The organism is Moorena sp. SIO3I6 (genome assembly GCF_010672095.1).
In genome coordinates this window covers 1-57,671 of record NZ_JAAHHU010000030.1, presented here as the reverse complement: position 1 = coordinate 57,671, position 57,671 = coordinate 1, and the positions used below count along the sequence as shown (strand labels likewise).

General features: G+C 42.0%; 50 protein-coding genes and 2 pseudogenes. 31 read left to right on the top strand and 21 right to left on the bottom strand.

The genetic code is table 11. From position 1 onward, the window contains the following. Positions 1–254: 254 nt before the first annotated feature. Both F6K49_RS11430 and F6K49_RS11425 read right to left on the bottom strand, forming a co-directional pair. A complete protein-coding gene (locus F6K49_RS11430; RefSeq protein WP_293067283.1) occupies positions 255–1,913 on the bottom strand; it encodes an AMP-binding protein in 1,659 nt (552 codons plus the stop codon). A 516-nt stretch (positions 1,914–2,429) separates the two neighbouring features. Continuing rightward, positions 2,430–3,323, bottom strand: coding sequence for an FkbM family methyltransferase (locus F6K49_RS11425; RefSeq protein WP_293030265.1), 894 nt, complete (start codon positions 3,321–3,323; stop codon positions 2,430–2,432). Positions 3,324–3,866: 543 nt separating this feature from the next. Between F6K49_RS11425 and F6K49_RS11420 the strand changes: the two genes are divergently transcribed. Then, the gene (locus F6K49_RS11420) at positions 3,867–4,073 is read left to right on the top strand and encodes a hypothetical protein (protein WP_293030268.1); all 207 of its coding nucleotides are present in this window, start codon (positions 3,867–3,869) and stop codon (positions 4,071–4,073) included. A 59-nt stretch (positions 4,074–4,132) separates the two neighbouring features. Here the strand turns inward: F6K49_RS11420 and F6K49_RS11415 are convergent. The 7 genes and pseudogenes from F6K49_RS11415 to F6K49_RS11385 all read right to left on the bottom strand — a co-directional run bounded on the left by F6K49_RS11415 (position 4,133) and on the right by F6K49_RS11385 (position 11,355). Further along, positions 4,133–5,660: pseudogene (locus F6K49_RS11415) on the bottom strand (IS66 family transposase). A 113-nt stretch (positions 5,661–5,773) separates the two neighbouring features. Beyond that, positions 5,774–7,033, bottom strand: coding sequence for a Gfo/Idh/MocA family oxidoreductase (locus F6K49_RS11410; RefSeq protein WP_293067277.1), 1,260 nt, complete (start codon positions 7,031–7,033; stop codon positions 5,774–5,776). A gap of 10 nt (positions 7,034–7,043) precedes the next feature. Then, complete coding sequence (locus F6K49_RS11405) at positions 7,044–8,402, bottom strand: D-arabinono-1,4-lactone oxidase (RefSeq protein WP_293067274.1); 1,359 nt, start codon at positions 8,400–8,402, stop codon at positions 7,044–7,046. Between the two features lie 46 nt (positions 8,403–8,448). After that, entirely contained in the window at positions 8,449–9,183 is a 735-nt protein-coding gene (locus F6K49_RS11400; protein WP_293096699.1) for a hypothetical protein, read from the bottom strand. Between the two features lie 681 nt (positions 9,184–9,864). Beyond that, a complete protein-coding gene (locus tag F6K49_RS11395) occupies positions 9,865–9,996 on the bottom strand; it encodes a hypothetical protein (RefSeq protein WP_293025999.1) in 132 nt (43 codons plus the stop codon). A 452-nt stretch (positions 9,997–10,448) separates the two neighbouring features. Further along, complete coding sequence (locus tag F6K49_RS11390; RefSeq protein ID WP_293025997.1) at positions 10,449–10,760, bottom strand: transposase; 312 nt, start codon at positions 10,758–10,760, stop codon at positions 10,449–10,451. A gap of 67 nt (positions 10,761–10,827) precedes the next feature. Then, on the bottom strand, positions 10,828–11,355 hold the full coding sequence (locus F6K49_RS11385; RefSeq protein WP_293025995.1) for a hypothetical protein: 528 nt from the start codon (positions 11,353–11,355) through the stop codon (positions 10,828–10,830). Positions 11,356–11,667: 312 nt separating this feature from the next. Between F6K49_RS11385 and F6K49_RS11380 the strand changes: the two genes are divergently transcribed. After that, positions 11,668–12,282, top strand: coding sequence for an IS630 family transposase (locus F6K49_RS11380; protein WP_293096712.1), 615 nt, complete (start codon positions 11,668–11,670; stop codon positions 12,280–12,282). A gap of 253 nt (positions 12,283–12,535) precedes the next feature. Here the strand turns inward: F6K49_RS11380 and F6K49_RS11375 are convergent, their stop codons facing one another. Together F6K49_RS11375 and F6K49_RS11370 are read right to left on the bottom strand one after the other, a co-directional pair. Continuing rightward, positions 12,536–12,679, bottom strand: coding sequence for a hypothetical protein (locus tag F6K49_RS11375; RefSeq protein WP_293067269.1), 144 nt, complete (start codon positions 12,677–12,679; stop codon positions 12,536–12,538). Between the two features lie 331 nt (positions 12,680–13,010). Continuing rightward, positions 13,011–13,961, bottom strand: a complete 951-nt coding sequence (locus F6K49_RS11370; RefSeq protein WP_293096695.1) for a glycosyltransferase family 2 protein — start codon at positions 13,959–13,961, stop codon at positions 13,011–13,013. Positions 13,962–14,108: 147 nt separating this feature from the next. Between F6K49_RS11370 and F6K49_RS11365 the strand changes: the two genes are divergently transcribed. Continuing rightward, the gene (locus F6K49_RS11365; protein WP_293096692.1) at positions 14,109–14,234 is read left to right on the top strand and encodes a hypothetical protein; all 126 of its coding nucleotides are present in this window, start codon (positions 14,109–14,111) and stop codon (positions 14,232–14,234) included. Positions 14,235–14,400: 166 nt separating this feature from the next. On the opposite strand, the gene F6K49_RS11360 is transcribed toward F6K49_RS11365, so the two are convergent. Then, on the bottom strand, positions 14,401–15,684 hold the full coding sequence (locus F6K49_RS11360) for a pentapeptide repeat-containing protein (protein WP_293096689.1): 1,284 nt from the start codon (positions 15,682–15,684) through the stop codon (positions 14,401–14,403). Between the two features lie 285 nt (positions 15,685–15,969). Here F6K49_RS11360 and F6K49_RS11355 point away from each other — a divergent pair. The 6 genes and pseudogenes from F6K49_RS11355 (at position 15,970) to F6K49_RS11330 (ending at position 24,042) form a co-directional block, all read left to right on the top strand. After that, positions 15,970–17,420: pseudogene (locus F6K49_RS11355) on the top strand (IS66 family transposase). Positions 17,421–17,435: 15 nt separating this feature from the next. Continuing rightward, entirely contained in the window at positions 17,436–17,729 is a 294-nt protein-coding gene (locus F6K49_RS11350; RefSeq protein WP_293067262.1) for a hypothetical protein, read from the top strand. Positions 17,730–18,842: 1,113 nt separating this feature from the next. After that, positions 18,843–20,030 carry a glycosyltransferase gene (locus tag F6K49_RS11345; RefSeq protein ID WP_293096685.1) on the top strand — a complete coding sequence of 396 codons (1,188 nt, stop codon included), beginning with the start codon at positions 18,843–18,845 and terminating at the stop codon, positions 20,028–20,030. A gap of 146 nt (positions 20,031–20,176) precedes the next feature. Then, positions 20,177–21,307 (top strand): dTDP-4-amino-4,6-dideoxygalactose transaminase, encoded by a 1,131-nt coding sequence (gene rffA / locus F6K49_RS11340; RefSeq protein WP_293096683.1) that lies wholly within the window; start codon positions 20,177–20,179, stop codon positions 21,305–21,307. A 378-nt stretch (positions 21,308–21,685) separates the two neighbouring features. Beyond that, positions 21,686–22,717: a GNAT family N-acetyltransferase gene (locus F6K49_RS11335; protein ID WP_293025981.1), complete on the top strand. Its 1,032-nt coding sequence runs from the start codon at positions 21,686–21,688 to the stop codon at positions 22,715–22,717. Positions 22,718–22,887: 170 nt separating this feature from the next. Continuing rightward, a complete protein-coding gene (locus F6K49_RS11330; protein ID WP_293067252.1) occupies positions 22,888–24,042 on the top strand; it encodes a glycosyltransferase family 4 protein in 1,155 nt (384 codons plus the stop codon). Positions 24,043–24,197: 155 nt separating this feature from the next. Here the strand turns inward: F6K49_RS11330 and F6K49_RS11325 are convergent, their stop codons facing one another. Beyond that, on the bottom strand, positions 24,198–25,865 hold the full coding sequence (locus F6K49_RS11325) for an alkaline phosphatase family protein (protein WP_293025977.1): 1,668 nt from the start codon (positions 25,863–25,865) through the stop codon (positions 24,198–24,200). 442 nt (positions 25,866–26,307) lie between these two features. Here F6K49_RS11325 and F6K49_RS11320 point away from each other — a divergent pair, with 442 nt between their 5' ends. The 15 genes from F6K49_RS11320 (at position 26,308) to F6K49_RS11250 (ending at position 43,972) form a co-directional block, all read left to right on the top strand. Next, positions 26,308–28,035: a cellulose-binding protein gene (locus tag F6K49_RS11320; RefSeq protein WP_293025975.1), complete on the top strand. Its 1,728-nt coding sequence runs from the start codon at positions 26,308–26,310 to the stop codon at positions 28,033–28,035. A 173-nt stretch (positions 28,036–28,208) separates the two neighbouring features. Beyond that, complete coding sequence (locus F6K49_RS11315; RefSeq protein WP_293025974.1) at positions 28,209–29,252, top strand: glycosyltransferase; 1,044 nt, start codon at positions 28,209–28,211, stop codon at positions 29,250–29,252. A 473-nt stretch (positions 29,253–29,725) separates the two neighbouring features. Next, positions 29,726–30,949: a glycosyltransferase family 2 protein gene (locus F6K49_RS11310; protein ID WP_293096679.1), complete on the top strand. Its 1,224-nt coding sequence runs from the start codon at positions 29,726–29,728 to the stop codon at positions 30,947–30,949. A gap of 730 nt (positions 30,950–31,679) precedes the next feature. Beyond that, complete coding sequence (locus tag F6K49_RS11305; protein WP_293096675.1) at positions 31,680–33,872, top strand: tyrosine-protein kinase domain-containing protein; 2,193 nt, start codon at positions 31,680–31,682, stop codon at positions 33,870–33,872. A 137-nt stretch (positions 33,873–34,009) separates the two neighbouring features. Next, positions 34,010–34,288, top strand: coding sequence for a hypothetical protein (locus tag F6K49_RS11300; protein WP_293029371.1), 279 nt, complete (start codon positions 34,010–34,012; stop codon positions 34,286–34,288). Between the two features lie 53 nt (positions 34,289–34,341). Further along, positions 34,342–35,607 carry a glycosyltransferase family 4 protein gene (locus tag F6K49_RS11295; RefSeq protein WP_293029368.1) on the top strand — a complete coding sequence of 422 codons (1,266 nt, stop codon included), beginning with the start codon at positions 34,342–34,344 and terminating at the stop codon, positions 35,605–35,607. 63 nt (positions 35,608–35,670) lie between these two features. Continuing rightward, the gene (locus F6K49_RS11290; protein ID WP_293029365.1) at positions 35,671–36,687 is read left to right on the top strand and encodes a glycosyltransferase; all 1,017 of its coding nucleotides are present in this window, start codon (positions 35,671–35,673) and stop codon (positions 36,685–36,687) included. Between the two features lie 132 nt (positions 36,688–36,819). Beyond that, positions 36,820–38,178: an oligosaccharide flippase family protein gene (locus tag F6K49_RS11285; RefSeq protein WP_293029362.1), complete on the top strand. Its 1,359-nt coding sequence runs from the start codon at positions 36,820–36,822 to the stop codon at positions 38,176–38,178. A 115-nt stretch (positions 38,179–38,293) separates the two neighbouring features. Next, on the top strand, positions 38,294–39,091 hold the full coding sequence (locus F6K49_RS11280; protein ID WP_293096672.1) for a 2OG-Fe(II) oxygenase: 798 nt from the start codon (positions 38,294–38,296) through the stop codon (positions 39,089–39,091). Next, positions 39,084–39,245, top strand: coding sequence for a hypothetical protein (locus tag F6K49_RS11275; protein ID WP_293096670.1), 162 nt, complete (start codon positions 39,084–39,086; stop codon positions 39,243–39,245). The genes F6K49_RS11280 and F6K49_RS11275 overlap by 8 nt, the downstream gene beginning before the upstream one ends. 275 nt (positions 39,246–39,520) lie before the next feature. After that, positions 39,521–40,936, top strand: a complete 1,416-nt coding sequence (locus tag F6K49_RS11270; protein ID WP_293096668.1) for an O-antigen ligase domain-containing protein — start codon at positions 39,521–39,523, stop codon at positions 40,934–40,936. Between the two features lie 203 nt (positions 40,937–41,139). Beyond that, the gene (locus F6K49_RS11265; RefSeq protein WP_293096666.1) at positions 41,140–42,150 is read left to right on the top strand and encodes a glycosyltransferase family 2 protein; all 1,011 of its coding nucleotides are present in this window, start codon (positions 41,140–41,142) and stop codon (positions 42,148–42,150) included. A gap of 260 nt (positions 42,151–42,410) precedes the next feature. After that, complete coding sequence (locus tag F6K49_RS11260) at positions 42,411–42,998, top strand: serine O-acetyltransferase (RefSeq protein WP_293096664.1); 588 nt, start codon at positions 42,411–42,413, stop codon at positions 42,996–42,998. A 28-nt stretch (positions 42,999–43,026) separates the two neighbouring features. After that, positions 43,027–43,632: a hypothetical protein gene (locus F6K49_RS11255; protein ID WP_293096661.1), complete on the top strand. Its 606-nt coding sequence runs from the start codon at positions 43,027–43,029 to the stop codon at positions 43,630–43,632. A gap of 124 nt (positions 43,633–43,756) precedes the next feature. Continuing rightward, positions 43,757–43,972, top strand: a complete 216-nt coding sequence (locus F6K49_RS11250) for a type II toxin-antitoxin system HicB family antitoxin (protein WP_293017232.1) — start codon at positions 43,757–43,759, stop codon at positions 43,970–43,972. 187 nt (positions 43,973–44,159) lie between these two features. On the opposite strand, the gene F6K49_RS11245 is transcribed toward F6K49_RS11250, so the two are convergent. Next, on the bottom strand, positions 44,160–44,294 hold the full coding sequence (locus F6K49_RS11245) for a hypothetical protein (protein WP_293096658.1): 135 nt from the start codon (positions 44,292–44,294) through the stop codon (positions 44,160–44,162). Between the two features lie 313 nt (positions 44,295–44,607). On the opposite strand from F6K49_RS11245, the gene F6K49_RS11240 reads away from it, so the two are divergent. Genes F6K49_RS11240 through F6K49_RS11225 form a run of 4 tightly spaced genes read left to right on the top strand, consistent with a single transcriptional unit; the run spans position 44,608 to position 45,681 of the window. Next, entirely contained in the window at positions 44,608–44,748 is a 141-nt protein-coding gene (locus F6K49_RS11240) for a hypothetical protein (RefSeq protein ID WP_293096655.1), read from the top strand. Between the two features lie 2 nt (positions 44,749–44,750). Beyond that, the gene (locus F6K49_RS11235) at positions 44,751–45,065 is read left to right on the top strand and encodes a hypothetical protein (RefSeq protein WP_293096652.1); all 315 of its coding nucleotides are present in this window, start codon (positions 44,751–44,753) and stop codon (positions 45,063–45,065) included. Between the two features lie 5 nt (positions 45,066–45,070). Further along, positions 45,071–45,520, top strand: coding sequence for a hypothetical protein (locus F6K49_RS11230; protein ID WP_293096648.1), 450 nt, complete (start codon positions 45,071–45,073; stop codon positions 45,518–45,520). A gap of 17 nt (positions 45,521–45,537) precedes the next feature. Next, entirely contained in the window at positions 45,538–45,681 is a 144-nt protein-coding gene (locus F6K49_RS11225; protein WP_293096645.1) for a hypothetical protein, read from the top strand. On the opposite strand, the gene F6K49_RS11220 is transcribed toward F6K49_RS11225, so the two are convergent. From F6K49_RS11220 to F6K49_RS11210, 3 genes are read right to left on the bottom strand one after another with little or no spacing between them, the layout of a single operon-like run. Then, positions 45,662–48,562 carry an NB-ARC domain-containing protein gene (locus tag F6K49_RS11220; protein ID WP_293096708.1) on the bottom strand — a complete coding sequence of 967 codons (2,901 nt, stop codon included), beginning with the start codon at positions 48,560–48,562 and terminating at the stop codon, positions 45,662–45,664. The genes F6K49_RS11225 and F6K49_RS11220 overlap by 20 nt on opposite strands. After that, positions 48,563–49,051, bottom strand: a complete 489-nt coding sequence (locus F6K49_RS11215) for a hypothetical protein (RefSeq protein WP_293096642.1) — start codon at positions 49,049–49,051, stop codon at positions 48,563–48,565. Next, the gene (locus F6K49_RS11210; RefSeq protein ID WP_293096639.1) at positions 49,039–49,182 is read right to left on the bottom strand and encodes a hypothetical protein; all 144 of its coding nucleotides are present in this window, start codon (positions 49,180–49,182) and stop codon (positions 49,039–49,041) included. Before F6K49_RS11210 ends, F6K49_RS11215 begins: the two co-directional genes overlap by 13 nt. Before the next feature lie 945 nt (positions 49,183–50,127). Between F6K49_RS11210 and F6K49_RS11205 the strand changes: the two genes are divergently transcribed. Both F6K49_RS11205 and F6K49_RS11200 read left to right on the top strand, forming a co-directional pair. Continuing rightward, positions 50,128–51,675, top strand: a complete 1,548-nt coding sequence (locus tag F6K49_RS11205; protein WP_293067201.1) for an ammonium transporter — start codon at positions 50,128–50,130, stop codon at positions 51,673–51,675. Between the two features lie 139 nt (positions 51,676–51,814). Continuing rightward, entirely contained in the window at positions 51,815–52,291 is a 477-nt protein-coding gene (locus F6K49_RS11200; RefSeq protein WP_293096636.1) for a hypothetical protein, read from the top strand. 14 nt (positions 52,292–52,305) lie between these two features. Here F6K49_RS11200 and ppk2 read toward each other — a convergent pair whose 3' ends face one another. The 4 genes from ppk2 to F6K49_RS11180 all read right to left on the bottom strand — a co-directional run bounded on the left by ppk2 (position 52,306) and on the right by F6K49_RS11180 (position 57,153). Continuing rightward, positions 52,306–53,289, bottom strand: a complete 984-nt coding sequence (ppk2, locus tag F6K49_RS11195) for a polyphosphate kinase 2 (protein WP_293096633.1) — start codon at positions 53,287–53,289, stop codon at positions 52,306–52,308. A gap of 152 nt (positions 53,290–53,441) precedes the next feature. Next, positions 53,442–53,825: a hypothetical protein gene (locus tag F6K49_RS11190; protein WP_293067192.1), complete on the bottom strand. Its 384-nt coding sequence runs from the start codon at positions 53,823–53,825 to the stop codon at positions 53,442–53,444. A 231-nt stretch (positions 53,826–54,056) separates the two neighbouring features. Then, a complete protein-coding gene (locus F6K49_RS11185) occupies positions 54,057–55,265 on the bottom strand; it encodes a glutathione S-transferase family protein (protein WP_293096630.1) in 1,209 nt (402 codons plus the stop codon). Positions 55,266–55,350: 85 nt separating this feature from the next. Continuing rightward, positions 55,351–57,153 (bottom strand): phospholipid carrier-dependent glycosyltransferase, encoded by a 1,803-nt coding sequence (locus F6K49_RS11180; RefSeq protein ID WP_293096627.1) that lies wholly within the window; start codon positions 57,151–57,153, stop codon positions 55,351–55,353. Between the two features lie 38 nt (positions 57,154–57,191). Between F6K49_RS11180 and F6K49_RS11175 the strand changes: the two genes are divergently transcribed. Beyond that, positions 57,192–57,476, top strand: coding sequence for a hypothetical protein (locus tag F6K49_RS11175; protein WP_293017245.1), 285 nt, complete (start codon positions 57,192–57,194; stop codon positions 57,474–57,476). Positions 57,477–57,671 lie beyond the last annotated feature (195 nt).

Genomic DNA, 57,671 nt, shown 5'->3' with positions numbered 1-57,671 from the left:
AGGTAAGCATTTGCTAAATCTCAGTTCCCTGGCCTTTCGGCCAGGAATTCATAGTCTTTAGCCACGCTACGCGAATGGCCAACGGTTGATAGCTGAATGCTTACTCTTTTTCGAGCTGATGAGGCTTTCAATACGTGGAAGTAGCTACCATAGTTGAAACCCTTGACAAACCTTAACATACCTTGGTTAATTCACTACATATTTACCACTACCATTGATATTATTTACCTAAAACCTAGAGTTAATTTTCCTGACTATAGTACCGAAATGCAATCCCTTTTCAGGCGAACATACCGACCCTGACGTAACGCAAAATGTGGATATTTTTCAATTTGCTTAAACCCCTCAGTCTGTAGATGAGCTTTGATAATCTTCATAGTGGAAGTTGTTTCGTGATGCCGATCAACTAATCGAATAATGTGTGGGATAGCATAGGGAGATAAAAGTTCTTGCAAGTGAGTCAAGAAATCATCAAGAGTTTCACCTTCATCCAAAGACTCAATAGGTAAAATAGATGCCATCCCTACTTTACCCGATGCACCAGGAATTGGAACTCCATAAACAACCGCTTCTCGGACTTTACCCGTCGATAAAATTGCTTCCTCTACTTCCACACAAGAAACATTTTCTCCTTTCCAACGAAAGCTGTCACCCATACGGTCAACAAACATAAAAAAGCCGTCAGCATCTCGACATAGTAAATCTCCAGAACGCCACCACAAGTCACCTGGTTCAAATAAATTTCTCCAGAGTTTATCCTCATCTAGTTTTGGGTCAAGATAACCTCGATAGAAATTACCCGGAACCCGCAACACAGCCTCTCCAACTTCTCCCGGTGCAACAACTTTTCCTTGCTCGTTAACTAACGCTACATTGTTGGCATCAGGATGGTCTGGGGGAATAAAACCACAATAACCCGGTCTTCCCGTCCAATTTGTCAGTGCTGATGCTGGCATTTCTGTCGCACCGTAATGTTCTACTACTTTTTCAATCCCAAATCTTTCGATCACCTGCTCCCAGAGGGGAGATGTTAAACCATTACCAAAAATAACGCCCAGGGGATTTTTGGCATCCTCGGGTTGTTGGGGACTGTTGCTCAGATAACGCCACAGTTCGCCAATATAAACAACTGAATCACAATTGTAGGTACGCACATCCGTCAGAAATGCTCCCACAGAAAATTTATCGCGGACTACAGCACAAGCTCCCGCTTCTAAACAACTAGAAAAAGCCACAGCTAGCCCATTTCCATGATAGAGAGGCAAAGTGATGTAACACTTACTGTCATAAGACATCCCTGTTCGCAACGACCAAGCAATTCCCGCACCAATCATCCGGCGATGACTAAAGAGTGCGGGTTTACTGCGACCGCTAGTTCCGCTAGTAAAGATAATCACAACTGGGTCATCAAGCGTAACTTGACGACGGTGTTTTGCTGAAGTGCGACCCGACCAGGAACGTTCAAGAATCCAGTTTGGGTCATAGGTTTCTACTGATGGGATGGGCTGACCTATGGTAATCTTGACTCCTGAATTATGGGCTAAAGTTGATAATTTTTTATCTGATTCTCTGGCATTAAATAAAACTGCGACAATTCCTGCTTTAGCTAATCCCAAGACAGTAGCTAGGAAAACAGCACTGTTGTTTTGGTGAACCCCGATGTATTTTTGATTTGAGGAAATCGCCCATTCTGCTATTTTATCGGCTGCGCGATCAAGTTCTTGATAGCTCCAAGGGGATATAAAACCTACCTCATGAACTATTGGGCGGTGAGACAAATGAGCTACTGATTGTTCCCAGACATCCGCCCAACTATTGACGTTTTGTGCTGCTAAATCTTGCCATCTTTTGCTTTCATAACTTGCATATTTGTTGTATTGCTCAACAAGAGTATGTTCAGATATTTTTATCATCACCGATAATTCCCCTAATACCAACTGTGACAAAAGTTATATATAGCGCTTTTTATCCTAATGAAACACACAATATTTTTTCGATCTTACATGTTCCCTGTTCCCTGCTCTGAAGGCCCTGTTCCCTAACACAAAAAAATGTGTACCCCAGCTAATTTAAAACTCCTATATTTTTAATTAAAATTACTGATTACTTAACTTTTGTAGGTTTATTTATATTTTTTAAATCAATTTGTGGGCGTTAGTAAAATTCAATAGTCAGGGTTAATACTATCATAAAACTTATTTTGTTTGAATTTTATATAAAAAAATTACCATTAATTAACGCCATTTTTAATGGTTTTTTGTTGGGTATAACGAAGTTATACCCAACCTCCGATTATTCGTAATAGCCACCGTATGGGGTTATACAGTGAATTAAAAAACATATTTTTATCAAGTATTTTAAATTCATGTTTTTCATAAAATTATACAATTTATTTTCAAAAATATGTTTAGCACCATCATTTACAATCGTTATTTTATTCTTTTTGCATAGATAGTATAAAGTAATTCTTGTGAATAATGATTGGTGAAAACTGGATTAGTGACTCCTAAAATTGAGTAAGCTAAAAATTTTGGTGGTGAACCTGCTTCTACATAGCATTCAAAGCCTTCTTTTTCTAACATATTTTTGATGATATTTAAGCGGTCTTGGATGTCATGAACTTCTATAACCAACTGCTGGATTTTTTGCCAGTCTGCGGAATTGATTCCCTCAAGAATTTTAAGTTCAGCTTTTTCAGTATCTAATTTAACTAAATCTATCTGACATAACTCATGTTTTTTGATTATTTCAGATATACTCGTTAAAGTTACACTAGCTTGTTTGGTTTTCAAGAAAAACTTTTCTAAAATAAATTCCACTAATCTTGCTTTCCATGGAAACGGACATATTTTAATGATTTGTGTTATGATATTATTAGTTTTTTTTGCATTTTTATTATTTAAGTTGTTAATAATTAAGTTGGTAAAGTTGTTTTTCTCTGCCGGGCTAAACTTGGCATCTGCTCCTGATAATAATGAGTAATGAGGGAAGTAATCAAACGTTGCTTTACTATCTTCGTTCCACAATCCACAATTATAGCTAATAACATTAGTTAACTGCATATTTTTTTGCATAATTTTATAAATTTGTTTAATTGGTTCAAAACAAAATAGATTGATATTGCCTTGACAATATTGATGAGCAAAAAGTGCAAACAAACCTATGTTGGCACCAATGTCAAATACTGTATAACCTGGTTTTAAAGTTATCCCATGCTGCAAATAACTTTGTCTGACAAAAATATCATCATAAAGAAAAAGTGCTTCCTCCTCGTTGAGGAAATAAATTTTTTGTTGGTTTGGCAATTCTAGTGACTTTTTCATTGTTGTTGAATCTGGTGAATTGACATCCTCCTGACGCTGCTCTTAAAAGACAGCGCACCGATTCCTATCCATCAATCAAACAACTGTGCGTTGAACGAATGACTCAAGGCGGGCTTCACTTGCAGTGCAAGTACGTTTTAGGGGTAGATTTACGCTTCCTCCACGTCCATTTAGAGTCTCATTATGCCTCTCAGCGACTGTAAATAGTAAGAGTTGAATTGATTTTTTTCAACTTTTAAAGCTTGGTTTATCGGCTGTATTAATATGATACCATACTTTGCCACTTGTCATTCCCAGACGACGCCAAACTATCGTTATGGGTAACTGCTCACCGCAATAAAGATGCTCTATTGACAACGGAGAAGCCAAATTGAACACTTGGGTGTATATAGCAATCCTAAATAGGATGTAATAAGTGATCGGCTAAAACCCAGGTAGAGCAAGGATCGAATTTCAGAAATTACCACGACCTATTAAGGAATTGCTATATTGGCTCTTATGACTCACCGTTCGCTCACCCTTGGTGAGCCATTCGGAATCACAATGTCAAAAAGCTACGACATAAGGGTTGAAGGAGATATTGGGGTTTCCCAAGACTGGGATCGCGAATCTCAAAATGCGATCGCGAATCTCAAAGTGCGATCACGAATCTCAAAGTGCGATCGCAAATCTGAAAGTGGGTTGGCAAATGAACAAACAGTGAGATATGAGTCATTGTTAGCGGACAATATCCGCTTTCGAAGAACCTGAGGACTGGAATAGCTTTACCATTCGACCCATGAAAATAAAACTATGGTTTACTCTAATTGTCAGGAAAACTCCAAGCCTGGGGGACTTCGACCAGCCAAAGACAATAATTCACATAAAGCAGCGATGTTCCAAAAGAACCGCTTCGCGAACGCATTATTTCCTTGCAACCGCATCGAAACCAAAAAACTAAACATTTGGGCGACTAACTGTGCCCCCCAATCGCTTCAAGCCCCACCACTGACTTTGCGATGTATCACAATTGGGCCATTGCTCGCTCAGCATCATTGTTATCAGGTTTGACCTCTGGATGAGACAAAAAAGTGAACCACTCATTCCAATGACGCTGTAGTCGTTGAATCAATCTCAAAGTATCTGAGGGAGGGTATCCAAGAGTGTCTCTTCTAAGACTTTTTTAAGAGAAGCTTCTACACTTTCTCGTTGGTCATTGAGAGTTTGGCAACTAAGTTTTCCTTCTTGATAATCCTGATAGCAACTGCGAGCTTGCCACAACACTAATTGCACTTTGCTCGCAAACTGTCGATTGCCTTCAAAGCGACTGGTTAAGAGGGCTTTTAAGTCTCTCTCGAGATGGGCTAAACACTTCTGCTTGGCCTGAGCTCCTTGTGGAGAGTAGGCACTAAAACAATCAAAGCGTGAGTATTCCCTCAAACTCAGCTCCCAGTAATTTCTCTAGTTCAGCACTACTGCGTGTGGGTGCTAACATCTTAGCACATACCTGGTCACTGGTAGCTACCCACAACCAATACTTAATGCCATCTATACAGTAGGTCGTTTCATCCACACACCTGACCCCTGGCTGTCTGACGTAGGGAACGCCATTGTTGGTAAGAAGGCTCCAAACTCTCTTGGAACCAGCGTTGCATTTTTGCCAGACTTCCCTGAGAAATAGGAACCCCCAAGACATATAAAGGCAAAATATTCCTGTTTACGCCACGTCAAGTTGCCCCCATACCCTAACCAGCCCACAATGCTACAGAGTCGTCCCCCATAGCTGAATCCTTCTTTGACTCCCCAAGGCATAGAGCTATAACCAGACCATCCACAATTGGGACAATTGTATAGAGGGCGGCGATATTCTCTGATTTCTATTGGTTGCTCGACTACTTCAGCTACTTGCTGGACTTTTTGTGGAGCTTCTTCTACTACCTCTAAGGAAGTAGCGCACATGGGACAGCTTTAATGCTCGATAGTCACTATTTCGTGACTGAGTGCCAAATCCGTTACGGGTAATTCCAAAGATGATTATACTTGGGACCGCGCTTTTTCCCCTTTTTGCGCTTACTTTTGTTGCTGGGCTTTTGGAGTTGGTCAGAGGAAGGAGGGACTGAACTATTTTTCGAGGAGCGGTTTTTGAGCTTCAATACGCTCCTCCAAAAATTGTTCTATCTCTTGCTGCTGCCCAAAGATTTGTCTTTGCTGCTGTTCAATCACTCGTTGTTGAAGGGATAGTTGTTGTTGCAGCTTCACGAGCCACTCAACCAGCAGTACATTGGTCACCAACTGTTCGGAGGCGACGCTCATGACGGACTGGGAATTCTCGGTGGCGGTTGGAGTCATAAGAACCAATATACATCCAAGTGTTCAATTTGGCTTCTCCGTTGTCAATAGAGCATCTTTATTGCGGTGAGCAGTTACCGTTATGGCTCGGGTTTTCTGCCGACATTATGATAAAATTGTATTTAGGTGCGGTTGAGGTTGAGGTTGAGAGTTTCTGGTGTTAATAGCTCTTGGGAACTATATTTAATTTCAACGGGTAAACCACCACTATCTAAACTGAGACGACCAGCTTCAAGAATAGCTGTTGTCTGTAAAGTTCGAGCAGCAGTCGCTAGGATATTGTCAAAATCTTTGGGTTCCGCTTTTCCCTCATTAATACTGCCTACTGCATCCACAAATCTTTCAAGACTTTGATAACCGTAGGCTCCCTGTCCAGCAAATTTGCCATCAGAGGGTTCGTACTTCATAAATAGGGGGTTAATACTAGCATATCCCCCAGATACTGTTGCAGTTGTATAACCTCGATGAGCTTGATCGACTTGTAACTCTCCTTGATGACCCATGTAGAAAAACCGTTGTTGGGAATGAACGTCAGATTTAGGGGCAATCCATGATGCCGTATGAATGGAGATTCCTAAATTCCTACTCTCGATGTTTTCCCACTGAACCGTTAGGGTAATGGTATCTTCGGTATCAATGCCTAACTCTGTCTTGGCGACTCCAGTAGCAGCTAAAGCATTTACTTGGATGGGTCTGGCCCGATCCCCTATCATCCAGTCTAATAAATCTATGTGATGAGAGTTCAAATAGTAGCTAATGTCAGAAGAGCGCCCTGCCCATTGACCAAAAGTGTTAAGTTGACTTCTCGGCTGACTCATATAGCTACTCATATAACTAAAATCTCCATAGCTGCGAGCGCGATCGCGTGCATCAGAGTACATGGGGTCAAACCTCTTGTGCATCTCTATTCCCACCAGTACATTATGTTGCTTTCCAGCCTCGATTAATTTCTGATGTTCTGCTAGAGTTTTCACCAATGGTTTAGCAACTAAAACGTGCATTCCCTGACGAATAGCAGTCATGGCGATCTCAAAGTGGGTATCATCAGGTGTCACTACAATTACCCCACTTCCTGGCTTCATCTTCTCGATAGCAGTTTGATAGGCTTGGGGATTATAGTCATTGTCATCAGGAAAAGTATGGACGGAAGCATCTATTCCCTGATACCGAGAACTAATTTGTTCGGCAAAATGATGGCGAATCCCTGGAAAACGTTTTCCATCTCGTCCACAGAGGGAAATTTGCTCTACTTTTCCACGACTTCGGAGGTCGAAAAGCACCAAGGCTACAACACCAGCACTTTTGTCAGAATTAGCTGCTGCTCCGTGAACAAAACCTGTGACATATTCACCTGTTCCGATGACTAAAATATCTGTTCCCATGTTCGGATTTTTATGAGTAATACAAAGGCGTTTTTTTAGGTTTTACGAGTACGCGATCGCTATAGGAGTTACCAAATATATTATCTGGTTCAAGTTGAGAACGTACTTTATGAAAGTCGTTCCAGTGGGGATACATTTTTTCTAATTTATCAGCATCAGGCCCGAACCTTTTTGCCCAATGGGGACGACCATCTAATTTAGCCATAATTTTTTCATAGTCATCAAAATAGGATTGACAATCAACATATTTACCGTAGGGCATATAAGTAATAACCCCGATATAGCAGCTATCTCTACCCTGACAAGGACTTAACCAAATATCATCTCCTTTGACAAAGCGCACTTCAATGGGCAAATGAACTTGATAGTCTTTTTCTTTAATCATCTGGCGAATTTGCAAGATGGCTTCAGCCGTATGTTCTATAGGAATCGCCCACTCATTAACCTGCTGTTTAAATAGACAATCAAAATTGAATTGACTGACACTGTTCCCTCGTGACTGTTTTGACTTGCTGAACATTTGTTGAACGTACCAGCGATTAACCAGGGGAATCAGACGTTGATTATAAGTAGCTAAATATAAGAGCAGTTCAAATGTATAGTAACCAATAAGTTTTTCTCTATACCAACTCTGGAAGCGTTGGAAAAAATTTTGTTTGGGAGCAGTTTTTCCAGGTGGTTTGCGAGTTGCACTCCACTCCCACACCCTATCTGCATGGGGTAAATACCAAAAACGATAGTGGTCAGCTTGCAGGCGTTCTGGTAGTTTATCCAATACAGTTTCTAGAGTTTCTGGTTGTTCTCGTACTTCTAAGTCAAATTCTTTTGTTACTTGTAATTTAAGTTCTGTGACTAATCCCAAACTTCCTAGATGGCATTTGGCTGCATTAAATAGTTGATAATTTTCATCTTTGGAGATTTTGATAACTTCTCCTAAACCTGTTACCAGTGTAATTTCCTGAATAATTGTTGACAGTACCCCATAATTTAATCCTGTGCCATGAGTTGCAGTTGCCATTGCACCTCCTACAGTTTGAGCATAAATAGAACCTAGATTGGGCAAGGCTAGTCTATGTTTTGCTAGGCTTTGATTCAAATCTTTGAGGGTAACTCCTGCTTGAGTAACAACAGTTTGACTATCATAGTTGATATTTAGGATCTGATTTAAGCGATCGCTACAAACCAAATCCTGATTACTCATAGCAATATCGCTTGGGGAATGTCCTGAACCAAATACTCGGATTTTTGTTCCCTGTTGCATTACTTGGCAAACAATGTCTCTAGCTTCTTCAGTTGAAGCAGGGTAATGTACAGAAGTAGGTATGCACTGATACTGCTCAGACCAATTGATAAATTTATTTTGATTCATATTTCCTTGTTTACGGGCAAAAAATGATTGTGAGCCGATAAATTTATTATTCCAATATTGTGACAACTCCACGCTTAATTCTGGAGTGTTTTAGTTGTTTTTCTGCTCGCAACAATTTTGTCAACATTTTTTTTTTATGGTACTTTTGGCGTTCTTGACTATTCCAGGTAGTAATCCACTTAAGGTCTGATAGTTTAACCAATTTTGCCTGAGCTTGATTTTGATAAAGTTGTTGCAGTAAGGAAATAGTGGTTACTTCTTCCATGCCACCAGGTACATCCTTTATAAGTCCACTAGAAATTCCTAAAAACCCTGTTATGTTTAACTTTGATAAGTTCCACAAAGCTAAAGTATTCCAAGGAGAGGTCATACCATCTATAAATTTTACTCCAGCATCTCCTCCATGGGTTGAAATCATCTTTGCCCCCACTACCAGAGTGTCAGAGGTAAGGTGAGAATTCAAGGTTTCCACATCTGTTGATGATATATAGACTTCTAGACTTTGAAGCAAAAGTTTATCACCACCCAAATAAGTTGCTTCACATACAATCGCATTTAGGGGATGAGCTAGTCCTTTCCAGGGATTTATTAGCAGGGAAAGTACCTGTTCTGCAAACACCGAAACAATTTTGCTAATTTTGTCAAATAGTTGATTATCTGTAGCTCTTACTATATAATCAGCGTATTCTAGTACCTGATCACACCAATTTTCCACTTTACCTAATTCAGGGATATAACCATCAACACCACTATGGATTCTGGTTCCAACAATCAGAGACATTGCTATACTCAACACTAAAATTGGCACTAGTATAGTATATTGATAGGATAATGTTTATATTTCCACAATATATAAAATAACATGAAGGTACTGAGTTAATTTTATGGGGGGGTAACATGCAAGCTAAAATCATTACTCGGTAATACGTTCAACCGATCAGGACTCGTGTAAAAATAACCTGAACAGTTTTTTTTCTGGAAGCTATATCTCACAATTTATTTCCGATAAAATTTGTACAACTTATTTTAACATGGCTCCTCAGTTACTTAAAGTGCGCTTGACCCATTAAGAATTAAATTCGCCGTTCGCGTTTGGCCGTAGGCCAAAAGCGTCGCCTACGGCGAACGGAAAGCGCACCTGAGCATTCGTGGCTTCCCTTAAGGGGATTGTGCGAAAAAATAGTGGACGAAATGCATGCAAATTAACCGTCGTTGCCTCAACTATTACAAGAAGGGTGAGCGGGCTATAGAGTCAGAATTGTCTACGTTATAAGCTTTATGTCCCAGGGTAAGCGCAAGAAAAAATTGCCCATAATGTGCATTGGCTGGATCTCGGTTGCTCGTGGCTCGAAACCCCTATAATCTCGTCGAACTGTACTCGCAATAGAGTTAATTTGTTGAGAATGACGTGGTTTTTTTCGAGGGTAAGCTACGGCTTATTGATTCTTGCGCTTACCCTGCTTTATGTCCCCCTGTCAGGGAACATGGCCAAAGTAAATAGCGGTAGGCACAGTGACAGAGTGTGGCGCTGTCCGGCACGACGACGAGGAGCTTCTAGTCCAGCTTTCGCTTCTATAATTGCGATTTGAGACACGGGAGTAGATGCATTAAATGGAATTTGCTCTGAATCGTACCATATTCCGATTAGATTATAGCGGTTTGCGCTTAAATAGAGTATAATATAATAGATATTATAAAAATTCAATTATGAAAGCATATTCTGTTGACATAAAAACGAAAATTATCACAGCTTATCTAGACTGTGTTCGCGTAGCGTGGCCTTTGGCCAAGGCTCAATGACCCGGTTAGATAAAAGGTTTAAAGTGAGTCGCAATTTTGTATTTAAAATTATTAAAAAATTCAAATAAACTGGAAATATATCACCGGGCAAACAAGGGAATAACCGAGCATCTAAATTAGAACCATTCACGGAATTTATCAAATCTATGTTGTCAGAGCATCCATCATTAACTCTCTCGGAAATGGTGGAAATACTTGAAAAAGATAAACAAATTACTGTACACCTAACTAAGTAGGTGGGCTTAATTAAACGTTAAAAACTTGATCATTTTTACTATCTATATTTTCAGATATTGTCCACTGTTGAAGCTGATAACCTACTTCGCAACTTCGTTTGTTTATACCTTCTTTAACTGCTAAAGCTAGATCGTATTCATCCTCAAACATTCTACCAGAGATTTGATGAGTTTTAAGTTGATGCCACTCCCCCTCTATTAGATTAAGTTCTGGACTATAAGTTGGCAGAAAGAATAAATACAATCCCATTTCTAACCATTCTTTTTCTTTAGATCTTACCTGATGACTTTTATGACTTGAGGAATTATCCAAGACAATCACTGTATCTATTCCTGTTTTTAGTCGAGCTGTTTTTGCTTCTTAAGCTTCTTTGTCTTGATGCAGTCGCTCATGGGGGAAACCCCCAAGACCGCGCTGCATCGCTATCCAAAACTTTGATCAAATTATCTTTTTTTAGACTACCAAGCTTTAAAGTATAGTTAAAGCTTTTTTGGGGCTCATATATTCCTAATATATTTAGACGTTTTCCTCGTTTTTTACTTTGGGGAATTTGTTTCTGTTTTCCTACCTTTATATAACTATAACTTACAGGACTCCAAAGACTGAAACCTGCTTCATCTAAGTATTTTAGTCTGACATCACCACAAGAGGCTTGCAGACGTAACATATCTAAATCTGCTTTTTTATATTCTTTTTCTCTGGGGTTAGGATGTCGTCTTGGACTTGTTTTTGTTCGCTTCCATAAATATCCTTTTTTTTTAAGTATCTTACGGATTCTTTCGGGACTTAATTCCACTTGACGCTCTTTTTTTAAAAGAACAGATAGCTGCTTACTATTGTAAGTTCTTTCTTCATCATTACAAAGCTCTTCTAGATAGTCTATATCCGATTTTTTCCAGGTTTTTTTTTCTACCACTTCTTGGCTTATCCCAGAGTCCTTCTTTGCCTTGTATTATCCACCTATGAATAGTTTTTTTCACTGTATTCGGTGACCAATCTATCCAGTCAGATATTTGATTGACTGTCCATACTTTAGGATTTCAACAGATAAATTATACTCTTTTTATAGTTCTTTTTGGACAATTATTATCAGATTTTAATTCTAACAACTCTTGAAGTTATAACTCACTTAGACGAATTTTTAATCGAGCTGGCATTACGATTTTGGGATTTTTAAACTACTTTTCTATTTTACACTTAATTACGCCCACCTACTTACCTTGAGTAGATTCCTGAAAAAACTCAACATAACACGAAAAAAAAAAGTTTATATGCCAGTCAAGCTAAAACGGAAAGAGTAGCTAATTTAAGACTTTTATATTGGCAAACAGTTACTAGTTTTTTAGTCGAAAACCTAGTTTTTTTGGATAAAACGGGGTTTAATTTAGGGAAAAAGCGCATTTATGGTCGTTCTCAAAGAGGAACCAGAGTTGTCGATTATAGCCCTTATTATAGAGGAGAACATATCACAATCTTTAGTGCTATTTCCTCCCAAGTAATATTAGGAAATATGACCTTAAATGGCTCGATTAATACTCAAAGTTTTATTACTTATATAAAATATGTTTTAGCCCCATCCTTATGGCCTGGTGCCGTGGTAATTATGGATAATTTATCTAGTCATAAAAATCAAAAAGTTATAGAAATATTATCAGAAGTTGGAGCTAAAGTTTTATTTTTACCTCCCTATTCTCCTGATTTTAATCCCATTGAAAAATTCTGGTTTATTTTGAAAGAACATTTACGTTCATTAGTAACTATGACGAGAGATGAGTTAGAAAAGCGATGCAGCGCGGTCTTGGGGGTTCCCCCCATGACCGCGCTGCATCAAGACAAGGTCTAGTTGATTGTTGTGATTCTTTGACTAAAAAACAAATAACAAAATTGTTTTCTTATTGTTGCTATTGTAACTAATCTAAGCGCAAACCGCTATAGACCTATTGCAAAAGTAGTTTTCTGATAGTGTTCTTGATGCAGTCGCTCATGGTTTGAAGTTACCGTAAGACAGTTGAGCCTTAATCAATGGAGGCGCGCTTTCCTATGGCGAATTAAATTACGGGGTCGCGCCTCAAGTTTTACCCATGCATCTGCATAGCCTACCAACCATAAAGGCTCAACGTAATCAGGTTTCGTCTCCGGGGGGAACCACGGCAGTTGCTCATGGGGGGAACCCCCAAGACCGCACTGCCTCCCCAAGACCGTAATGGTGCGTTTTCCGCATTAAGAATTAAATTCGCCACGGGTCGCACCTCTGCATCGCTGTAAGCCCCGTGGGAACCCCCTTTGGCGGCGCTGCCCCCCCAAGACCGTAATGGTGCGCTTGACCCGTAATTAAATTCGCCACGGGTCGGACCTCTACATCGCTTTGCGTCAATTCTTCTCCACTTTTCCAGTGATATGCTGTTCCGGTGATCCGCTTTTCCCTAGTTCTGCAAGAAGTCTATTTAGAATAAAATAGCCCTGGGTAAGCATTAGTTTAATCTGAGTTATTTCACAGCGTCGAAGCCTGTGCCACAAAGCTCGTTTATTTGAAACATGATAGCTGTCAGCTGATAACTGATAACTTATCCCTTACTTTGATAGTCCTTCCGACCCAAACCCCCTCACTTCTGATAAAACATACAATGGTCTTCCTTTAACTTCTTCATAAATCCGTCCTACATATTCCCCCAAAATACCAATAGATACTAACTGTACTGCTCCCAAAAAGAAAATTGCAATCATAATGGTGGCAAACCCAGTCACAGGAGAATTCGGTTCAAAAATCCGCCAGTAAAGCACTAACCCTGCCATCAATAGCGCGATCGCTGTTGCTAATAATCCCAGATAAGTAGCGATTCGCAATGGCACTTTAGAAAAAGAAACCAGTGCATCTACTGCTAGGGCTAGGGATTTACGAATGGTGTACTTGATCTCACCAGCAAAGCGGGGGTCACGTACATAGGAAACAGAGGTTTGCCGCAACCCTACCCAAGAACGCAATCCCCGCACGTAACGGTTGCGTTCTGGCATGGCATTGAGTACATCAACCACCCGTCGATCCATTAAACAAAAGTCCCCCGTATCTAAGGGAATCTCGACATTGGCTAGACGGCGCAGTAAACGATAAAATAGGTAAGCCGGAAAGCGCTTTAACCAACTTTCACGACGTCTCTGAGTGCGCTGAGCATAAACAATTTGATAACCCTGCTGCCATTTTTCCACTAGCACTGGGATGATCTCTGGTGGGTCTTGTAAATCAGCATCTAGGACAATAATCCCTTGACCCCGCACAAAATTTAGACCGGCAGTGACAGCAATTTGATGACCAAAGTTACGGGAAAGACTTAGGTAACATACCCTTGGGTCTTTTTGATGAAGGTCTCGCATCAGCTCTAGAGAGCGATCGCAACTGCCATCATTGACTAGAATTAACTCCACCTCCCCTAACTGATCCATTACTGTACAGATGCGTCGGTACAGTTCTAAAATACTGTTTTCCTCGTTATATACAGGAATAACCAGGGAATAGGTTGGGTTCATCGTTTGTTGAAGGTTGCAGGTTTAAAGTTAGAGGTTACAGGTTGCAGGTTGAAAGTTGAAGGTTGAAGGTTGAAGGTTGAAGGTTACAGGTGGTAAGTTACAGGTGGTAAGTTACAGGTTGCCGGTTCGTTGGTTTAAGGTGGCAAGTTGCAGATTTTCTATAAAACCTTAAACCTTAAACCTTCACAACCTTCAACCTTCACAACCTTCAACCTTAAACCTTCACAACCTTCACAACCTTCAACCTTCAACCTTAAACCTTCACAACCTTAAACCTTAAACCTTCAACCTTAAACCTTCACAACCTTCAACCTTAACAACCTTCAACCTTCAACCTTAACAACCTTCAACCTTAAACCTTCACAACCTTAAACCTTAAACCTTCAACCTTAACAACCTTCAACCTTAACAACCTTCAACCTTCAACCTTAATGACCTTCTAACGCCCTAATTTATTAGGAATTCCCTGACAACCACCCGGGATTGTTTTTCTTGACTTTTCACCGGACCAAGCACAGCAATAGTAGTGCTGCTTTTCATCCATCCGCTGGACACCGGTGAAGTTAACATTTTCGACTACTGCACCGGTGTAAGCTCCAGTGGGATAGTCAGGGGGATGGGTACGACTGCGGGGACTGGCAGTTTCTACTGAACCATAAAATAGGCGGACTCCCTTGAGGTCAGCACCAGTGAGGTTGGCTTCATATAAAACAGTGCGGGATAGATTCGCTTGCACTAAGTCACAGAAGCTGAGATTAGCTCTGACCATATTAGCTTCGCCGAGTTCTGTCCAACGCAAATCTGTACCACTCAGGTCTGAACCAGCTAACATTACATTCAGGTCAATAACCCTGATACCATAAATTCGGTCTTCTTGGTATCCTCCATACCCATCCAACATGGGGCGTCCTAAATGATTATCCCGTCTGAGGGGAGTCAGTAAACGGGCTTGGGACAAAAATCTGAGCACTTTGGCTTTCCCATGGGCATCCACACTACTGAGAATTGCAGCGGTTCTTCCTTCGCAAAATGCCCTCTCCTGGGGCCAATCTTCTAGCAATCCCTGATCATCTAAGGCTAAATCTGAAACTCCCTGAAAGTAAGCATCAATGGTTTGCTGCTGAGTAATCATATTTTGCTGGATAGTCAGATCTTTGGAAATGACATATTGTCGCCAAGCAATGAATACTGCTAGGACGGCAATCAAAATCTGTCCCAAAGCACCCACCCAATCAGCCCATGACCCAAATTCATCCCATTTAATCTGAACTAACCAATTGCTGATGTTTTGGTAAACACCAAGAAAGTTCAGTAAGCCACTTATTGCTGCTACCACTCCGATCGAGGCAATAACTTTGATTCTTTGTTGGGGTGGCAACAAATCAGTAAGCCATTGTTTGACAACCGGTAAAATTACTGGCAATGAAACCAGCAGCGCCACAGTAGCTCCGGATATCCCAATCCAGAGGTTATCAATCACTACCCCAAAAATCATGATAGCGATCGCACTGAGAATAATTACGCTTAGGGAGCGATTAGCAGGACTAACTGATCCAATAGTTGGTTTATTGGGCAGGTTTGACAACGGCAGGGTAGATAAATGTTGCTCCTCTTGAGTTTGGGGAGGAGATGGTGGTGAATTACCATTGGCTGAGTTCTTGGCGGTACCGTTGTTACTATGTTCAGGCTGATTGGGTGGCACAGGCTCAGGCAAGTTAGTCATGGCATTCCCAGGAAAATGAGCTCAAGGTAAAGCAACATTACAAAATAATACAGCTCTTGGACACTCTGATCGTTTTTTAGCATATTTGCACCTCAACAGATTAGCAAATTTTCAAGTGAAATCCGGTAGACTTGAATTGTGTTTTTTTGTAAGGATTCAGGTCACAGGGATTGCTACAATGCCAAAGAAGGGAGCTTCTTGAAAGTCTGCGGGATTGACTTTGAAGCAAACTAGGGTAAAGTAAACACATGAGTCACTCACCTCTCCCGCTAACTCGAGAAAGCCGTGCGCCAGTTGTCAAAAGCGGAACTGGTAAAGATGCTATTGACTCAACAGAAAGTGATTGAGGAACTACAGCTCGAAATTGAAAAATTAAAGCTTAGTCGGGACCCACGATAGTAAGACTTCCTCGAAACCCCCATCAACTGATCTACTGAAAAAATCCGAAAAAGCCCTAGAAAAGGAGGATTGTCCCACCACTGAGGCCAAAAAGAGAAAACCCGGAGGACAACCAGGTCATCGGGGAAAAACTCGTTTTGGGTTTTCCAGAATAGACCGAACCGAAATCTTGCAACCGTCTGTGTGTAGTCAGTGTGGTCAAAGAGAATTTTTAGATCAACCTATATTGGTAGACACTCAACAAGTAGCCCAACTGGTGAACAAACCAATCGAGGTAGTTGAGTACCATCGTTACCATTGTCAATGTAGCGGCTGTGGTGCGGTGACATCAGCCTCTTGGTCTGTTGAGATGATACCCGGACAAGATTTGGGGGTCAAGGTACAAGCTTTTCTGGGATGGTTAGGGAATTATGGACATCTCCCTTATAAAAAACAACAAGAGATGTTATGGGAACTGGGCAAGATTGAGATCGGTAATGGGACTTTAGTGAACACCAATCAACGGGTTGAACTGGCGATTAAACCTCATGTTGAGCAATTGTCAGAATGGGTAAAAACAGAACAACCATCTATTCATGTAGATGAAACTCCTTGGCCTGTAAAGGGAATTAAGGAATGGCTCTGGGTCTTTAGCAATCGAGATTTTTGTCTATTTCGGGCCGCTGACACCAGGGGACGTGCCGAACTGGAATCTCAGTTGGGCAGTAAATACAGGGGTGTTCTTAGTAGTGATGACTTGAATGTGTATAATGGCTATCCAGTCAGCGCTCAACAGAAATGCGCACGCCCATCTACGTCGTCATTTTCTGAGGTTAATCAAACAGCCTGGACTACACAACCGAGCGATGGTCGAAGCACTCGTGAGTCTGATTGATGAAGCTTTTCGCCATTATCGCCTCTGGCCAGAAAATGGCGATGAGACAGAGTACCAACATCTGCGTTAGGGGATTCAAAACTCAGGTACAGTTGACTCATTAAACCTGGTGGTCGGTGGCAGGAGCCGAAGCAGGTAAGTTACTGCGCTCCCTCAAACAGAAGGCTTCCCAATGGTGGTATTTTTTAGACCATCCCCAAGTTCCACCAGATAATAATCTCGCCGAGAGGTCAAAACGTTTGGCAGTCACCAAGCGTAAGGGAACGTGGTGGCTCTCGTTCTCTCTAAGGTTTCGAGCAGACCGCTAATTTACTACACGACCAGTCCAAACTTGCCGTTTTCAAAAACGGTCGGTGATGGATTTTTTGACCTTTGGTCACGCTACGCGAACGAGCAAGCTCTTATGGCTCAATCGGGTCATTTAACCCAACCTCCTTCCCTCATCCCTTCTCTCCACACCTGAATCCTTACGTTTTTTTTGGTTTTATACGTTATATCAATCCAAGCGGGAGCGACAATAACCCGTAACGTTATACCAATTTTTCAAAGTATAGACTTCTTTCAGAAGTCGGGAACAGGGAACTTCGGATCAGGGAACAGTGGACAAGAATTGACGCAAACAGTACTCCCGACTCCCGACTCCCGACTCCCGACTCCCGACTCCCGACTCCCGACTCCCTGGCCTTTGGGCCACGCTACGCGAACAAACCCAGAACTTTGTACCTCACCCGATGGAGAAGGGGTGCATCTCATATTTGTAAAAAAGATGTGAAGTGTGGGAAGTGTGGGGCGGGGGCGCGGGGCGGGGGCGCGGGAAGTGTGGGAAGTGTGGGGCGGGGGCGCGGGAATTTTTGCCTAATTGCAAAACTGAGATGCACCCCTTCCTTGGAGAGGTAGCTTAACCCTAGGTGGTCAGACTCAGCCAGTCAGTGGAGTGATCTTGGCGCGTCAGCTGGGTAAAAATGTGGTAGTGATGCTCATTTGCGCCAGAGAATCAGCTGAGGGAGACGTTAAAGATGCGATTGCACTTTTGGACATTACTCTCAAACCTCTTTAAAGTCAATGGCATGCTCCTTACGCTTTAGGGGAGCTGGTAATTGTCCATCGTCAAAGGTGCATTATTTTTTCTCCACCAAAGCTGCCTTTACTTACCAAATATAGGCAGTTTTATGTGCTCCTGACTTCTAGTCACATCGGATTAGTTATATCCTTGGAGGGTGGTTATTACTTGAGTATTTAGTAGTTAGTAAAAAAAAATAAACTAACCACAAATCAATAACCACCCTTAACAAAATTTTATGTATAGACCAGGGCACTCAGTTTTACTTTATTTATTTTTCAAAATAGGAACAATAATCCGGATTTATTTGATTGAGCTTGTATTGATAATTAAGCTTTCACGCATGTAAATTATGAATCGGGGCTGATTGGGAGATTGAAAGATGGATTGAATGCTTTTGCACAACTAGATCGATCTTAAAATTTATAGCAACGCAAGTATAGTTTAAGACATAGTATTTTAGCTTAAAGGGAGCAGGGAGCATAAATATGTCTTAAGCTTTACTTCGACTGCTATAAATGCCTATTAGCTTAAACCTGATGCTCTATAGCTTTTTTTTATATAATTTTTTATTTAATTAAATGGATATTAAAATTTAGTATTAACTATTTTTTTTGAAAACTTTAAGTATTTAGATAATCAATAAATGGTGGAGTATGCTAAGAAAAAAACAGCCAAAATGTATATTAAAAATTAATATACACAATTGATAAAATAAATTGTATATATTAATTGTATGGCTTTTATGATTTTTTAAAAAAATAAGCTTTATTTTGTAAAAAAAAAATTATAAAACAAATCCTTGAAAATAACGTAATTAATTTCATGCGTTTATTGATTATTCAGTATGCTGGAGATTACCGTGAAGCCTTTGAACGCTTAGCTAACGGTGGACCTGAGACATACTATGCTCAGAAATATTCTGTAGATGCGGTAGCTGAAATTGGCAAACAAATTGGGGAAGTTGCAACTCTCTGTTGTATGACCGAAAAACCATACAATGAGCTACTGGAAAAAGGAGTTCGTGCCATTGGTGCAGGGTTTGATGGAAAGATTAACGTTAAAAAATTAATCCAATTGGTTGAAGATTACCATCCAACTCATTTAGTTGTTCGCACACCCATTCGGGAAGTTTTTCGTTGGGCAATTCACAATAATGTTTCAACCCTAGCCCTATTTGCTGAATCTATTCCAACCAGAAAGGTGCGTAACAAGTTTCGTAATTATTTACTAAGCCAATTATTAAATAATGATCAAATCCAATGGATTGGTAGTTATGGGATTGATTCCTCCCGAGTACTCCAGGACATAGGAGTCCAATCTGACAAGATAATTCCTTGGAGCTTTATTGTTACTGAAACCCCAGAATCCTTGTCACCAAAAACTCTACCAGCACAGGCCAAGTCTTGGCAACTATTTTACATTGGGTCAATGATTGAAGCTAAAGGGGTTGGGGATATATTAGAATCTATCGCTAAATTAAAAGCTAATAAATTTCCAATAAAATTGAAGATAGCTGGTAACGATAAAACCGGTTTCTTTGTCAATAAAGCTAAGCAGCTACAAATCGAAGACTGTGTAGAGTTTCTCGGGATAGTACCAAATAAAACCGTAGTTCCTCTGATGAGAGAATCTGATCTGGTATTAGTTCCTAGTCGCCACGAATTTCCAGAGGGTTTCCCACTAGCAATTACTCATGCCCTTTGTGCTCGAACTCCAATCATTGCTTCAGATCACCCAATGTTTATCAATAAACTAAAAGATGGCATCAGTGCGAAAATTTTCGAAGCTGGCAACTCTGTTGCTTTAGCAGAATCTATTCAAAAGCTGCTTTCCGATTCAGATCTTTACCATAATCTGTCGATAGCCTCTTACGAAACCTGGAAGAGTTTGCAGCTTCCAGTAAAATTTGCTGACCTAATTCAGCGATGGCTACATGACTCACCAGAAAATGAACAGTGGTTAATTCAGCATCGGTTAAGTTCAGGGCGCTACAACTCAACATCTCCCTAATAATAATTTCATAATTATTAGGATTACTAGCAAAAATAAGCCATATCAATAATTTCTAATCTATAGGATTTCAGGTGCATCGTAAAAATTGATCGCATTAATACCAAGTAGAAACTAATAATTACTAACTAAAAATGGAAATTACTTTGTCAAAAATACCTTTTAATCGCCCTGTTACTGTTGGAACAGAATTTGAGTATATCCAACAGACCATCAAGAACATGGATCTTTCCGGTGATGGTGCTATTACCAAAAAATGTCATGCTCTACTCGAACAAATATTGTCAGTTCCCAAGGTTCTGCTAACCACTTCCTGCACTCATGCTCTGGAAATGGCGGCACTACTATTAAACATCCAACCAGGGGATGAAGTAATTGTTCCCTCCTTCACCTTTGTCTCTACCATTAATGCCTTTGTCTTACGAGGTGCTCAACCTGTCTTTATTGACATCCGCCCGGATACCCTCAATTTAAACGAAGAGAAATTAGAATCACTGATTACCCCCCGCACCAAAGCTATTGTTCCCGTACATTACGCCGGTGTCGGGTGCGAGATGGATGCTATTTTGGAGATTGCTGGACGTTACGGTATACCAGTTGTTGAGGACAATGCTCATGGGCTATTTGCTAAGTACAAAGGCAAGTATCTAGGTACATTTGGTTGTTTAGCTACTCAGAGTTTTCACGAGACTAAGAACTTTACTTGTGGAGAAGGTGGCGCACTGCTGATTAACGACCCGGAGTTTATCGAACGTGCTGAGATTATCCGCGAGAAAGGAACTAATCGCACTCGCTTCTATCGCGGTCAAATTGATAAGTACACCTGGGTAGACATTGGTTCAAGTTATCTCCCCTCAGGCATACTCGCAGCTTTCTTGTATGCTCAGCTAGAAAGTCGCCAACAGATTCAGAGCAAGCGACAGCAACTTTGGGATTACTACTACGAAAATCTCAAGGATTGGGCACCAGAGTACGGTATTCGCTTACCAAGCGTGCCAGAGTACTGTGACCAGGCATACCATATGTTCTACATACTCTTACCGTCCCTAGAGAAGCGCCAAGCCATGATTGCTCATTTGAAAGCTCAAGGCATCTATAGCGTTTTTCACTATCTGCCATTGCACTTGTCTGATATGGGACGAGAGTTTGGGGGCAAAGAAGGAGACTGCTTGGTGACTGAGGATGTAAGCGATCGCTTACTTCGTCTGCCCTTTTACAACGATATGACTGAGGCTGACCAAGCAAGGGTTGTCGCATCAATCAAGAAATTTTTCTGAACTCTAGCAGAACTCTAAGACATACAGGACTGAGGTAAAACTGGGTAACAAACACTATAAATAGTAGGGTGAGACCCTACAAGTAGAGTTACTGCGTAAGTCCTGAAATAAATAGATAGGCGAAAATCAGCGCAGCTATCTAAATCGATAAATCCAATACTCAAGCGTTCGCGTAGCGTGACCTTTCGGGCAAAGCCCGACGCTGCGCGAACGGTCAATCGCATTTTTATCTTTGTTGATGTTTCCAGGTAAGCGATTGACCGTAGGTCACGCTACGCGAACGCTTACTTTGTCTTACCTTTGGTCAAGATTAATCAAGGAATTCACTAGGGCATTTCTAATACTTATGGTCACAAAAATTAATTATAGGAGTAGTGAATGAGCCTATCAATTACCAAAACCTATCTCGCTAATGCTGAAGAATGGGATAAAATTTGGCAAGAATGCAATTATTCAACTTATTTTCATTCAAGAGAATGGGCCGAAATCTGGAATACCTATACTCAAGGAGAATTTCGCCCAAACCCTCAAATGATCGTAGTCTCAGATCAAAAAAGAGCTTTAATCCCCCTTTCTTATAAACTTGGAAATCCGAAATTTATCAAGAAATACTCATCCTCACCAGACGGAACCTTTGGAGGATGGATTTCCGCAGACGAACTTACCATTGACCATGCCATTTTACTAGTTAAATTTCTCGATAAAAATTTTTGGGGTAAATTAAGTTGGCGAGTAAATCCTTACAATGAACTAGCTAGTAAAGCTGTAGCCCTAAGTTGTGTCAGTGAACAAGAGGAGGATACCACTCACGCCATTAACTTAGACGTGGGTTTTGAAACAATTTCCAAAACTTGGAAAAAGGGCGGTAGTTCTATGGCTCGAAAAGTCCGAAAAGCTATCAAGGAAGGAGTTTCAGTAACTACAGCATCTACCCTAGATCAATGGTGGGAATATTATCAAGTTTATCAAGATTCATTACGACGATGGGGAGATAATAGTCTTGGTAGCTATAGTTGGGAACTTTTTAAAACAATTTTTCAACTTAAGTCACCTAACGTTAAGCTTTGGCTAGCCCACTATCAAGACGAAATTATCAGCGGAGCACTATGCTTCTACGCCAAGAAACATGTGGTGTATTGGCATGGCTCATCTTTAGAAAAATACTTGAATCTAAGACCAGTTAACTTAGTTATGTATGAAATTGTCAAAGATTCTTGTGAACAAGGATATTCTTGGTTTGATTTTAATCCTAGTGGTGGATTGCCAGGAGTTATAGCATTTAAGAAAAGTTTTGGAGCAGAGCCTCTTGACTGTTATATGATATATGTTGATCATAAGTTGAGGCGTATGGTGAAACCCCTAAAACCTTTAAAGAAAATATTAATGCCGTATTACCCTAGAGCTAACTAAGCAAAATTGCTTAGTTAGTTTTAAATACCTAAAAATGATTACATTAAAAAGTAAACTACTGGGGAGCAATAAATTATCAAGCAATTTAATAATACGGCTGGTTTGACATCAAATACTTTACTAATAGGGAGCTATAATTGAAGCGGTACATTTGATAGCAAGATTCAACCTTGGTAAAACCGATGATGCAGCCCTTGAGAGTTGGTTTTTTATCTTCTCAGAATTATTTAGATAAAAATACTTTTTCTGGCACCCTTTATTATATGCATAGGTCTCTGGCATCAAGAGACCTTCAGTTGATTAATCTCGGCAATCCCAGAAAAGTATCCTATTGGCATAAGCTAGTCAAGCCTATCCAATTAATTGATTCATTTTTAGGTTTCAAGTCTTCTGATCAAAATGAACAGCTTAATCGATTCATAATTAACGTTCAAAGACAGTTAAATGAAACCCCATGTGATTTACTTTTTTGCCCTGTTGCATCAGCAGAAGTAAGTTTAATTGACACTAGTATTCCTATTATTTTTTTATCCGATGCTACTCCGAAGCTAATCAACAATGACTACTATAAAATTTACCGAAACCTAGAAGAATTTGAACTAGGAGAAAAACATGAATTTTCTGTATTATCAAAATCTCATAAACTAGTTTATTCTTCAGAATGGGCTGCCAAATCTGCCATTAGCGACTATCAGGCAGATCCAGAGAAAGTTGAAGTAATTCCCTTTGGAGCAAATTTAGATGATATCCCGTCAGTAGATCAACTATTTTCCAAGTGTAATGCTTCCCGTTGCCGTTTATTGTTTATTGGTAAAGATTGGCAGAGAAAAGGTGGAAATATTGCCTTTGAAACTCTGATGTCTCTGCTGAACATGGGAATTGACGCTGAGCTAGTTATGCTTGGTTGTGTGCCACCGGATGACATTAAGCATGAGCGGCTAAAGGTCATTCCTTTTTTGAATAAAAATAATCCTAAGCAACGAGAGGAACTTAATCAATTATTTCTGCAATCCCATTTTTTGATGTTTCCCACTCGTGCTGATTGTTCACCAATTGTGATTTGTGAGGCTAATGCATTTGGTCTCCCTGTAATCACAACTGATGTCGGAGGAATCCCGACAATTATTAAAGATGGCAAAAATGGTTATATGTTACCGTTATCTGCCTCAAGTGATCAGTATGCTAGTGTGATAGCAAATAACTTTGGTGATCGGGCAGTCTATGAACAATTAGTCAAGTCTTCTAGAGAGGAATACGATCAGTCTCTCAATTGGGATACATGGGCAGAACGTATACATCGTGTGATGATAAGCATGTTCAATTGATTCCTGTCGGATTTGTGAGATTTGGAATAAAATGAAGAGGGGAAAGAGGAGTAAAAATCTCCTCATCCCCTCTTTACCTTATCCCTCATTTCTAATTTACAAAGACTTAACTATGAGGGCAATGTTTCTGACCACACTCTAAGGCAGTAGGCATATTAACCGTTGACAAGCTCTTTTGCTAGCAATGGTAGTGGCTTACCTTCAAAGTATTCAGGAATTGGTGCACCCATCAATTCCAAAATTGTGGGGGGAAGATCAAGAGCATGACCGCCTCCGAAATCAACACCGGACGCAATATCTGGACCTGCGGCGATGATAAATCCCTCAGGGCGATGGCTGCCAGAACGATAATGGGGTACAGGACCAATACGTCCAACATCAGGACTTTCCACCACATCTGTGGCATACTCATCTTGCCAGACAAGTACCAAGTCGGCATCAGACAGCTTACAATTTCGCTCAGTGGGCGACTTCCGTGTCCTGATGATATCCTTGACCATCGGTACACCTTTTCGGGCATCTTTAAGAGCGTAAAGCTTTTGGATCAGTTCATCACAGAAGGCATCATACTCCGATTCCGGTACCAATCCTTGGGGTTCTCGTCCCTGAAGATTGATGCGGATATATCCTTCTGAAAAGCTTGGTAGGGCAAACGCTTTCATCTTGTGCCAGACCGGTGCATACCAAGCGGCTGGTTGGAAAGGTACTACATCGGTTTGCTTAGCTAGCCTGAATGGCGAGATTAGATCGGGTTCTTGAGAAGAATCTAACCATGGCTCGATTAGTTTGAAAAGCTTGGTGGGCATTTCTCGTCTCAAAAACCTTTTAATGGCATTAGGATCATACTTGGTACCCCACAGATGTCGCTCCCAATAGTTCCATTTCATTTTGGTAATTATCGGTTCAGGGGGTGTTCCCAACTCAGTACCATTAGCCAGGCCAAATTTGCCAGGGAAACTCAGGCGATATAGAAACTCAGGCAGGAAGGTCGTGCTGGGGGTATCCATGGTGTTAGGACCCATGCCATGAGCGGAGAAAATGACGACATGAGCATCCTTTGGTGCTTTGGCTAAAATCTTGCCGATTGCCCGATCAATGGCTTGAAAGCCTTCGAGCATTGGATCACCTGAAACACGGGAACTAAAATGCTCATACAGAGGATGCTCCGGTTGACTCAACTGCCAGAAATTGTGACCCAGTGCATGGGCTTCGCCAAACACTGTTAAAAACAAGTCCCAAGAACCTCGTTGCAAGAGATCTTGACAAATAGTAGCGCGACGGGAGATCCCTGTCTCAAGAACTTTCCGAAGTCGAAGTGTTCCTTTTAAATCAAGACACACTGCATAGTCTTTATGGAGTCCTGGATGTTCTCCATGTTTGTCAACCAGTTCTTGAAACAGTGAAGTCGGTAAAGACCCACTAGCTACTTGAGGAGAATGGGCTCCCCAAGCTAAAACCTGCGGACCATTTACCTTCTCAGAAAGCCGAGTTTGAGGCATGTCAAAAACTGCCACTCGATAATCTTCACCCAGGGCATAAAATGGAGGATACTCACTATAGTCATAGGCGGCCTTGGTGTAGCACTCATAGCTACCTTCTCGAAATCCCAAGGGAGACCAGTACCCAGTTGTGTGAGGCGAGCAGCCAGTCAAAAATGTTGTCCAAGGGGTTTCTGCACTAAACGCTTCAAAGTTTTTTAGGCGTCCATAGGTTCCCTGGTCGCGCAGACGACGCATAGTCTGGAGATGTCCCTGAGACATCCATTTCTCAAGGACAGAGGGCTCAGCTGCATCTAGTCCAATGGCAATAACGGGCTTGTTCATTTCTCTGAAAGTAAATGTTAATACTGGAGATGCAACCTGCAACTTAACCAGGGGCATTCGTGAATCTTGGCAAGTCTTAGAGTGACATTAAACTCGATTTGGTCTATGTTATACAACAGCTAAGTTTACCGTTATACCCCTGCTTTGATCTTTACCTATGGATTTCTAAAAATCCTTCTCGTTATTATAACTTTATAACAAGATTAACTTAAATTCATATATAGCGTAAGCTTTTGATAAAAATCTCTAGACCAAAAATCCGGATAGCTGTTTTTTATTAAGTATATATTAGTGGTGATAATTACCAGCCATGTAAGCAGTCAGCTAATGCGCGTGCGTCACAGGCTATAAGCCTGTGCCACGAACGCTACTTGAGTGAAGTCAGCTTACCAATAACTTCCAATTATCAAGTCAGTTTTGCTAGCCCTGATAGTTAAAATTAGTGTACAGTATAGTTTTCAAAAAAAACCAAATAATTACATTATTTATTTTTAGTTTTTGTCTAACTTTATTCATTGCGCTTAATCCAACACATCCTGAACACTTTTATCAAAAAATTAATATTTTTTTCAGTAACTCAACGGTTCAAAACTCTCTGGATAAAACTAGTAACTTAGGAACTAACCTGAATGGAATTGCTGATTGGTCAACTGAACTTCCTTTCTTAGATGCCTTCAAATCGTCGAGACCATGGATTACTCAATGTGTCTCTGGAGAAACAGGCTGTAGTGGTTCGTGGGATACTGAGGAATACGATAAACTGGATTTAGACGAACAGGGCTGGGTTAAGTCTTTACCTGCTCCAGAAGCTCCTCCTGAATATACTCGTGTGGCTACACTACTTTTTACAGGGATGAAAAATTATCCAGCTGGAAAGTATGTGGTTTTATACGATGGAGAAGGCACTATAGAATATAAGTTTGATGCCACCAAAGATGAGGTAGCGTCAAGGCCAGGAAGAGATGTAATTAATGTCACTCCATCCGGGGCTAGTATCTATTTAATAATTACCGCTACGGATCCTAATAACACGGGTAATTATATTCGCAACATTCGTGTTGTTCAAGCTAAGGATGAAGATACTTACGAGTCTGAACTTTTTAATCCGGAATTCATCAATAAAATTAAAAAATTTAAAGCCATCCGTTTTATGGACTGGATGGAAACCAATCATTCTAAGCAAAGGGAATGGGCAAATAGACCAAAAGTAGATGATGCCTCCTACGCTTACGGTAAAGGTGTACCTGTAGAAATCATGGTTAAACTAGCCAATCGAATTGGTGCTGATCCATGGTTTAATATGCCCCATCAAGCTACAGATGACTATATCACTAATTTTGCCCAAATAGTTAAAGATACCTTAGATCCAAATCTAAGGGTTTATGTGGAACTGTCTAATGAAGTGTGGAATTGGCAATTCCAACAAGCTAACTATGCCTTAGCTCAAGGTCAAGCTAGGTGGGGCAAGGATAAAGGAGATGCATACATGCAATGGTATGGAATGCGTACTGCTCAAATGTCTGATATTTGGAAAAATGTATTTGGTAGTGACAGCAATCAAGTTGTGTCTGTTATGGCTACCCATACCGTATGGCTTGGTTTGGAAAATGCTGCTTTGGATTGTCCTCTGTGGGTAGCAGAGGGTAATGCCCCTTGTTATCAACATAGTATTGATGCTTTTGCGATCGCAGGATATTTTAATGGCAGCTTAAACGCCGAAGAAAATGAAAGCACCATCGAGTCTTGGTTGAATGAACCCGATGGCGGAGTGTCAAAAGCGTTTAAGCAGATCAAATCCGGGGGTTTACTTCCCACAGAAGAAGACTATGAGAGTTTAAGTGATATTGATCAAATTTTTAACTATCATCAAAAAGTAGCAGCTAAAAGAAAACTACAGTTAGTGGCTTACGAAGGTGGTCAACATCTTGTCAAGTCCGATAATCAAAAACTAACTGAGTTTTTCATTGAGCTTAATAGACATCCAAAAATGTACAAAATTTATACAGAACTCCTGAATGAATGGAAGAATCAGAACGGTGGCTTATTTATGCACTTTTCTGATATCGGTAAGCCCAGTAAATGGGGGAGCTGGGGTGCTTTAGAACATGTATACCAAAAGAGTTCACCCAAGTATGATGCCCTGATAGACTTTATCGATCAAAATTCCTGATCCTGTAAACTTCCCTAGAAAGCTGTACAAGGGTGAATCTGCTACAGTTTAATCTGGCTAAAATCTTTCACCCACAACGAGAGCGTTAGGGAAACAGCGTTTCAGTGCTACCTCTACGTTTCAATTCTTTGCCTCGTCCAAGAAAAGAGCTAAATTCTCAAAGCAGTTAAACGATGAACACTCTCTCAGCTGTAGAATACAAACCCCAAGGTGTGAAGCAAATTGGATTAGTTGTGATTGGACGCAATGAAGGTGAACGCCTACGTCAGTGTCTACTGTCTGTAATTAAGAACGCCGCTCGTGTGGTTTATGTCGATTCTGGCTCCACAGATAACAGTGTGGAAATCGCTCATTCTTTGGGGGTAGAAGTAATTGGACTCGACCTATCTAAACCGTTTACTGCAGCTCGTGCTAGGAATGCGGGATATATCTATCTTAAACATTTAGAGCCAAATCTTAAGTTTGTCCAATTCGTGGATGGGGATTGTGAGGTAGTAGCGGGATGGCTCGACTATGCTCAAGGGGAACTGGAAGCCAACCCTAATGTCGCTGTAGTCTGTGGTCGCCGACGAGAGCGCTTCCCTGAAAAATCTATATATAACCGATTGTGCGACATGGAGTGGGATACACCAGTAGGTGAAGCTTCCGCTTGTGGTGGTGATGCAATGATGCGCACAGAAGCTTTTGAACAAGTCGGAGGGTTTAATCCGACCCTAATTGCTGGTGAAGAACCGGAACTGTGCTTGCGGCTGCGCCAGAGGGGTTGGAAGATTTTTCGCCTAGATGCTGAAATGACTTGGCATGATGCCCAAATGACACGTTTTAGTCAGTGCTGGAAACGGTTCTTAAGAGCAGGTCATGCTTACGCTGAGGGAGCCTGGTTACACGGTCACACTCCAGAACGCCATTGGGTGAAAGAAAGCCGGAGCATTTGGTTCTGGGGGTTACTCTTACCCCTGTTAGTATTTGCGATCGCATGGCTCACCCATGGCTTGAGCTTATTGCTGTTGCTGGGTTATCCTCTGATGACTTACCGGATCTATCGTCATAAGTCCCAGACAGGTTTTAGCTCAACAGATGCTTTACTTTATAGTCTCTCTTGCATGATCGGCAAGTTTCCTCAGGTCCAGGGTCAGATTCAATTTCACCTAAATCGATTGCTAGGACAGCGTAGTAACTTGGTTGAGTACAAAACTGTACTTAATAGTAACAGTTAGATATAGCAATTATCATAGCTATGAGGTAGACAATTTCTGGATTTTAGGGAACAGGGAACAGGGAACAGGGAAGAGAGAATAGGTAATAGGTAATAGGGAATAGGTAATAGGTAATAGGTGATAGGTGATAGGTGATAGGTGATAGGTGATAGGTGATAGGTACAATATAACATTATGAAATAGATTTAATTAGGTTTTTATTATACTTTAAATAAAAGTATATAACTTACTTATCGTTAGTTTATAGCTGGTTATATTTTAATAATTAGCGATTATTTATTGGATTTAATATATAGTCTATTATTCCTATTAATGATGATGGTAACAAAAGGTTTGTTTTTGTTAAATTAACCCTCTTATCTGTTCCCTGTTCCCTGTTCCCTGTTCCCTATTCCCTATTCCCTGTTCCCTGTTCCCTGTTCCCTGTTCCCTAAAAAAAAATAACTTATTTTAAGCTTTAAGGATGTTGAATTGTGTTAGCTAATCAGCCATTAATCTCATTTATTGATATTCCATTTTTGGTAATAGCATTTGCCCTTATCGTTCCAATTACAGTTCTTTTTATTGAATGTAGTGCAGCAATTTTGCCTAATGCCTCTGAGCCATGGTCGGATGCTAGGAAACCCCGACCAACGGTGGCTGTTTTAGTTCCAGCTCACAATGAAGCCTCTGATATCAGTGCCACCCTGGAAACATTACTACCTCAGCTTACAGAGCAAGACCGACTAATAGTCATTGCTGATAATTGCACTGATGACACCGCAGCAGTGGCTCGGAAATCTGGTGCTACCGTAATTGAACGACAGGATCATGAGCGCAGAGGTAAGGGATATGCCTTAGACTTCGGTATGAGCTTTATCGAGCCTAATCCACCGGATGTGGTGGTGGTGGTTGATGCCGACTGTATCGTTGCTGAAGGAACAATTTCACGGATTTCCCGCCTTGCGTACGCTAGACAACGACCGGTTCAGTCAACTTACTTAATGACACAACCAGACAAACCGGTAGTAAAGGATTTGATCTCTACCCTGGCGGTTAAATTCAAAAATACAGTCCGTCCGAGTGGGTTACATCGACTGGGCTTGCCTTGTTTGTTAACAGGTTCAGGAATGGCTTTCCCCTGGTCAGTGATTCGCAAAATCTCTTTGGCTGGCAGTAAAACAGTTGATGATATGCAGTTGGCTTTGGATTTAGCGATCATCGGACATTCCCCAATATATTGCCAACAAGCAGGAGTGACAGGTCGTCTGATGAAAGACGCTTCAGCAAAGAGTCAAAGGTCACGCTGGGAGCATGGTCATATCGAGACTTTGCTAAACCAAGTTCCTAAGTTGCTCAAAGAGTCTATTCGTCAAAGACGTTTCGATCTATTAGCGTACGCATTAGACTTATGTGTGCCACCATTGTCCCTATTGGTTCTAATTTGGGTGGCTGCTACAGGGGGAGCTTTACTGGGGGTAGCCTTGGGAGCATCATGGATAAGTACTATTGTCTTACTAATAGAAGGGGTGCTGCTGTTAATTGCGATTGTTGAAGGTTGGGCTAAATTTTGCCGAGCAGACTTTCCGATCCTGATGCTCTTAGCTGTTCCAATTTACATTCTGTGGAAAATTCCCCTCTATCTGGCTTTTCTGGTGGAACCTCAGACCAAGTGGATTCGCACAGAACGGGATGCAGTCGATACCCCATCATCCTAATCAACTTATTCTACTAGGGGAGATCATTCTCTGGTCTCTTCTTTAGCCTAGGTATAGGATTCTTAAGTAATTGTTTAAGAATCCTGGTTAATTAAATTTTTAATACCATAATTTAGCCCAAGTAATTATCCTTGGGCTTCCCTATTTTGGATATAATTATTTGAGAGTTATACCACAAAATATAGCAGAAGTCAGAAGTCATAATTCAGAAGTCATAAGTCAAACTATTGCGCTTACTTAGGTTTGAGACTTTTGTCATGTCCTAACTGCCCTGGCGACTGCTATAACTCAAAAAAATTAGCATCCTAAGTGTATATTAAAAGATAATTTAAGCGGGGAATAATCCCAAGGATTAAAAGTAATAATCAAGAGCCATATCAGGATATATTAAGATTAAAATTATCTGTAAAATTACTTCAAATAATTGGTATAAATTATTTTAATATTTATTAATCTAAAGATATTTTTAAATGACCAAAGTCTTTTGAAAAAAAAAAAAAGACTATAAATAACCGAAATAAAAGGAGTTGAGAGCACTCCGGAATATTGATAAATTTTGCTTCTACATCGATCAACTATAGCATCGATGTGAACAGGGTTATAAACCTGGACAATCCGGATTATTGCCCTGAGAGTTGGTAATTATTAGTGTCTCCCTGCAAAAATTAGCATCCTCTTGGATATACAACAGGGGGCTGAAACCTTATCAACTAGTAAAAGGGGCAGACAATTGCAACAACTAACATTAAACGAGCAAGATGAGTTAAATACTCCTCAAAAAGGATTAAATCTCGGTCCGCTTTTGAGGATTGCCCGACGCCAAGCCATGGTGGTTGCAGGGATTGCAGGTTTAGTGACTGTTGCTGCTACCTTTTTGAGTAGCAAATCTCCCTCTACATATTCAGGTAATTTTCAGCTGTTAGTGGAACCAGTCACATCTGCTGCAGCAATATCCACTGAACCAATGACACTTACTCGGGGTCAGGGAAGAATACCTGGTGAGAGAAATTTTGAACTGGACTATGCAACTCAAATTAAAATCCTAACCAGTCCTGAAATCTTATCTAAAATCGTCAATAAAATTAAATTCCAGTATCCAGAGTTTAACCTTGGACTACTTCAGTATTCTTTAACAGTTGAACGTCTCGAAGAAGAAAGTCAAGGTGAAAATACTAAAATCCTATCAGTTAGTTATAGTGGGACAGATCCCAAACTAGTAGAGTTGGTCTTAGAAACAACAGCTGAAGAATATGAAAAGTATAGTTTAGAAGACCGCACAACCCGCATTGGTCAAGGGGTTAAGTTTATTAATGATCAACTTCCTGAATTACAGAATCGAGTTAAGAGTATCCAAGGAAAGTTGCAAACTTTGCAACAGCAGTATCAGCTAATTGAACCTCAATTTGATGGGGGACAATTGTCAGATAAAGTTCGTCAAATTAGCGACCAAAAAAGAGATACAACCAGGCAGCTACAAGAGCTAATCAACTTAAAAAACAGCTTACAAAGACAATTAAAGCTATCGCCAACGGAAGCTTTAGCTTCTTCTGCCTTGAGTGAAGATCCTAACTATCAGAAGTTACTGGCGGATCTTAAAGAAATAGAAAGTCAAATTGCCATAGAATCCGCCCGCTTTCAGCTAGAGAGCCCTAATATTCAAACCTTACTAGAGCAACGGCAAAACCTAGAAAACCTTCTCAATCGGGAAGTACAACGGATTCTGGGTCAGAACTTAGGAGGTCAACCGATTAACCCCCGAGTGCGAACCCTTCAAAATCCAATTCGTTTACAACTGATTCAACAATTGGTTGATACCACCAACCAAATTGAGGTACTACAGGTTCGTAATCAGGCTCTGATACAAACCAAAAACACTGTTGATCGCGAAGTCCAAGAATTCCCGATTTTTGTCCGTAAGTATAATGATCTACAGCGGCAGTTACAAATTGCTACTCAAACTCTCAACCAACTGGAAACTCAGAAAGAGACATTGCAGGTGGAGAAAGCTCAACGGGAAGTACCTTGGGAGATAGTTTCTCAACCTCAGCTTTTGCGCGATCCGACCGGTCAACCGATCGCAGAATCTAGTCAGAATAAGTTGATACTTCTAGGAGTTATGGGTGGTTTAAGCTTAGGGATGGGTACAGTTCTCCTTTATGATAAGTATCGGAATATCTTCTATGAAATCAAGGATATTGAAGAAGGCCATAATTTACCTGTTTTAGGAGAAATACCATTTAGTAAAAATCCTGAACTATTCAATAATTTGAGTGTAGATTATGACAACGATGAGGACAGAAGTTCTGAGGATAGTCGATTTCAAAAAGCATTCGACTCTCTCTACACTAACATGCATTTCCGCTTCTGTAATCCACCCCTTCGCTCCATCGCCATTTGCTCGGCTATGGCTGGGGATGGTAAGTCTAGTGTCGCCTTAAACCTAGCGCACATCGCAGCCTCCAGAGGTCAGCGAGTTCTATTAGTAGATGCTAATTTCCATTCACCTCAACTTCACACCAATTTGAATTTACAGAACTTGCAAGGACTGAGGGACTTGCTATCAAACGACCTAGAGGTTGTGATGGAGCGATCGCCTTTCTCAGATAATCTTTTTGTGTTGACTTCTGGGCAATCCTTAGTAGAATCTGCTCCAGAGCTGGGGTCTACTCGCATGGAAAAGATTATGGGGCATTTTCAGGAAAAATTTGACTTGGTTATCTATGACACTCCTAATCTACTGAACTATACAGACGCCAATTTCCTGGCTGCCAATACAGATGGAATCTTGATGGTGGTCGGATTAAGAGGAACTAAGAAATCTCGATTCAAGCAAGTTCTCGATCAAATAGACAGGTTTGGCTTAACCTGTCTGGGCGTAGTAGTTAATCGTGTTCAACCATCTTCCCTGACTGTCTCACCCTAGAACATCGGTTGCTGAAGGTTAATCGGTTGTTCACCATTTTTGAATGAAGAATGAAGAATGAAGAATGAAGAATGAAGAATGAAGAATTCCAAATGCGCGCATTCTAAATTCTACATTCTTCATTCTGACAGACAACCTTGGCCAAAAGGCCACGCTACGCGAACAACCTGCCACCAAAACTAATTCTGCCGCACAAGATATTACCTATCCCCGATGCGATCGCAATCCGGATTCTGAGTTCACACTTAGTAAGAACAATTAGGAACATACTGCCACCAAAGTTGCTTTCGCCTGAGGAGGCGGCAAAATTGGTACGGACAATGGAGCCTAATCAGGTGATGTTAATGAAGGCGTTACATCCCTTGAAACATTTGAGGATTTTTCTCGATCTATTCCATCTCTTAGATAAGGTGTAAATCTACGAACTACGAATTCATAGAAACAGACATACCGTTGCCCCGAGTTCACGATGACAATTGCCTATCTAGTTAATCAGTATCCTAAGGTAAGTCACAGCTTCATCCGGCGAGAGATTGCAGGCCTTGAGGCTTGCGGTATTCAAGTCAAACGTTTTTCTATCCGTTCCTGCGCCTCTGAACTAGTTGATCAAGCCGATCAACTAGAGCTACAGAAGACTCGATTTGTCTTAGGAGTTGGCATCGTGGGCTTGTGTTTTAGCCTATTACGCACTGCCTTAACCAGACCGATACGTCTTTTGAAGACCTTAGGGCTGACCCTCAAAATCGGCTGGGGTTCAGACCGAGGAGTTTTGAATCATCTAGCCTACTTAGCTGAGGCTTGCCTTGTGCTGGGTTGGTTTTCCGAGTCAGATATTGAGAAGGTTCACGCCCACTTCGGAACAAACTCAACTACAGTAGCGATGTTATGTCATGCTCTCGGTGGACCATCTTACAGCTTCACAGTTCATGGTCCAGAAGAGTTTGATAAATCCCAACTTCTCGCCTTAAGAGAAAAAATCAACCGAGCTGCTTTTGTGGTCGCTGTTAGCTCCTTTGGCAAAAGCCAGCTTTATCGATGGTGCAGCCACAATCAGTGGTCAAAAATCCATGTGATCCACTGTGGTGTGGATGAGATGTTTTTGAGTAAACCCCATACCCCCATACCAGAGGTGCCACGCTTAGTTTGCGTTGGTCGCCTCAGTGAACAAAAAGGACATCTACTCTTGATTGAAGCGGCGCATCAGTTAGCGGCTGAGGGCTTGCAGTTCAAGTTGGTACTAGTGGGTGATGGACCGTTGCGATCGCAAATTGAAGCAACTATTGCCCAGTTGGGTTTGCAAGACCACATTCAGATTACTGGCTGGGCTAGTAATACTGAGGTTCAGCAACAAATTTTAGCAGCACGAGCCCTGGTACTGCCCAGCTTTGCGGAAGGATTACCAGTCGTGCTCATGGAAGCTTTAGCCCTGGGTCGTCCAGTGATTACTACTTATGTTGCCGGAATACCTGAGTTGGTGAGTGATGGTAACTGTGGTTGGCTGGTGCCACCAGGCTCTGTTGAAGCCTTAACCGCAGCAATGGCTGAAGCCTTAAACTCCCCGGTGGAAACCCTGGAGGAAATGGGTAAAGCTGGGGCGGAGCGGATTGCTAGGCGGCATGATGTCGCAACAGAAGCCAAGAAATTGTCAGCCCTATTTCTATCTAATCCTGAACTACCTCCAAAGCAAGCTCCGATTGAGGCACCACCAAGGAGTGCTAAGCTCTCACGCCTTTAAATTGTAAATCGGGGCAACAGATAACCATTTTCAATAATTTCCCTTATTTTTAAAAGTTAGCTGATGCGTTTTGTATTTTTGCTTTCAGACTTTTCAACAAGCACCACTTGGCAGCTAATATACCGTGTCCTTCGCCGTCCTAAGCTAAAGCCAATTCAGAGTTGGGTCAGGCGTAGGTGGCTTTATAAATCCGAAGTAAACGGCGGAGACCTGAATATCATGCGTCACTGCTTGGCAGCTCGGGAATCTGGGGCTGATGCAGTAATTGCCACCATGACTGGTCGTAACACCTTTGGGAATACTTGGGGGATTCACGATTTACCCTTTATCCGTTGGGCAGATCGTCGTCCGGATGATGTATGCATTATTCCTGATTGGCTGACACTATTGATTAATGATGTCAAAGGACCAGCGATCGCTTATCTCCAGGTTCCAATTTTGGTTAAAGCTGATTTTGACTATCGAGATAGCCGTGTGGCTCTTTGGACAGACTCTCCCTTCATGAAGGAAATATGCGAAGCCACTTATCCTGGCAAGGAAATTGAGATTGTTCCCAATGTAGTTGACAACCAGGCATTTCCATTTATTCCTCAAGCAGAAAGAGAAGCAGGTTTGGTCTTCGCCTTTCCCAGAAAAGGTCCTGAGTTCATCACCGAGACTGAGGAATGGTATCAAAAGCTAGGTGGTACCTACTGGAGATTTGAGCGTGTGGATGGACTTCCCTTTCACGAACTAGCAAAGCAGTTTAGACGACCACAAGTCTTCCTGGCATCTGCAGAGGTTGAGGGTTGTGCCCTTCCTCCCCAAGAATCCATGGCAGCAGGAATTGTGGTAGTCGGTAAGACTGCCCGTGGGGCAAATTTCTGCATGGAACACCGTAAGACTGCTATGGCTGCCGAGACTCCTGAGGCTGCAGCACGATGTCTTTTGGAACTAGAGAATGCAGAACTTCGTGACAATATTTCACGCAATGCTCACGACTATATCAGTCGTTATTTCTCATCTCAAGAGCCAGCCCGTTTCTGGCAAAATACGGTTCGGGAGTATTCATCTGGTGCTCAACAACTATTATCTACCTAGCTGTAACGTACCTACATTACACAACATGCTCAGATATCAGCTGTAGAGCCAATCTTTAAAACTAATCAAATTATCTGATGCCTTTAAGTCTGCAACCCCACCCATCCCGTCTACCTACTCGGAAATCTAACCATGTCCTCATCACTTAAAAAACAACTCCTCCGTGGGGCTATTTGGACAGTAGCTGGTTATGGAACAAGTCAGTTTCTGAGACTGGCAAGTAATCTTGTTCTGACCCGCCTGCTTGCACCAGAGTTTTTCGGCTTAATGGCTCTAGCCAACGTTTTCATCATTGGCTTACGGTTATTCTCCGATGTCGGGATTGGTGCAAGCATCATCCAGAATAAACGTGGGGATGACCCAGTTTTTCTGAATACTATCTGGACTATTCAGGTTTTGCGGGGCCTTTTGCTGTGGGTGGCTTGTCTTATAATTACTTGGCCGATTGCCCATTTCTATAATAACCCGCAGCTGTTAGGGCTGATGCCAGTCATTGGTGTGATCCCACTGATTGAGGGATTCAACTCCACTGCTGTGTGGAGCCTCAACCGCCACATGGCATTTGGCAAGATCATGATGTTTGAGCTGGTGGGGCAAGTGTCCGGCCTGATCTTGATGGTCGCTTGGGCTTTTGTCAATCGGACAATCTGGGCTCTTGCTATTGGAAATGTGCTGACGGCATTGGTCAAAATGGTAATGAGTCATTGGTTAATTCCTGGAATATCAAACCGCTTTACCTGGGAGAAAGAGGCAGCCAACAGCATCTTTTCCTTCGGGAAATGGATATTTATTTCAACGGCGCTTACCTTTCTCGCGACCCAAGCCGACCGACTAATTCTAGGCAAATTGTTTTCATTTGAGTTATTGGGAATTTATGGTGTTGCCTTTAATTTAGCGTACCTACCTTCTCAGGTAATCTCGGCAATTAGTTCCAAGGTGCTTTTGCCAACGTTTTCTCAGCTGGCTGATTTGCCTCGGGAAACCTTTCGGATCAAAATTTGGTACAATCGCCAACTTATCCTAGTGGTTGCAGCATTGATGTTGACAGTCAGTACTGCTTTTGGAGATTTTGCGATTTTTATCTTATACGATGAGAGGTTTTATGAGGCGGCTTGGATGTTGCCAATCCTGACCCTAGGCATCTGGCCTGCATTATTGATTGATACGGTTCAGCAAGCTCTGATGGCTCTTGGGAAGCCAAACTATAACGCTTACAGTCAACTTGTCAAGAGTCTTAATGTTTGTATTGGCATACCCCTAGGATTTTATCTGATGCAAAGGTTCGACAATGGACCACTCGGAGCAGTAGTCGTGATTGCTTTCAATGACATTCTCCCTTATTTAGTAATAACTTATGGTCTCTGTCGTGAAGGGCTTTCTTTTATTAAGCAAGACCTCTGGGCTACTTCACTACTGTTGACATTACTGATGTGGGTGATTTGGGCTCGATATATGTTGGGTTTTGGATATCCTATCAGTGGACTTTTTTAAAACAGGGAACAGGGAGCAGGGAGCAGGGAGTAGGTAACAAAAATTATCACGATCTATTTAGTATTGCTATTCTTAATTAAGAATAAAAACTCTAAAATAAACAATGGATAACAAAATGGATTCAAAATTAAACTATTGCCTAGATCCGGAAAAGTTAACTAACTTTGCGAAGGAGCATTGTGAAGCCTACGCCCAGGCTGAGCCATTCCCACACATTATCATGGATAACTTCTTTCCAGAAGAGATTCTAGATAATATTCTGAATGAGTTTCCTAAAGCTGATGCAATTGATTGGCAAAAATTTGAGGCTGCCCCAGAAAAAAAACTGGCCTCAAAATCGGAAATACAAATGGGAGAGTACACCCGATTTTTTCTGTATCAGCTCAATTCATCAACTTTCATTAATTTTTTAGAAAATTTAACTGGTATTGATGGAATTATCCCTGATCCTCATTTTGTTGGTGGTGGCTTGCATCAGATCGAAAAAGGTGGTTACTTAAAAATCCATGCTGATTTCAATCGCCATACAAAATTGCGCCTTGACCGCCGCTTAAATCTTCTGATCTATCTCAACAAAGATTGGCAAGAAGATTATGGTGGTCATTTTGAAATGTGGGATACAGAGATGACTCAGTCTCAGAAAAAAATTCTCCCCGTCTTCAACCGATGTGTGATATTTAGTACTACAGATTTTTCCTATCACGGACATCCTGAGCCATTAACTTGTCCAGAAGGACGGACTCGGAAATCCTTGGCACTTTACTACTACAGCAATGGCAGACCAGCTGAAGAGCTTTCCAAGAGTGGCGATCATTCCACATTATTTAAGGCTCGACCAGGAGAAAAATTACAACTTAAAAAATCTCCAGTAACCAAAGTCAAGAACTTTCTTAAGAAGTTAATTCTTGAGTAATAATTCAGCAGTCAGCGGTCAGCGGTCAGCGGTCAGCGGTCAGCGGTCAGCGGTCAGCGGTCAGCCATCAGCGGTCAGCGGTCAGCCTTCAGCTTACTCTTTTATTCAAAAGCACCTCAAGTACCGTGGCACAGGCTTTGGCCTTGGCCTTTAGGCCACGCGGGGCGCGTTTGGCCACGCTGTGCGAACGACGCTGTGACTTAAGGCATATGCTGATAGCTAATAGCTAATAGCACCTCAAGTAGCGTGCGCGTAGCGCTTAAGCTGATAGCTGATAACTGATAACTGATAGCTAATAGCTGATAGCTGATAGCACCTCAAGTAGCGTGCGCGTAGCGCTTAAGCTAATAGCTGATAGCTGATAGCTTACATTACTTAAGTCAGAAATTACTCAAGCAACTCTGTTGACGTTTATGCCCAAAAAAGCCAATGAGTTTTTTAGTCCCCATCGTCATGTTCGGCTGGATTCCAGTTGTTCTTTATCTCTTCATGAGAATTCCAGCTCAGCGGGCAGTCATTGTGAGTTTCATCGTAGCATGGCTATTTCTACCTGTGGCAGAATATGCTTTGCCTGGTCTACCTGACTATACTAAGATGTCGGCAACTTGCTACGGTATTTTGTTGGCTACTTTTATATACGATGTTGGGCGTTTTAGCTCCTTTAAATTCAGCTGGATTGACTTGCCGATGCTAATTTGGTGCCTATGTCCATTGGCTTCATCTCTTACGAATGGGTTGGGGGCTTACGATGGGTTCTCTACTGTTTTGACGCAAACCTTGACCTGGGGAGTACCCTATTTTCTCGGTCGAATCTATCTCAATAACTTGAGTGGATTACGTGAATTGGCAATTGGCATTTTCATGGGCGGGTTGGTATATGTTCCCCTATGTTTGTTCGAAATTCGCTTTAGTCCGCAGCTCCATAGGATATTTTACGGCTTCTTTGCTCATCCTGACTTTTCTCAAACCATGCGTTACGGGGGATGGAGACCGACAGTATTTATGATCCACGGTTTGCCAGTGGGTCTGTGGATGATGGCAGCTAGTTTAGTGGGAATTTGGCTATGGCACACTGGGGTGATCAAACAACTGTGGAATATTCCGATGAAGTGGCTGGTAGCTGCCGTGTTGATCACATTTATATTGTGCAAATCCACTGGTGCCTATTTCTTACTACTCTTAGGAGTTGGGATCTTGTTTGTGGGCAAGCAATTTCGTACTGCTTTGCCAGTCTTTATCCTAATTGGGGTTATTTGTTCTTACTTATACATTAACTCACAGACTGAAACCTACGTTAGTGATCAGATTATCTCACATGTATCGAATGTGGTTCCTGCAGACCGTATCCAATCCTTACAGTTTAGATTTGATAATGAAGAGCTACTTGTAGATAAAGCACGGGAACGGATCGTGTTTGGCTGGGGAGGATGGGGAAGAAGTCTGATCTTTAATGACAAGGGTGAGCAAGTTACAGTTCCAGATAGTTTGTGGATTCTTGCTTTTGGTGAAACTGGTACCGTTGGACTAGCCAGCCTGACCACATCCTTACTAATGCCGGTGTTGACTATGTTTTGGTTCCGTTGTCCAGCGGAGTTGTGGCCAAAGCGGCAAGCGGCACCAGTGGCGGTGCTGACCGTGGCTGTAGCGTTGTACATGGTGGAATTTCTGCTCAATGCCCATGGTAATCCTGTCTTTGTATTGGCTTGTGGAGGACTATCAGGATTGGTGATCCAAGAACCTACAACCAATAAGGTTAAAAAAGTCCCGGCATTGGTAGCCCAGCGTTCTCGGAATCAAAATCGGAATCAAAATCGGCATCAACGAAGACAAGTTCAACGGAATTAGGGATGATATAGCAGGGAGTAGGGAGTAGGGAGTAGGGAGTAGGGAATCGGGAATAGGGAATAGGGAGTAGGGAGTAGGGAGTAGGGTAAAAAAACGTGTTAATTTTTACGGTTTTAAAAACGCTATTTTTTGAATTTAAAAAATAGCAAAATAACTAACAATTAATTCTTAATGTATAAGCTAAATAAAGCACAAAAGTAGTTATGTATAATGAAGTAAAAAACAATACCATAAATTCTTTACTTATAGTAATTGTTAACTACAAAACCCCTAGTTTAACTATTGATTGCTTACGCTCTTTAGCGGATGAAATCCCAGGTTTATCGAATACTCGGGTGGTAGTGGCAGATAATGCCTCTGGGGATGGATCGGCTGTTGCCATTAAAAATGCGATCGCAAACGAAAACTGGGGTAGTTGGGCATCGGTGATGCCACTAGAGCACAATGGTGGATTTGCGTTTGGCAATAACGCTGTGATCCGCCCAGCTCTGAAGTCTAATCAGCCACCGGATTATGTGTTGTTGCTCAATCCAGACACCATTGTTCGTCCTAGAGCCATCAAAACCCTGGTGGAATTTATGAGTGACCATCCCCAGGTGGGTATTGCTGGGTCTCGCCTGGAAGAGCCTGACAGTACCCCTCAGTGTTCAGCATTTCGGTTTCATACCGTCCTCAGTGAGCTAGATTCTGGTTTGCGTCTCGGTATCGTATCGAAATTATTATCGGAGTGGGTAGTTTGGCCACCGATTCCTGACCAACCCTGTCCAACGGATTGGGTTGCTGGAGCAAGTATGATTGTTCGCCGGGAAGTGTTTGAGCAGGTTGGCCTGATCGATGAAGCTTATTTCATGTATTACGAAGAAATGGACTTTTGCCTGCAAGCCCAGAGAGCTGGCTGGGAATGCTGGTATGTCCCTGAAAGTCGCGTAGTCCACTTAGTTGGCCAAAGTTCAGGTGTTACCGACACCAAACGTCCACCCAAACGCCGACCCCAGTATGTCTTTGATTCTCGACGACGGTATTTTCTTAAAAACTATGGTTGGTTTTACGCTGCTCTAGCCGATCATACCTGGGCTTCTAGTTATTTATTGTGGCAATTGCGCCGAGTGGTTCAAGGTAAGCCCAATCTTGAGCCGCCCCACTTACTTAGTGATTTTCTCCGCAATAGTGTGTTTTGTAAAGGTGGTGCCTTTAGTAGTCCGAAGATTTCGTGATTAGCTTTTAGCTATCAGCTTATAGCAAATCTTATACCCATGAGGTACAAAGGGATCCCCCTAAATCCCCCTTAATAAGGGGGACTTTGAGGTTGAGAAGTGTACCTCATATAATGCGGGTGCCACAGCATCGAAGCCTGTTATACAAAGCTGATGGACTATTCCCGATTCCCAATTCTAAATTATTCATTCTAAATTATTCATTCTAAATTATTCATTCTAAATTATTCATTCTAAATTATTCATTCTAAAAAAATATTATGGTGATGCCAACAGATTTAACGGCAAATTCTACCCAGCCAAAAACCGATAAGTTGGGACTTTGGCAACAAATTAAAGAAGATTGGAAGGCCCATGGTTGTGATTGGACTAAGCCTGGATTTCGGGCTGTGGCGGTGCAGCGGTTTGGAGTCTGGAGAATGAAGATCGAACCGAAGTTACTACGGGCTCCCTTTAGTATTCTATACCGAGCATTATATCGTAAAGTTCGTAATACCTATGGGATTGAATTACCTTACACGGTAAAGCTTGGTCGCCGAGTAATTATTGAGCATCAAAGTGGGATTGTTATTCATGGGGATTGCACCATTGGTGATGATAGTATTCTGCGTCAAGGGGTAACTTTGGGTAATCGTTACTTAGATCGTCCTTTGGATGCCCCCATTTTAGGAAAACGTGTCAATGTTGGTGCTGGTGCCAAGATTTTTGGCAAGGTGACTATTGGTAATGGGGCAAATATTGGTGCTAATGCTGTAGTTTTATCAGATGTACCGGCTGGGGCAACGGTAGTGGGAATTCCTGCTAAAGTTATTAAGATGCGTTCTTTAGATGAGAACGGCTCTAGTTGAGATGTCAACAAATGAAGACTAACCACAAATGAACCGCCGCCGCATTCTCAAAGCTGGACAGCCTTACAGTTTTAGCCAATATTTTCACCTTCCCTTTACCCTAGAAGATATCTTGGCTGAATTTGACTGTACCCTTGTGCGATCGCATATCGATCTCCCTCGTCAGCCCTTCACTGCGCCTATTGAACCCCTGCTGCACCAACTCCAGCGTAACCGCAAGCGCATCGAGCTGATCAACGAAACTGCCCGTCGGGAAGCCCTGATCGCACCAATTCTGTTTGAAGTAGTGGATCTAACTAATCACCGCATTTACATTGAATATTCCATCGCCGTTAGCGAACACCTGCGGGGAACCTTAGATTATTATATTGCCAACCATAACGTGATTGTGATCGAAGCCAAACAATCTGATCTGGTAAGGGGCTTCACTCAACTGGCGGTGGAGTTGGTTGCCCTTGATCAGTGGCTCCAGTCTGACCAGAGAATTTTGTACGGCATTGTTACCACCGGAGAAGACTGGCGTTTCGGTACTTTTAATCGCCAAGAACGTTCTATACAACAAGACCCCAAGCGCTACATCGTCCCAGAAGAGCTAACCGAGTTGCTGGAAATTTTAGTCGGGATTATGAATTGAAACGGTTAATTAATTATAGTGGTTTTTAATTAGGGAATCGGGAATCGGGAATCGGGAATCGGGAATCGGGAATCGGGAATCAGAGGGGAGTAGAGACTTAGATAATTTACAGAAATAAATACAGATGAAAAACCACTATAGTATCTTAATTCAATGGTCAGAGCAAGACCAAACCTACATTGCTAGTTTACCAGAATTTGGTCCTTATGCTCATACCCATGGCAGCAGCTACGAAGAGGCTCTCAAAAATGCTAAAGAAGTGTTAGAGCTTTTGGTAGAAGATTACCAAGCTAGAGGTCAAGAGTTACCTTTATTAAATTATTCAAAAATAACCGTTTAATTAAAGATTACAAAAACCGACTTTGCCACTGCTGATTTTTTCTTGATTATACAGCATCAGCGCAATTTCAAGTTTGAATTCATCCTCAGTCATTTGGCTTTACGGGACAGACTGTCCCAATACTTGCTACCGAATTCTAAATTCTTCATTCTTCATTCTTCATTCTTCATTCTTCATTCTTCATTCTTCATTCTAAACTGACTCCACCTACAACTGGATTGTCTCCGAGTCCCCAAATGGGATCATCTACACCATTGCTATTTTCTGGTAGCTGTTGATTTTGTTGCTGTAATCCTTGAATTTTTGCAATTTCCTTATGCAAGGCTAATACAACTAATGCCTCAAGAGTATTGACTAGTCCTGTCTGAATTATTTACTCTGTAGTTTTCAGCAAATCTGTGGGTAAATTTAAAGTGATTTGATTGACGTTTTCCATGGATAGTATTGTTTGGAGGATAGTGTTGATTATTATTGATTGAGCTTACCTATAGTCTAGCTGAGTTAGCAAAACTAAACTTGCCCATGATTAAGCTAACATTAGCTTAGCGCGATTCTTCCCCATAGCACAGGCATCAACTGAATCCTAACACCCGTTCACTTCACACCCAGTCAAGCTAATAATAATTCCGCTATCCTTGATTAACTCTTGCCTATTGCTAGCATGCCTACTCCCGATTCCCTACTCCCGACTCCCTAAAATCCAGAACTTTCCACTTTACCCAATTGAAAAATACTGTAAAATTATAGTAGTTAACATACTCCACCACTACAACTAGTTATGATAAAAGCAATTACTGCTAGTGGAAAAATTGATCCATCAGGTCAATTATCCTTAGACTACCCAATTGAAGGTACTCCCCCTAAGCCAGTACGGGTAATTATTCTGTTTGACGAAACAGATGGGGAGGTCAATAAGTTTTGGGAACAAGTCAGTAACTATCAACAGCAACCACTCCTATCAGCCAAGCAGTTGCAAGAGGGATTAAAGCAAGCGTTGACAGAATCGGGGTATGATTCAAGGGAGAAAATTATTGAGCTTGTGCAGGATATTAAGCAGGAAATTGCTCAAGAGCGTCAAGGAAAACAGACCTAGATAAAATGGTTCATAAGTTAATTTTTCTAGATAATAATGTTTATATCATCGGAGCGATTCAACCAGAAAGTCCTGAAAATATGATTTTACAATGGCTGGGCTGGGAAGTTCCAAATAATAATCCTGTTGCTGTGGTTATTTCTAAAGAGTTGATTGACCAGATTGCCCGAGTTGCTAAACGGTTAAAGAATAAAGATTGGAGTGGAGAAATTATTGGACGAATTTGGAATAATTTCAACGTTTGTTATGTTCAGGTTGATGATTCTCAATTAGCTAAAATCGAAGCGTTGGGGATAATACCTCGTGAAGATGTTGGGGTTTATCTGACAGCGAAACTTGGTCAATCCCAATATTTTATATCTGCCAATCATAAGTTAATTAAAGTATTAGCCCAAAAAACAGCAGAGTTTGAGTGCTTAACTCCATCAGAATTTGTGAGTAAGTATCTGAATTGATAGGGTTTCTCGTATTGATGAGGTACATTCAATTTTATTGCCCCGATTCCCGACTCCCGATTCCCGATTCCCGATTCCCAGATCCGCTGTTCCCTTTATTTCTTCCCTACTCCCTACTCCCTACTCCCTACTCCCTACTCCCTACCTCCACCATCGGCTAACATCATCAACCGCTGCCACCGTTTCTTTTAGGGCTTCAATACCCCCAAACTTGATGATTAAAGGCGCTAATTGGGGAAGAGCTCTAAGAAAATTGGGACGGGTTAGACTAGCTAAACCATCAAGAATTTGTTGCCAAAGAGGAAAATCAACGAACGAAGGAGTTAAGGTCTTGATCAAGCCCTCTAAGGTACTGGCTCGGTCGTATTCAAACCCAAGGGCTCTAGCGGAATCTAAGGCTTGGTGTAACAACTCTTCTGATAAGTGGGGGGCTTTGCCGATTAAGGCTTGTGCTCGGTAGTATTCAGACCCAATCCCTCTGGCGCAATTTAAGGCTTGGTATAACAACACTTCCGATAAGTGGGGGGCTAAGACTCGTAAGGCTTGTGCTCGGTCGGATTGATCCCCAATCCCTTTGGTGCAATCTAAGGCTTGGTGTAACAACACTTCCGATAAGTGGGGGGCTAAGGCTCCTAAGGCTTGTGCTCGGTCGTATTCAGACCCAATCTCTCTGGCGCAATCTAAGGCTTCTGGTAACACATCGGGTAAGTGGGGGACTAAGCCGATTAAGGCTCTGGCTCGGTCGTATTGAAGCCAAATCCCTCTGGCACAATCTAAGGCTTCCGGTAACACATCGGGTAAGTGGGGAGCTAAGGCCATTAAGGCTTTTGCTCGGTCGTATTGATTGCCAATCCCTCTGGCGCAATCTAAGGCTTCTGGTAACACATCGGGTAAGTAGGGAGCTAGGCCAATTAAGGCTTTTGCTCGGTCGTATTGATTGCCAATCCCTCTGGCGCAATCTAAGGCTTGCTGTAAAAACACTTCCGATAAGTGCGGAGCTAAGCCGATTAAGGCTTTTGCTAGATATTCTTCATCCGGAATCCCTCTGGTGCAATCTAAGGCTTCTGGTAACACATCGGGTAAGTGGGGGGCTAAAGCGACTAAGACTAATGCTCGGTCGTATTCAGACCCAATCCCTCTGGCGCAATCTAAGGCTTGGTATAACAACACTTGGGGCAAGTGGGGGGCTAAGGCGATTAAGGCTTGTGCTCGGTCGTATTTATACCCAATCCCTCTGGCGCAATCTAAGGCTTCTGGTAAGACTTCTGGCAAATGGGAGGCTAAGCCGAGTAAGGCTAAAGCTCGATAGTATTTATGCCCAATTCCTCTGGCAACTTTTAAGGCTGAAGGCAATAAAGAAGACGGGAGATACTCAATGATTGCCTTCAAACCCTTTGCTTGACCTTTAGAATCTTTCCTGTGTCGCACATAAGCTAGTCCCTGGGCTGGCGTCCAGATTTCGTTCTCAACTAATGCTGCCATTAACTCTGGAGGAATCTTTCCGGCCAAGCTGTTGAGAGATGTCGTAATCAGAGCATAACGACACTGTAAACTAATCGATTCTGTAGGATTTTCTGTAAACTTAGCTGCTGCTATTGCCCAAGCTCTCGATACATCCTTGATGAAATTGGCAGTTTTCCCCTGTCTCTCACACTGCCAATACCAACCGTTATCTCCTTTTGGAGTTTCTTCTTTCAGGAGTTGATGAATTTCATCTATCTTTTGGGCTTTCTCTAGATGCCAGGTTAATTGGCTATAGATATAACCATCATCGGTTAAGGTATGCCATAATTCCTTATTGGTCTTAGTTTGATAACGTTCTAATAATTGCTGATGGGCTTCGGGTATTGATAATCCTAGCTCTGGTTGCAGCAGATTACGGGCTAAATCATGTAACAGGTCATGGAGGCGATAGTTAGTTTTTTGTGTACTAGAGACCCCTGGTAGTAATAACGCTTTTTGTTTTAAGTAAATTAACGTCTTTTTAGCTTTAACTGAATTACAGTTCCATAACGTTGTCGCCATGGTTTCAGTAATGGTGACATCCTCCGGCAGTACCCCTAACCAAGCAAATTTTTGCAATCTCTCGGCAGATAATCGCTTTAAACTGAGATTAAAGGAAGCCACTAGACTGTAGTTTTTGCGCTTCGCGTCATTTGGCTCTTCCTCTGCTTCCAATCGATCCAAGGCTTCTAAGTCAGCAATTTCTGCTTGCAACTCATCCAGTAACTCTTCCCAAGAGAATCCATCCCTAACTTGGGCAGCCGCTAATTCTAATCCTAGGGGTAAGTAGCCCACAGTTTTGGCTAAGGTTTTAGCATAGTCGAGTTCTTGATTAGTTAACTGGTTGTTTACAGCAATTTTCGCCCCCCTAGCCCCCCAACTTTGGGGGGAACTTGAGTTAAAGTCCCCCAGAATTGGGGGATTTAGGGGGCTTGCAGCTAAAGGGAGTGAGGTCGATTCATCTGAACAAAGCTGTAAACAACCGGTTAATAACTCCAAGGATTGCTTTGGAGTCATCACGTCCAAATCATAGCGAATCGCACCGTTAACCGGAGCTTCTCTAGTCGTAACCAAAACCCGACAGCCATCTCCTGCTACTCGAAAGGGTTCAACATGGTCAGGATGCCAAACATCATCCACGACTAGCAACGCTTTTTTATCAGATAATAATGTTCTTAATTGTAAAGAAGCGCTATCAATATTAATCGGTTTGAAGTCATAATCTCTTAATGCCTGTATCCACGTACTTAGAAACGAGAAAATATCAGGTTGCTGACCTAAGGTTGCCCAAAAAATCCCATCGGTAAAATGGGATTGAACCTCTTTGTCATAGGCTAAGGCTGCAGCTAAGGTGGATTTGCCAATGCCTCCTAAGCCATAGATTGCACTAACTACTAAGGTGCCAGCTTTAGCGGTTTCTTGGGATAAAAGCTTTTGTTTTAGTTGTTCGCTTACTTCCGGGCGTTCGACATAATACGGAGGTAGTGGGGGTGCTTGATTTGGTCGAGTTTTTTTAACCTGCCTCCCAGGCGACTGCAGTCAATAATAACTAATTTTGTCTCGACCAATACTATCTCCTCCAATATTATCTCTTCCAATATTAGTATTACCTTGATTAATATCCCCTTTTGCAAAGTTCTCCACGTTTTCAATCACATTCTCAATGTTGTAATTATCACTAGTAGCTTGATGGGATTCCAAGGCTTTGATAATCTCTTGACGAATTGACTCTAAGTTAGGCAAAGCTTCAGCATCAACAGTAGTCACCAAACCATCGATGGCTTGGGCAACTTCGGGATTTTGCTTGGCTGCTGCTTCTACTTCCAATACCACCTCGGCATAATTAAGAGGTACCCCTGGAGCTTGCTCGATAGCCATTACTGTATCTGGAGACTGGTTTCTCAGGGATTCTACAAACTGGCTAGTCTGGTCCCAGACAACTTGCCCAACATTTTCCCCAGTTTTTTCTAGGGCTTTAGTGGCGAGCACAGTATAAATAGCGACAACGGCAGCAGCTAATGGTTCCATAGTTTAACGATCTGACTGATAGTTTTATTATATAACTTTAGCAAAGGGAGTAGGGAGCAGGGAGTCGGGAGTCGGGAGTAAGGGGATAGGGTTTGAGTTTTTTGTGATAACTGAGTAGTATCAAATTTCAAGGTAAAAAAGCTTAGCTATTCTATCATGTAAACCGATTTTTTATATATTCACTGTTCCCTGTTACCTGTTCCATATTCCGTGGTATCTCAAAATATAAGCCAATGAAAAATACTGTACAAATTCAACATAAGTGAGTAGACAAATCCCTAAAACTTTTATTTGTAAATAAATGTAAAAAGAAAAAATACCCCTTGCATTTTTTCGAGGAGTTATGTATACTATAGAAAGTGACGACCGATACTAATAGCCGCGCTGGTTACAACTGTTAACCACGACCAGCGCGGCTTTCCTCCCTCCTAAAAAGGAGTTACTTCCATGATGCCAAAAATATCACAATCATCAATCCTGGTTGGGTGCATCGTAAGCATTCAGCTTATGCGCTACGGGCACGCTACGGGAACAGTTATCAGCTTATGGGCGATGGGCACGCTAGCTGACGGCTGACGGCACCTCAAGTAGCGTGAGCTTTTAGCTCACGGCTGACCGCTGACTGCTGACAGCTGACTGCTGAATAATTAAATTTTACGATAGTAAAAAAACAGGAATATATTTCGACGAATAAAAAAAGAAAAAGGCTAAGGTTAGCATACAACATTGACAATATCCTCTACTATAAGAGTAAGATAGAGCTTAACTGCTTCCTGGAACAACACTGTCAAGTGCCCAGGTAACAAATAGATTCAGTTACTCATAGAATCAAGGGAACTAGTGTAAGGATAAGCCAAGTCAATGGTCACTCATGACTTAGGCTGATTTAAGATTAGGGTGTTATCTACGCCAAAATTTTATCTACGCTAAAAGAGTTTTCACTAGTAGCCTAAGGCAAAAAAAAATTAATTAATTCAGGGGTCTACGCTGAAAGCTGAAAGCTGACGGCTGAAAGCTGACGGCTGAATGCTTACAAGTATTGATTTTTATTCTAAGCACTAAACCTTTGATTACTAATGTCTAAACAAAACCGTAAAAGGTCAAGGTGTACCACCGGTTGGAGGCTGCAAAGCTGGAAAGTTTGCTTGCCCTTAATCGCAATAATCATGGTGTTGTGTACCGAGGTAGCAGTAGCCCAGAATCTACCTTTTAAGACTACCCTTGCATCTCTTCAAATTGCCGTGGATACTATCTGGGTGATATTCACTGGTTGTTTAGTATTCTTCATGAACGCGGGCTTTGGGATGTTGGAGGTTGGTCTTTGCCGCCAAAAGAACGCCGCCAACATTTTGACTAAAAACCTGATTGTGTTTGCCCTGTCTACAGTCGCTTACTGGGCAGTTGGCTTTGCTGTCATGTTTGGTGATGGAAACCCTGTTTTAGGTTTCAATGGCTTGTTCCTTTCAGGATTAGATAATAGTCCAGCCATAGGAGAAGCCTACAACGGTGTCTTCTATTCACTAAAAGATATTGGTATACCCCTTAACGCCAAGTTCTTTTTTCAACTGGTTTTTGCTGGAACTGCTGCCACTATTGTGTCTGGAGCAGTGGCCGAGCGCATCAAATTTTCGGCGTTTTGTCTGTTCAGCGTTCTACTTGTGGGCATCATTTACCCAATCACGGGTCACTGGATTTGGGGAGGAGGCTGGCTAGGAGGAGGCTGGCTACAAGGGCTGAAATTTTGGGACTTTGCTGGTTCAACGGTAGTTCACTGCGTAGGCGGTGGCTCTGCCTTAGTAGGTGCTTACCTTCTCGGACCACGCAAGGGCAAATATATAGATTGCGTCTCCTATGGGCTGCCCGGACACAATCTCAGCCTGGCGATTCTAGGTTGCTCGATTTTATGGCTGGGCTGGTTTGGTTTTAATCCCGGCTCAAGCATTTTTAATCCCGGAACAACGAATTTAGATCCCAACTCCATTAGCCATATTGTCCTCACGACGAATATAGCAGCTTGTGCAGGGGGTATTGCCGCAGCTATAACTACCTGGTTTGACCCAAGGGATCCTGACAGTAAGCCTGACCCCACTATGATTATTAACGGAGTACTGTCGGGTTTAGTAGCTATTACTGCATCCTGTGCATTCGTTACGATTGGTAAAGCTATTGCTATAGGTCTGCTGGCAGGAATAATTGTGGTCTTTTCAGTGGACTTCTGGGACAGGATGAAAATTGATGATCCAGTAGGTGCTATTTCTGTCCATCTTGTCAGTGGAGTCTGGGGAACACTGGCTTTAGCTCTTTTCAGTGAAGGACCTGGTGATTTGTATAGTATTGGTAACGGTCCAGTAGCCGGACTATTCTGTGGTGGCGGGATAGATAGTATCCGGCAGCTTTTTATTCAACTACTCGGCATTGTTGCAGTAGGTCTGTCAACGGTTGTCATGAGCTGGCTGGCTTGGTTATTTGTTAAAAGCATACTTTCCTCAAGTCTGAGAGTTACAGAAAAAGCAGAAATTGAAGGTCTAGATTTCCACGAACACCGTATGACTGCCTACAGTGGCTTTTTGCTTAAGGCAGATGTCAAGCAATCATCGCTGAGAGATCAGCAAAGACATAATTAATATCATGTCCGGTTGAATACTTACACTTTGGCTAAAGTAAGGCAGAAGGCAGAAGGCAGAAGGCGCTTAGTATAAGTACTCAACCGGACATGATATTACCTGTTCCCTGTTCTAGAGTAGTTTAATCAAAAATAATCCCATGACCAGAATCAATATGATGTCAAAACAACCACAATATTACGATATAATTGTTAGGGATTTAGTAGCTGATAATGATGACATTGTAGGTGCAGTTATCCTCTATAAACAGTTACCTATTACTGAATATATAGGTGAATTAAATAAAACTGAAACTCTAAAAATAGCAGATCAAATAATCGAGTTTCACAAATCTATTAACCGCTTACCTAGTCTGGTAAACAACGAAAAAATATTCATTGAATCTAGAGATACTTTGCTGATTGTTGTTTTTTATCCTAATCAGTGTTTGTTGCTAGTTAAAGCTAAGCAAACTGATATCCTTGGCAGGATTATACATGCTATTGAAGAAACATCACAAAAGATTCAGTATTTACTTGACCCTAGAGCAGCTTATCGGAATGGTTATCAGTTCTTTGATCAGCCAAAGGATAATGAAATAATATACAGGAATAAACCCCTAAGTCCTGAATTTTAGGACGTTCCCAAATTTCAATACAACTGGGGCACAAAGAATTGCTCATACAGAGGTGGGCGCACATAATTATTGGGAGCCTTCTTGCGTGGGGGTAATTCTAGAGGTTCCGGTGTCATATCAACGTAGGGAATCTTACTCAGAATATGACTGATGCAATTAAGGCGAGCACGCTTTTTGTCATCAGCTTCCACCGTAAACCAGGGGGCTTCTGGAATATTGGTGTGAGCCAACATGTTGTCTTTTGCTTGAGAATATTCCACCCAGCGATCGCGAGATTCTAGATCCATCGGGCTGAGCTTCCAGCGACGAGCGGGATCGGTGGTGCGAGATTGGAAGCGTCGCTCTTGTTCTTCATCGCTGACTGAAAACCAATACTTCAGCAAAATTATGCCAGATCTGACCAACATCCGCTCAAATTGTGGGCAGGTTTGCATGAATTCCTGATACTGTGCATCGGTACAAAAACCCATCACATGCTCCACCCCAGCTCGATTGTACCAACTGCGGTCAAAACAGACAATTTCACCGGCTGCGGGCAGATGAGCTACATAGCGCTGGAAATACCATTGGGTCTTTTCCCGATCACTGGGTGTACCCAATGCCACAATTCGGCAGCCACGTGGATTTAGGGGTTCGGTAATCCGTTTAATAGTGCCTCCCTTACCGGCTGCATCACGTCCTTCAAACACAATCACAATCCGGGTCCCAGTATGTTTAGTCCAGTATTGCATTTTCACCAGTTCCAATTGCAGACGGGCAAGCTCCTTTTCATAAATTTTCCTGGGAAGTTTAGAGCTGCCTTCTGCCTCAGAAATGTGGTAGAACACTCTTCGTTCTGAATTGGGTAGATTGGCCTTCTTTTGTTTCTTGAGTTTTTTCTTATTTAATTTTTCCTTATTTAATTTTTTCTTATCTTTCTTTTTACTATCTGCTGCTAGTAGATGATTCTTTCTGCTTGCCCGTTGGGACTTATCCCCATTCATAGATTTAGTTTTCATTGCTATACAACCCTGTATTTGTATTGAGCTTGATGTAGGGTGGGCAGTGGATCAGGCAGATTCACCAAGCTAGCCATCGGTTTGCTAGGCACTGCCCACTTTAGGATTTGCCCTTTGCCTAAAACCAAGCATTAATTGAGCTAAGAGGGAATTCACCGATTTTCTAATCCTCTAACTCGTTGCTCTAAGGCATTCATTCTTTCCTCTAAATCTAATTTATCAGATTCCTGGGTGATGCTATATCCAATCAATTGTTCTAATATCCTTTCTTGTCGTTGTTGGTTCTCTTGAGACCTTAATTGTCTTTCTTGTAGTTCAAGTTGACCAGCTTGTAGTTCAAGTTGACCAGCTTGTAGTTCAGCTTGAACAGCTAGCATCTGTTCTAATATTGTCTCTTGTCGTTGTTGGTTCTCTTGAAACCTTAATTGTGTTTCTTGAAACCTTAATTGTGTTTCTTGTAGTTCACGTTGAACAGCTAGCATCTGTTCTAATGTTGCTTCAATTCGATCTAATCTGTTCGAGCCGTTGTTAGTCATTGTTAATTTATTAATTTAGTTGGGTTCTATTTAGAGCTATTGGCCAATGCCTCTAATTTATTATGACTCCAAGCTTTTAACTCCTGACTCCAACAGATGTAGGGTGGGCAGTGGATCAGACAAATTCACCAAGCTGGTCATAGGGTTGGTAGGCACTGCCCACCCTACGATTAATGTGCTGGATAAAGTTAATGCGTTCGCTAGCCAACGCCCTTCGGGCTAATCGCAACTCTAGATCGCCTTGGCAAAGTTAGCTGGATCTTGGTCACGTCGGTGACGGATGGGAATAGCAGAACCTTGACCATGTCCTACTAAAGAGGCAGTTTTTTCCAGAGACTCTCTGAGCCTCTTAGCAGCATAGATAGACATATCCCGAGGAACACTAATTCTGTCGCGCAAATATCTAAGAGCAGGATCTGAACCCAACGGTGGCATACAGGTTTCCCCGGTAATCATGTGTGTCAAGGCACAACGCAGGGCTGGATCAAACAAGGTTTCGTCGGCGGGGTTAACTCGAATGATATTGGTGCGGTGTTTAAGCACTCGTTGGAGAGCTTCAGTACGGGAAGTTTCCGGTTCTGGGTAAGTTACATCCGGTAGCCCTTCCCAAGGACCATTGTCTACCCGTGCCTGATTGACTAACGTCTGGGGTTTATCGTTTGGCCAGCAACCCCCCATCTGGGGAGGCAAATCATGGACATGGGTGTGGAAGTCGCTCTGTGTGCCACGATAGGTAGGTCGGGTTTCCATGGCTTCAAACCAAGCTGCCAATCGGGGATTTTCTTCCCTCATAGAATAGCCTTTGTAGTAATAAAGACTGGCATTCATGCGTTCGACATAAGGCATGAAAATCACATCAACAGTACCAAACTGATCCAGAAAGTAAGGACCTGGAGTGGAGCTTAGGGCATTTTCCACCATCTCCACCACTTGAATAAATTGGTCTTGGTGATGTTGCTCTTCTTTAGATGAACGTGTAGGATAGCACAGCCAAGTACACCAAGCTCTAAACAGAAGTCTCTCCAACTGCCTTAGCTTTATGACAGCCGGGTCTTTCATGCTTTGCTCTAAGGGTTTAAAAACCCGCTCTAATCCGATTAAAATGTCATCACTTTCGGTGATAAAGTTACCATCTAGCTCTAGGGCTGGTAGCATTCCGGATGGCACTTTCTGCTTGTACCAACGTTCTTTCTTACCATAACAAAACATGGTAATTTTTTGGATACGATAAGGAATTTGTTTTTCTTCCAACCATAGCCAAATTTTCTGGCAGTAAGGGCACCAAGCGTGGTGATCCCGGTATAGGGTAACCCGAATATCAGATTCACTAAAACCAAATAGGCGCAAACAAGATTGAGCGTTAGTAGCTCCATTAACGGTATCTATTTTAAAATCCGTCAGAGCTTCTAGTTCTTGCCAGCTTAGGGGGGCGATACTCATGGGGGTGGGTTTAATTAAAGTTTGTTACAAAAGATACTATCGCATATTTTGTGTAAGCTATCAGCTATCAGTTATCAGTTATCAGCTATTGAATAAAATAAGCTGACGGCTGATCGCTGACAGCTGATAGCTGAGGATCAAGACAGTGATAAACCTGAGCTTGGTAACCATCCACGGATATTAAATTATTAACAGAATTCTCAGCAGAACAATTAGGTAACTCTTCAACTGTTGCGTTAAAATTCACCAACCATAAATCTAGGGTACTTGACAAATCAGCGACAGTTTGTTTAAGAGTGAGAGCAGCCGGACAATTTGTCTGCTGGCACCGAATTTGGTCTTGATGTGCCAATAGAAATTGGGGATTGACGGAGGATAGTTTTTGATCAGCCTTCTGTTGGAATTCCCAAGCCAGCCCCATCATTTCACCAGTCTGTACCAAGGTGTTGTGAGTAGTAGCAATTAGTATCGGTACTGATGACTGTTGTTCAATTATGGGTACCAATAAATCTGGACGATAGTATTTTTGATAGCCTAGATTGCTGACTACGGTAATACTACTCAAAAACCCCATTATCAAAACTAGCGCTATGGTTTTTGGTCTACTAGGGCTACTATTGTCAGTGGAATTTGTGGTTGAGGCGCGAGGGTTACTCACGGCTAGGGCGGCTGCTACTAAGACAATCACAGCAGGGAAGTAAACGAAACTATACCGAGCACCACGGGTGAGGTCAGTACCAAGGCAGTAAGTAATACCAAAAAATAATGCGATCGCACTAATCAAGAAACTCCCTAAAACCCCTGTGACCAAACCAGTCTGAGGGTGATTTAGTTGTATTTTTAGATAGCGATAGAGAATCGGGAGCAACCAGATTAGAAACACTAACATCACCAAACCCGAAGCAATGACCACGATCAGGGAAGATGACTCTACCGGCAATAGCGATAACATGGTGATCCAAGCAGCGAAAGCTTGAAAAATTGGCTTGCTCCAAGCCCAACTCCCTTCAGTGCTACTGATAATCCATTCAGTCATCTGAGCATCGTAACTCGATAGCCACACCGGTAACCAAACTAATCCTCCCATAGCACTACCTACAGCAACTGCACCAATGGGCAGGATGGGATAGGGTCGAGAAGGAGAAATTTTGGCTAATCCCCAAAGTCCTAATAAAACCATGGCCTCAGCACACAGGGTCAGGAGAAAAAAATAGTGGGTTGCTATACCTAAACAATTAACCACTACCCAAGACAGGGATATCCAAATCGGTAGAACAGTCTGGCGTTGAAGATGTTGTACAGCAATAACTAAGCAGCACAGGGATGCCATTACCCACAAAATAGCTAAGGTGTAATGACGGGCTTCCTGGGCTAGAAAGACACCGTAGGGAGACACAGCCATAATTGCTGCTGCTAGTTGAGCCACTAACCGGGAACGAAACCCTACCCAGCTCAGTCCATAGATTACTGGAATTGATACTATACCGAACAGGGCGGGAAGCGATCGCATCCCCCAAATTACTAAGTCGCTATGCTGTAACGATGTTCCATCGAACGCCTGTACACCGAAGGAAAATAGCCTCATCCACCAGTTCGCCAGGACAAAATATAGGGGAGGGTGGTGATCCTCAGTAAATAAATGATGAATAACTGCTGATGCTCCCGATTCTGGATTAAATGCCAGTGGTTGTAACAGGGTAGATAGGGAAATGGCTTGGTCTAGGGGTAAGGTTTGATAACTATTGCCCAAGCTGAACACGATTGTGGCAAATTCATCGGTCCAGGGGGACTTCAGGGTGAGGTTAGTGAAGCGTAAAACACTGCCAATAGTAATCCAAAATAATAGCAACAGGGGCTGAAACCAGAGACTTCTCAGGAAAGTTTTCAAAAATAGTAACCTCAATCAGCAAAGGAGCACACTTGCCAATGGAATTGAACAATGATACGACGCATTCCCCCACCTGGCCTATGGCCACGCTACGCGAACGGCTTGCCAGGTGGGGGTTAAGGAGTAATCAGTTATCTCTAGCCCAGCGCTCTATTAGTTCTCCAACGCTGATATTTGTTTCTTTGGCAGAAGCTCGCAATCTATTCCATGCCGTATCGGTCAGCATTATGGTGTGTTTTTTTTTAGTTCATCATAATAAACCGGGATTCCTCTCATCCTTTTTTGAGTTTTCTTTTGCCTTGTGCTTGACCTATCTAGAATAGCCGTATTTACTAAAAATAGAGTAGCAAAGAAACAGATGAAAACGCCAGCCAAAGTTATCCGCACCGATAAATGGAGTGCGGCTCGTTCCTAGGAAGAGCCTCCTGAAACAGGAGGGGTAAAACTAGGGGGATTCGCGGGGAAAACCCAGAAATCCTAACTATCTGTAGGATGGTGGTGAAAACCCACCCCTTGAG

Bases quoted from the DNA above. Each gene is read 5' to 3' on its own strand.
- F6K49_RS11430 (WP_293067283.1), bottom strand. From the start codon at position 1,913: ATGATAAAAATATCTGAACATACTCTTGTTGAGCAATACAACAAATAT.
- F6K49_RS11425 (WP_293030265.1), bottom strand. From the start codon at position 3,323: ATGAAAAAGTCACTAGAATTGCCAAACCAACAAAAAATTTATTTCCTC.
- F6K49_RS11420 (WP_293030268.1), top strand. From the start codon at position 3,867: ATGTCAAAAAGCTACGACATAAGGGTTGAAGGAGATATTGGGGTTTCC.
- F6K49_RS11410 (WP_293067277.1), bottom strand. From the start codon at position 7,033: ATGGGAACAGATATTTTAGTCATCGGAACAGGTGAATATGTCACAGGT.
- F6K49_RS11405 (WP_293067274.1), bottom strand. From the start codon at position 8,402: ATGAATCAAAATAAATTTATCAATTGGTCTGAGCAGTATCAGTGCATA.
- F6K49_RS11400 (WP_293096699.1), bottom strand. From the start codon at position 9,183: ATGTCTCTGATTGTTGGAACCAGAATCCATAGTGGTGTTGATGGTTAT.
- F6K49_RS11370 (WP_293096695.1), bottom strand. From the start codon at position 13,961: ATGAACCCAACCTATTCCCTGGTTATTCCTGTATATAACGAGGAAAAC.
- F6K49_RS11360 (WP_293096689.1), bottom strand. From the start codon at position 15,684: ATGACTAACTTGCCTGAGCCTGTGCCACCCAATCAGCCTGAACATAGT.
- F6K49_RS11345 (WP_293096685.1), top strand. From the start codon at position 18,843: ATGCGTTTATTGATTATTCAGTATGCTGGAGATTACCGTGAAGCCTTT.
- F6K49_RS11335 (WP_293025981.1), top strand. From the start codon at position 21,686: ATGAGCCTATCAATTACCAAAACCTATCTCGCTAATGCTGAAGAATGG.
- F6K49_RS11325 (WP_293025977.1), bottom strand. From the start codon at position 25,865: ATGAACAAGCCCGTTATTGCCATTGGACTAGATGCAGCTGAGCCCTCT.
- F6K49_RS11315 (WP_293025974.1), top strand. From the start codon at position 28,209: ATGAACACTCTCTCAGCTGTAGAATACAAACCCCAAGGTGTGAAGCAA.
- F6K49_RS11295 (WP_293029368.1), top strand. From the start codon at position 34,342: ATGACAATTGCCTATCTAGTTAATCAGTATCCTAAGGTAAGTCACAGC.
- F6K49_RS11290 (WP_293029365.1), top strand. From the start codon at position 35,671: ATGCGTTTTGTATTTTTGCTTTCAGACTTTTCAACAAGCACCACTTGG.
- F6K49_RS11285 (WP_293029362.1), top strand. From the start codon at position 36,820: ATGTCCTCATCACTTAAAAAACAACTCCTCCGTGGGGCTATTTGGACA.
- F6K49_RS11280 (WP_293096672.1), top strand. From the start codon at position 38,294: ATGGATTCAAAATTAAACTATTGCCTAGATCCGGAAAAGTTAACTAAC.
- F6K49_RS11270 (WP_293096668.1), top strand. From the start codon at position 39,521: ATGAGTTTTTTAGTCCCCATCGTCATGTTCGGCTGGATTCCAGTTGTT.
- F6K49_RS11265 (WP_293096666.1), top strand. From the start codon at position 41,140: ATGTATAATGAAGTAAAAAACAATACCATAAATTCTTTACTTATAGTA.
- F6K49_RS11260 (WP_293096664.1), top strand. From the start codon at position 42,411: ATGGTGATGCCAACAGATTTAACGGCAAATTCTACCCAGCCAAAAACC.
- F6K49_RS11255 (WP_293096661.1), top strand. From the start codon at position 43,027: ATGAACCGCCGCCGCATTCTCAAAGCTGGACAGCCTTACAGTTTTAGC.
- F6K49_RS11250 (WP_293017232.1), top strand. From the start codon at position 43,757: ATGAAAAACCACTATAGTATCTTAATTCAATGGTCAGAGCAAGACCAA.
- F6K49_RS11235 (WP_293096652.1), top strand. From the start codon at position 44,751: ATGATAAAAGCAATTACTGCTAGTGGAAAAATTGATCCATCAGGTCAA.
- F6K49_RS11230 (WP_293096648.1), top strand. From the start codon at position 45,071: ATGGTTCATAAGTTAATTTTTCTAGATAATAATGTTTATATCATCGGA.
- F6K49_RS11225 (WP_293096645.1), top strand. From the start codon at position 45,538: ATGAGGTACATTCAATTTTATTGCCCCGATTCCCGACTCCCGATTCCC.
- F6K49_RS11215 (WP_293096642.1), bottom strand. From the start codon at position 49,051: ATGGAACCATTAGCTGCTGCCGTTGTCGCTATTTATACTGTGCTCGCC.
- F6K49_RS11205 (WP_293067201.1), top strand. From the start codon at position 50,128: ATGTCTAAACAAAACCGTAAAAGGTCAAGGTGTACCACCGGTTGGAGG.
- F6K49_RS11200 (WP_293096636.1), top strand. From the start codon at position 51,815: ATGACCAGAATCAATATGATGTCAAAACAACCACAATATTACGATATA.
- ppk2 (WP_293096633.1), bottom strand. From the start codon at position 53,289: ATGAAAACTAAATCTATGAATGGGGATAAGTCCCAACGGGCAAGCAGA.
- F6K49_RS11190 (WP_293067192.1), bottom strand. From the start codon at position 53,825: ATGACTAACAACGGCTCGAACAGATTAGATCGAATTGAAGCAACATTA.
- F6K49_RS11185 (WP_293096630.1), bottom strand. From the start codon at position 55,265: ATGAGTATCGCCCCCCTAAGCTGGCAAGAACTAGAAGCTCTGACGGAT.
- F6K49_RS11175 (WP_293017245.1), top strand. From the start codon at position 57,192: ATGGAATTGAACAATGATACGACGCATTCCCCCACCTGGCCTATGGCC.